Genomic DNA, 54,690 nt, shown 5'->3' on the forward strand with positions numbered 1-54,690 from the left:
GCCCACCGTCCCCACCACCGCCGGCTCATTCCGCGGGCACCCCGGCCGGGACGCGCCGCGCGCCGGCGGCGACGCGGTAGCGCCGGTCGCTCAGGCTCAGCACGCCCCCCAGCGCCATGATGATCGCCCCGCCCCACAGCCAGTTGGCGAAGGGCTCGATATAGCTGCGCACCGCCCAGCCGCCCGAGGCCTGGCGGTCCCCCAGCACCAGATAGATGTCGCGCAGGAAGCCGTAGTCGATCGCCGCCTCGGTCGTCGGCATCGCCGCCACCGGATAGACCCGCTTTTCGGGCGACAGCACCGCCACCACGGCGCCGTTCCGCGTGACCGTCATCCGCCCCATGGTCGAGACATAGTTCGGCCCCTCGACCTCGTGCACCTCGTCCAGCCGCACCTCGTAGCGGCCCAGCGGATAGGTCTCGCCCAGCTGCACCACGCGGATGTCCTCGACCTTCCAGGACAGCATCGCCGCCACCGCAAAGATGGTGATGCCCAGCCCGCCATGCGCCAGGACCCGGCCCCAATCCGCGCGCGGCAGCCGCGCAAGCCGCGCTAGCCGCGCGCCAAAGCCCTCGCGCCCGGTCCGCGCCCAAAGGTCGGTCAGCGCGCCAAGGACCACCCAGGCCCCCAGCATCAGCCCCACCGGCCCCAGCGCCGAGCGCCCGGTCTGCATCGCGAAGGCCAGCGCCCCCAGCGCCAGCGCCAGCAGCAGGGCCGGGATCAGCCCGCGCAGCGTCCGCCCCAGCGCGCCGCGCTTCCAGGCCAGCATCGCGCCGACCGGCAGGATCAGCGCCAGGCCGACCATGAAGGGGGTGAAGGCCGCGTTGAAGAAGGGCTCGCCCACGCTCACCGCGCGCCCCAGCGCCAGTTCGGCGACCAGGGGCCAGATCGTGCCGACGAAGACCACGAAGGCCGCGACGGTCAGGAGGATGTTGTTGGCCACCAGCGCGGTCTCTCGGCTGACCATGGCGAAGACGCCCCTGGCCTCCATCACCCCGGCGCGGGCCGCGAACAGGACCAGCGCGCCGCCGGTGAAGAAGGCCAGGATCATCAGGATGAACACCCCGCGCTCGGGATCGTTGGCGAAGGCATGGACCGAGGTGATCACCCCCGAGCGCACGATGAAGGTGCCAATCAGCGAGAAGCCGAAGGCCAGGATCGCCAGCAGGATCGTCCAGGCCTTCAGGCTCTCGCGCTTTTCCACCACGATGGAACTGTGCAACAGCGCGGCGGCCAGCAGCCAGGGCATGAAGCTCGCGTTCTCGACCGGGTCCCAGAACCAGAACCCGCCCCAGCCCAGCTCATAATAGGCCCACCAGGATCCCAGCGCGATGCCGATGGTCAGGAAGATCCAGGCCGCCAGCGTCCAGGGCCGCACCCAGCGCCCCCAGGCCGCATCGACCCGCCCCTCGATCAGCGCGGCCACGGCAAAGCTGAAGGCCATGCTCAGCCCGACATAGCCGAGGTAGAGGAACGGCGGATGGAAGGCGAGGCCCGGATCCTGCAGAAGCGGGTTCAGGTCCTGCCCGTTCATCGGCGGCACCTCCACGCGCCAGAACGGGTTCGAGGTCAGCAGCAGGAAGGCCAGGAACGCCACCCCGATCAGCCCCTGCACCGCCAGCACCCGCGCCTTCAGCCGCGTCGGCAGCCCCTGCCCGAACAGCGCCACCGCCGCGCCATAGACCGCCAGGATCAGCACCCAGAGCAGGAGCGAACCCTCATGGTTCCCCCAGACCCCGGCCACCTTGTACAGCATCGGCTTCAGCGTATGCGAGTTGTTCACCACCACGATCAGCGAGAAATCCGAGACCACGAAGGCCCAGGTCAGCGCCCCGAAGGAGGCCGCGACCAGCACCGCCTGCACCAGCGCCGCAGGCTCCGCCAGCGCCATCAGCCGCGCATCGCCGCGCTGCGCGCCCCATAGCGGCAGCGTGGCCTGCACCAGCGCCACCATCAGCGCCAGGATCAGCGCAAAATGCCCAAGCTCGACGATCATCGCGCCCCCTTTGTTGTCCCCATGATAGGGCTTTGCCCCGCCGGGGGAAATCCCCTGCGCCCTTCCGCCGCGCAGAAGCGGCGATCTGCCGAAACCTTGCCCCCCGCGCCGCCGTATTGCCGGTTGCCATGCGCGCCCCCGCCCCCTTACACCTGACGGGACCAGGCGACCGGAGACCCCCATGCCCAAGACCATCCTCATCGGCGCACCGATCGACAGCGGCCAGCAGCGCCCCGGCTGCCTGATGGGCCCCGCCGCCTACCGCGTCGCCGGCCTCGCCCGCGAGATCGCGGCCGAGGGCCACGGGGTCGAGGACTGGGGCGACCTGACGCTCCCGCCGCTGCGCGAGGTCGCCTGCGCCAATGCGGCCGTCCATTCGCTGGCCGAGACCGTCGGCTGGACCGAGATCCTGATGGACCGGGTCGACGACGCGCTTTCCGAGGGCGGCTTTCCCATCGTCATGGGCGGCGACCATTCCCTCGCGCTCGGCTCCGCCGCCGGCGCCGCCGCCTTCGCCCATCGCCAGGACCGGCCGCTGTTCCTCTTGTGGCTCGACGCCCATTCCGACTTCCACACGCCCCTGACCACGACCTCCGGCAACCTGCACGGCACGCCGCTCGCCTATATCAACGGCCGCGACGGTTTCGACGCGCTGCCGCCCTTCCCGGCCCCGGTGCCCGCGCACCGGATCTGCATGTTCGGCATCCGCTCGGTCGACCCGGCCGAACAGGCCGCGATGCAGGAGCGCGACATCCAGGTCAACGACATGCGGGTGATCGACGAACGCGGCCTCGTCGCGCCCTTGCGCGAATTCCTCGACGCGGTCCGGCGCGAGGCCGGGATGCTGCACGTCTCGCTCGACGTCGATTTCCTCGACCCGTCGATCGCCCCCGCCGTCGGCACCACCGTCCCCGGCGGCGCCACCTTCCGCGAGGCGCATCTGGTGATGGAGCTTCTGCACGAGAGCGGCCTCGTCACCTCGCTGGACCTGGTGGAGCTGAACCCCTTCCTCGACGACCGCGGCATGACGGCAAGGCTGATGGTCGATCTCGTGGGCAGCCTCATGGGCAAGAAGGTCTTCGACCGCCCGACCCGCGCGAAGTGAACGGAATTCGAACGAATTCCGTCACGATTTCCGTTCGGAAATCGCACTCGCGCCGGCCCGCGCCGTCTCACAGATCCCGGTAACGATGCTCGACCCCCTGCGGGTCCGTCACCACCCAGCCCTCGCCCTCGGCCCGCAGATAGCCCGGCCCCACCGGCACCTTGCCATGCCCGCCGGGAATATCCAGCACATAGAGGGGCTGCGCGATCCCGGTCAGCCGCCCGCGCAAGGCCGCCATGATCGCCTGCCCTTCCGCCAGCGTCAGGCGGAAATGCCCGGTCCCCTTCGCCAGGTCCGGGTGATGCAGGTAATAGGGCTTCACCCGATTGCGGATCAGCTTGCGGAACAGCCGCTCCAGCGTGTCGGGATCCGCATTCACCCCCCGCAACAGCACCGTCTGCGACAGCAGCGGCACCCCCGCGCGGTTGAGCCGCCGCAAGGCTTCCGACGCCGCCGGAGTGATCTCGTCCGCATGGTTCGCATGCAGCACGAGCCAGACCGGCAGCGCCCGGTCCAGCGCCGCGACCAGCGCCCCGGTCACCTTCCCGGGCGCCACCACCGGCACCCTGGTGTGGAACCGCACCGATTCCAGGCTCTCCACCGCCTCCAGCCGGTCCAGCATCGCCGCCAGCCGCCGCGCCGACAGGACCAGCGGATCGCCCCCGGTGAAGATCACCTCGCGCACCGCCGGATGGCTGCGCAGATAATCCACCACCCGGTCGAACTCGGCCTCGGCCAAGGTGCCCGTCTCGCCCACCGTCTCACGGCGAAAGCAGAAGCGGCAATAGACCTCGCAGGTCTGGGTCGCATGCAGGATCGCCCGGTCGGGATAGCGATGCGTCAGCCCCGGCACCGGCCGGTGCGCATCGTCGCCGATCGGATCGGCCAGTTCCTCGGGCCGCAGCGCAAGCTCGCGCGGGTCCGGCACGAACTGCGCCCGCACGCCCTGCGACGCCACCCCGGCCATCGCCGGCGTGATCCGTACCCGGAACTCCGCCGCCACCGCCTCCAGCGCGTCGCGGTCGCCCGGCGCGACCAGACCTTCCTGTTCCAGCGCATCGACGCTGGTCAGGGCCGCAGGTATCGGGTCGGGGCGTTTCATGCGCCACGGCCCTATCCAAAGCCACCGTGCCGCGCAAGGCACGGGCGTCATCATGGGCGATATCGCCCCCCTTGCCCTTGCCCGACCCGTCCGTGCCCGGCCGGCGGGACCGCCCGCCGCCCGGTCAGTGAATCCGGAACTCGCCCACCACGTTCCGCCACTCGCCCGGAGCGATCAGCTTGCGGTGGGTGAAGCGCACCGAATGCAGTGGCCCCTCGATCCTTTCCTGCCAGAACTCGATGAAGCGGAACAGCTCCGGATAGTCCGGCGCCAGATCATACTCCTGCCAGATGAAGCTGTTGAGAACATTGCGATAATCCGGCATCCGATAGTAAAGCTCGGCCGTGGTCAGCCCGTATCCCTTCAGCATCAGCTCCGTCTCGCGCCCCGCCATGCCTGCCCCCTTTCTGGTTGCGCATGGGGGAATCATGCCAGCTATGGCTTAAAAATCAATGAAAACCGATATTTGGCACTCTGCCCTCATGGCTGCCAACCCGGGGCGCCCCCGCCATTGCACCCAACAGCTTGGATGGTGTATCTTCCCGCCTGCTACATCTTGTTCCTGCACGGAAGGCGCGCGCCCTCATGGCCGATATCCCGGAAGATACTGACAAAAAAGAAGAAAACCCGGAGCGCCCCGTCCACCACGGCCCCCAGGTCGACATCGCGGCCGAGATGAGGACCGCCTATCTCGACTATGCGATGAGCGTGATCGTCTCGCGCGCCATTCCCGACCTGCGCGACGGGCTGAAGCCCGTCCACCGCCGCATCCTTTTCGCGATGCACGAATCCGGCAACACGCATGACAAGCCCTACCGCAAGTCGGCCCGGCCCGTCGGCGACACGATGGGGAAATACCACCCGCACGGCGACTTGGCGATCTATGACGCGCTGGTGCGGATGGCGCAGCCCTTCTCCATGTCGCTGCCGCTTCTCGACGGCCAGGGCAACTTCGGCAGCATGGACGGCGACAGCGCGGCCGCCATGCGCTACACCGAGGTGCGGATGGACAAGCCCGCCGCCTTCCTCCTGTCGGACATCGACAAGGAGACGGTGGACTTCCAGGACAACTACGACGGCAAGGACCAGGAGCCGACCGTCCTGCCCGCCCGCTTTCCCAACATGCTGGTCAACGGCGCGGGCGGCATCGCGGTCGGCATGGCCACCAATATCCCGCCGCACAACCTGGGCGAGGTGATCGACGGCACCCTCGCGCTGATCGAGAATCCCGACATCTCCATGGAACAGCTGATGGAGATCATCCCCGCCCCCGACTTCCCGACCGGCGGCGTGATCCTCGGCCGCTCGGGCGCGCGCAAGGCCTATCTCGAGGGGCGCGGCTCCGTCATCATCCGCTCGAAAACCCATATCGAGGAGTTGCGCAAGGACCGCTGGGCCATCGTCATCGACGAGGTGCCCTATCAGGTCAACAAGGCCACGATGATCGAGAAGATCGCCGAACTGGTCCGCGACAAGCGCATCGAGGGCATCGCCGGCATCGCCGATGAAAGCGACCGGATCGGCATCCGCGTCGTGATCGAACTGAAACGCGACGCGACCCCGGATGTGGTGCTGAACCAGCTCTTCCGCTTCTCGACCATGCAGGTTTCGTTCGGCTGCAACATGCTGGCGCTGAACGGCGGCCGCCCCGAACAGCTGACGCTTCGCGATTTCCTAAGCCATTTCATCACCTTCCGCGAGGAAGTTGTCGCGCGCCGCACCGCCTATGAACTGCGCAAGGCGCGCGAGCGCAGCCATATCCTCTGCGGCCTCGCCGTCGCGGTCTCCAACGTCGACGAGGTGGTCGCCACCATCCGCGCCTCCGCCGACCCGGCCGAGGCGCGCGACAGGCTGATGACCCGGCGCTGGCCCGCGCATGACATCGCCGCCTATATCCGGCTGATCGACGACCCCTCGCACAAGATCAACGAGGACGGCACCTACAACCTCTCCGAGGCCCAGGCCCGCGCGATCCTCGATCTGCGCCTGCAGCGCCTGACCGCGATGGGCGTCAAGGAAGTCACCGACGAGCTGGAGGAATTGGCGCGGAAGATCAAGGACTTCCTCGACATTCTTTCCTCTCGCGACCGGATCATGGCGATCATCTCCGACGAGTTGCGCGAGGTGAAGGCGCTCTTCGCCGTCCCCCGCCGCACCGAGATCGCCGACTGGTCCGGCGACATGGAGGACGAGGACCTGATCGAGCGCGAGGACATGGTCGTCACCATCACCTCCGGCGGCTACATCAAGCGCACCCCCCTCGCCGAATTCCGCAGCCAGAACCGGGGCGGCAAGGGCCTCGCCTCGATGCAGACCAAGGACGATGACGTGGTCACCACGCTTTTCGTCGCGAATACGCATACTTGGCTGCTGTTCTTCACCACCGACGGCATGGTCTACAAGCTCAAGACCTGGCGCCTGCCGCTGGCGGGGCGCACCGCCAAGGGCAAGGCGCTGGTCAACATCCTGCCGATCGAGACCGGGATCTCCATCGCCGCGCTGATGCCCGTCGACGTGGCCGAGGAGGACTGGGGCAACCTGCAGATCGTCTTCGCGACCTCTGACGGCGATGTCCGCCAGAATGACCTCAGCGACTTCACCAACGTCAAGCGCAACGGCAAGATCGCGATGAACCTGCCCGAGGGCATCACCCTGGTGAACGCCGCCATCGCCGACGACCAGGACGACATCATGCTGGTGACCGAGGCCGGCCGCGCCATCCGCTTCTCCACCACCGAGATCCGCGTCTTCAAGTCGCGCGGATCGACCGGCGTCCGGGGCATCCGGCTGGCGGAGGGCGACCATGTGGTCAGCATGTCGATCATCCGCCACTTCGAGGCCACCCCCGAGGAACGCGAGGCCTATCTGAAACAGCGCCGCCTGATGGCCGGCGTCACCGAGGAGGAGACCGACGACGAAGAGGAAACCGTCGCCGCCGGCCAGCTTTCCCCCGAACGCTACGCCCAGATGTCCGCGGCCGAGGACCTGATCCTCACCGTCACCAAGGGCGGCTCGGGCAAGCTCTCCTCCAGCCACGACTACCCCGTCCGGGGTCGCGGCGGCATGGGCGTCAAGGCGATCTCCCCCGGCCCGCGCGGCGGCCGGATCATCGCCTCCTTCCCGGTCGACCTGGCCGACCAGATCATGCTCGCCACCTCCACCGGCCAGTCGATCCGCACCCCGGTGGAACAGGTCTCCTTCCGCTCGCGCAGCGCGGGCGGGGTCAAGGTCTTCGCCATCGGCGCGGAGGAGGAGGTGGTCTCGGTCGCCCGCGTCGCCGACCAGGGCCCCGACACCGGCAATGACGAGGCTTGAGGCCCGGCTCGCGGCCCTCGCGGCCGCGGGCGAGACCATCGCCTATGGCGCCCTCGCACGCGACCTCGGCCTCAGGATGGCTGACCTCACCCGCGACCTCGAGGCCCTGATGGAGGCAGACGCCGCCGCCGGAAGACCCTTCCGCGCCGCCCTCCTGCGCCAGCGCCTGTCGCCCGAGGGCCTCCCCGCCCCCGGCTTCTTCCTCAAGGCCGCCGCGCTCGGCCGACCGATGGAGGCGGCCGACATTCCCGCCGAACGCCGGGCCCTTCTCCGGTTCCCGAATACCCCGGGGTGAAGGGGCAGCGCCCCTTCTTGCAACGCCTGACCCGCAAAGCTACATCCGCCGGCATGGAACAGCTTCACATCATCGGCGGCGGCATGGCAGGCTCCGAGGCCGCCTGGGCCGCCGCCAACCTCGGCGTCCCCGTCGTCCTGCACGAGATGCGGCCGCAGGTCGCCACCTTCGCGCACCGCACCGGCGATTTTGCCGAGATGGTCTGCTCGAACTCCTTCCGCTCCGACGACCATGAGCGCAACGCCGTGGGCCTGATCCATTGGGAGATGCGGCAAGCGGGCAGCTTGGTCATGGAAATGGCCCACCGGCATCGCCTCCCGGCCGGCGGCGCCCTCGCCGTCGACCGCGACCCCTTCGCCCGATCCGTCACCGAGCGTCTGAAGTCGCATCCGCTGATTTCCACGTCTTACGAAGAGGTTACAGAGCTTCCCTCATCCGGCCACTGGATCATCGCCACCGGCCCCCTGACCAGCCCGGCGCTGGCCGAAGCGATCCGCGCCGCGACCGGGGCCGAGGCGCTGGCCTTCTTCGACGCCATCGCCCCCATCGTCTATACCGAAAGCATCGACATGTCGGTCGCCTGGCTGCAAAGCCGCTACGACAAGGGCGAGACCGAGGACGAACAGAAGGCCTACATCAACTGCCCGATGACCCGCGAGCAGTACGAGGCCTTCATCGACGCCCTTCTCGCGGCCGAGAAGACCGAGTTCCACGCAGGCGAGACGGCGGGCTATTTCGACGGCTGCCTGCCGATCGAGGTCATGGCCGAACGCGGCCGCGAGACGCTGCGCCACGGCCCGATGAAGCCCGTCGGCCTGACCAATACGCACCGGCCCGAGGTCAAGCCCTATGCCGTGGTCCAGCTTCGCCGCGACAACAAGCTTGGCACGCTGCACAATATCGTCGGCTTCCAGACCAAGATGAAATACGGCGCGCAAACCGCTGTTTTCAAGCTGATTCCGGGGCTGGAGAACGCCAGCTTCGCCCGCCTCGGCGGCATCCACCGCAACACCTTCATCAACTCGCCCACGCTCTTGGACGACCGGATGCGGCTGAAATCGCGTCCGCATCTCCGCTTCGCCGGCCAGATCACCGGGGTCGAGGGCTATGTCGAATCCGCCGCCATGGGCCTCCTTGCCGGCCGCATGGCCGCCGCCGAACTCCTTGGCCGCGACCTTCCCCCGCCGCCGCCCGAAACCGCGATGGGCGCGCTGGTGACCCATATCACCGGCGGGGCCGAGGCCAGGACCTTCCAGCCGATGAACGTGAACTTCGGCCTCTTTCCCCCGATCGACGCCAGGGGCGGGCGGAAGGGGCGCAAGGACCGCTACAAGGCCTATACCGACCGGGGGAAGGAAGCCTTCACCGAATGGCTTTCGTAACCCGCTTCGCGCCCAGCCCGACCGGCCCGCTGCACCTCGGCCATGCCTTTTCCGCGATCCTCGCCCACGACATGGCCCGCGCCGCCGGCGGCCGCTTCCTGCTGCGGATGGAGGATACCGACCTCGACCGCTGCCGCCCGGAATACGACGCCCTGATCCAGGAGGACCTCGCCTGGCTCGGCCTGACCTGGGACGGAGCGATCCATCGCCAGTCCGAACATATCGCGTGGTATAACACCCGGCTTGAAGTCCTTGAGGATAAAGGACTTCTCTACCCCTGCTCCTGCAGCCGCGCCGACATCCGCGCGGCGCTTTCCGCCCCGCAGGAGGGCGTCGCCTTCGCCGTCTATCCCGGCACCTGTCGCGGGCGCGGCATGGCCAGCCGCCTGCCCGGCGACGCGCTCCGCCTGGACCTCGCCGCCGCGCTCGCGTTCCTTGCGGCGGAACCTCCCCCAGCCGGGCGCCTCCCTTCCCACGCGTGGGAGAGGGTTGGAGAGGGAGGGCCGCCCGACATCCCGCGCCTCGCCTTCGTCGAAACCGGCCCGGCCCATGCCGGCCGCCACATCCTGGACTCCGCGCGCGCGCTGCGGCAGATCGGCGACGTGGTCCTGTCCCGCAAGGGCGAGGATATCGTCGCCTATTTCCTCGCCTCGGCCTTCGACGATGCCGACCAGGGCGTCACCCATGTGATCCGGGGCGAGGACCTCTATGACTTCACCCCGGTCCAGGTGATCCTGCAGCACCTCCTCGGCCTGCCGACGCCCATCTACCACCACCACCGCCTGATCCGCGACGATCAGGGCAAGCGGCTGGCCAAGCGCGACGACGCCCGCGCCATCGCGAAATACCGCGCCGAGGGCGCAACCCCGGCCGACATCCGCCGCATGGTCGGATTGCCAGTTCCCTGACGGCCGCTGGCAAACAGTCAGCCCTTGCGGACGGGCGCCATGATCTCGACCTCCGCCCCCTGCCGGACCGCGGTATAGAAGCAGGACCGCCGGTTGGTATGACAGGCCGGCCCCTCCTGCTCGACCAGGGCCAGCAGACAGTCCCGGTCGCAGTCCAGCCGCAACTCGACCAGCCGCTGATGGTGCCCCGAGCTTTCCCCCTTGACCCAGAACGCCCCGCGCGAGCGCGACCAGTAGGTGACCTTCCCGGTCTCCAGCGTCCGCCGGACCGCGCCCTCGTTCATCCAGGCCAGCATCAGCACCTCGCCCGAGACCGCATCCTGCGCCACGCAGGGGATCAGCCCGGCCGCGTCATACTTCAGTGAACCGGGATCGAAAGGCATGGCTCTCTCCTTGGCAGCCGGACGCGCCGGGTCTACATACGGGGTCAGCCAAGGGAATGCCATGAGCGACAGCGACCTCATCAAGCTCTACTCCACCCGTATCCTGGGCCTCGCCGCCGACATCCCGCATCTCGGCCGGCTGAAGGCGCCGCAGGGCAGCGCCCGCCGCCGCTCTCCGCTCTGCGGCTCGACGGTGACGGCGGATGTGGTGCTGCGGGACGGCCGCATCGCCGAATTCGCCCAGGACGTGAAGGCCTGCGCCCTCGGCCAGGCCTCGGCGGCGGTGCTGGGCGGGGCGGTCATCGGCCGCAGCCTGCCCGAACTGCAAGCCGCCCGCGACGCGCTGCGCGCCATGCTCAAGGACGCTGGCCCGGTCCCCGCAGCCCCTTTCGACGGCTACGAGGTCCTGCTGCCCGCCCGCGACTACAAGAACCGCCACGCCTCGATCCTGCTTGCCCTGGAAGCCGCCTGCGAGGCGATGGAGGCCGCCGCCGCATGAAAAAACCGCCGCGCATCCGGGGGGATGGCGGCGGCAGGAGCGCCTCTGGATCGGACGGCGGGCAAAGGCCGTCACCGGGGGGACAGAGTGCGGGGCAGAATCTCAGGCCAGGCCGGGCAGCGACAGCACGGCGAACACAAGCACGACAAGAGCGGTCAGCCCGACCAGATCCTCGGCCGCGCCGCGCGGGCTGTGGGTCAGCAGGGTCTTCATGGCGTCTTTCATCGCATCCTCCATGCTTGTTGCTGAATTGTTCTCACAAGACTCCAGCCCTGTAAAGAACTTTTTAAGAACAAACGCGAACCCATGCGGAACTGCGATTTCCGAACGGAAATCGTCCCGGAAATCGTCCGATTTCCGGCGCCCGGCTCAGCCGACCGAGATCATCCGCAGCGCGCGCTCCTGGTCCATCAGCCACAAGAGCAGCCGCGCCGCCGCGCCCCTCGGCCCGCCCAGCCCCGGATCGTCATGCAGAAGTTTGCGCGCATCCGACTGCGCCAGCGCCATCAGGCTCGCCTGCCGCTCCAGATCCGCCACCCGAAAGCGCGGCAGGCCGGATTGCGCGGTGCCGATCAGGTCGCCGGCGCCGCGCATCGCCAGATCCTCCTCGGCGATGCGAAAGCCGTCCTCGGTGTCGCGGATCGTGGTCAGCCGCCGCCGCCCGGTCTCGTTCAGCGGCGGCTGATACATCAGAAGACAGGTCGAGGCCGCCTCGCCCCGTCCGACCCGGCCCCGCAACTGGTGAAGCTGCGCCAGCCCGAAGGTCTCGGCCTGTTCGATCACCATGATCGTGGCATCGGGCACGTTGACTCCGACCTCGATCACCGTGGTCGCGACCAGGACAAGGCTCTCGCCGGCCACGAAGCGCGCCATCGCCGCGTCCTTCTCGGCCGGCGGCATCTGGCCATGCACCAGCCCCACCTTCTCGCCCAGGGCGGCGCGCAGGCTGCGGAACCGCTCCTCGGCGCTGGCATAATCCACCAGTTCCGATTCCTCGACCAGCGGGCAGACCCAATAGGCCTGCCGCCCCTCGGCCACCGCCTTGCGCAGATGCTCCACCACCTCGTCCAGCCGGTCCGAGGCGACCATCGCGGTGCGGATCGGCTTGCGCCCCGCCGGTTTCTCGTCCAGCACCGAGACATCCATGTCGCCATGCGTCGCCAGCGCCAGGCTGCGCGGAATCGGGGTCGCGGTCATCACCAGCACGTCCACCGCCTCGCCCTTGGCGCCCAGTTCCATCCGCTGCGCCACGCCGAAACGGTGCTGCTCATCCACCACCGCAAGGCGCAGGTCCCTGAATTCCACGTCCTTCTGGAAGACCGCATGGGTGCCGACCAGGATCGGGATCCGCCCCATGGCCAGATCCTCCAGCTTCATCGCCCGCTCCGCCCCCCGGTCGCGCCCCGTAAGCAGTTCCAGCCGCACCCCCGCCGCCCGGGCCAGCGGCGCCAACCCCTCGAAATGCTGGCGGGCAAGGATCTCGGTCGGGGCCATCATCACGCCCTGCCCCCCGGCCTCGACCGCGATCAGAAGCGCCTGGAAGGCCACCAGCGTCTTTCCCGCGCCCACGTCGCCCTGCAACAGCCGGTTCATCCGCCTGGCCGAGGCCATGTCGGCCGCGATCTCGGCCACCGCCCGGACCTGCGCGCCGGTGGGCGCATAGGGCAGGCTTTCCAACACCTTGGCGCGCAATGCCCCTGTGCCTTCGGTCGCGATCCCCTTGCCCCGGCGGATCGAGGCGCGGGCGATCGACAGCATCAGCTGATGCGCGAACAGCTCGTCATAGGCCAGGCGCTGGCGCGCGGGGTGGGTGGCGGCCAGCGCCGCCGCACCCTCGGGCGCATGCGCCGCCGCCAGCGCCGCCGGCCAGTCCGGCCAGCCCTCCCGCGCCTTCAGGCCGGGGTCGATCCATTCCCCGGCCAGCGGCAGCCGGGTCAGCGCCGCCGCCACCGCCTTCGACACCAGCTTCTGCGTCAGGCCCGCGGACAGCGGATAGACCGGCTCATAGGCCGGGATCTCCTCCGCCTCCTCGACCCGCAGCACATGGTCGGGATGCACCATCTGCGCCATGCCGTCGAAGAATTCGACCTTGCCCGAGACCAGGCGGCGCTGGCCGGTGGGCAGAAGCTTCTGCAGATAGTCGGCGCGGGCGTGGAAGAAGACCAGCTGGAACTCCAGCCTGCGGTCGCGGACATGCACCCGGTAGGGCCGGCCCTTCTGGCGCGGCGGGACGTGGCTCCCGACCTCGACCTCGACCGTCAGGGTGGCGGGGGGCGTGATGTCGCGGACCGAGTCGCGCCGCGCCCGGTCCACCCCGGAATGCGGCAGGAGGTAGAGGAGATCCTTCGGCCGCTCCACCCCCAGCGCCTTGAAGGCCTGCGCCGCCTTGGGACCGACGCCGGGCAGCGTCTCCAGCCCGGCGAAAAGCGGGAAAAGCGCCTCGGGCCGGGTCATCCGATCAGCCGCAGCCAGGCGTCCTCGTCGATGACCTGAACCCCCAGCCGCTCGGCCTCCTTCGCCTTGGATCCCGCGCCGGGGCCGGCGACCACGAGGTCGGTCCTGGCGCTGACGCTGCCCGAGACCTTGGCCCCCAGCGCCTCGGCCCTCGCCTTGGCCTCGGCCCGGGTCATCTTCTCCAGCGTGCCGGTGAAGACCACGATCTTGCCCGCGACCGGGCTGTCCACCGCCCCGCGCGCCTGGACCGGCTGGACCGAGAGTTGCGCCGCCAGCGCGTCGATCGCTTCCCGTTCGGCCGGGTTCTGGAAGGCATCGACCAGGCTTTGCGCCATCACCGCGCCGATCCCGTTGATCGCGGTCAGTTCCGCCCATTCCGGGCTGCCGGGGTGGGCCCGGGTCACGGCGGTCTCGAAGGCCTCCCAGCCGGAGTAATGCCGCGCCAGAAGCCCCGCCGCGACCTCGCCGACATGGCGGATCCCCAGCGAGAAGATCAGCCGATCCAGGGGGATGCTCCGCCGCGCCTCGATCGCCGCGAAAAGCTTGGCGGCCGAGACCTCGCCGAAACCTTCGCGATTTCTCAGCTTCTGCAACGGGTTGGCGGCGTCTCTTGCGGCAAGGGTAAAGATCTCGGCCGGGGTCTTCACCGGCAGGATCGGGTCGCGGAAGAACATCTCGACCTGTTTCGCCCCCAGCCCCTCGATGTCGAAGGCCCCGCGGCTGACGAAATGCTTCAGCCGCTCCACCGCCTGCGCCGGGCAGATCAGGCCGCCGGTGCAGCGGCGGACGGAATCGCCCTCCTCGCGATGGGCGGGGCTGCCGCATTCCGGACATTCCGCCGGAAAGGCATAGGGTTGCGCGCCGTTCTTGCGACGCGACAGGTCCACGTCCGCGACCTTGGGGATCACGTCGCCGGCGCGGTAGACCTGCACCCAGTCGCCGATGCGGATGTCCTTGCCGCCCCGGATCTCCTGTCCGCTCCTGTCGCGGCCGGCGATGTAATCCTCATTGTGCAGCGTCGCGTTCTGCACCACCACGCCGCCCACCGTCACCGGCTTCAGCCGCGCCACCGGCGAGAGCGCGCCGGTGCGGCCGACCTGGATGTCGATGCCCAGAAGCTCGGTCCAGGCGAGTTCTGCCGGGAACTTGTGCGCCAGCGCCCAGCGGGGGGTCGAGGAGCGGAAGCCGAGCCGCGCCTGCAGCGCAAGGTCGTTCACCTTGTAGACCACGCCGTCGATGTCATAGCCCAGCGTCGCGCGCTGCGCCTCGATCAGGCGGTATTGCGCCAGCATCGCCTGCGGCCCGTCGCAGAGCGTGGTCAGGGGATTTGTCTGGAAACCCAAGGCCTTGAGGCGCGCAATTGCGGCGATCTGCGTGACGGCCAGCGGCTGCGAGACCTCGCCCCAGGAATAGGCGAAAAAGCGCAGCGGCCGGGCCGCGGTGATGCGGGCGTCCAGCTGGCGCAGCGACCCAGCCGCCGCGTTGCGCGGATTGGCGAAGGTCCTGTCGCCCGCCGCCGCCTGCCGTTCGTTCAGCGCCGCGAAATCGGCGTGGGACATGTAGACCTCGCCCCGCACCTCCAGCACCTGCGGCGCCTCCGCCAGCCGCCGGGGAATGTCGGCGATGGTGCGGGCATTCTCGGTGACGTTCTCGCCCACCTCGCCGTCGCCGCGCGTCGCGGCCTGGACCAGCACCCCGCCCTCATAGCGCAAGGAGAGCGACAGCCCGTCGATCTTCGGCTCGGCCGTATAGGCCACCGGCTGCGTCAGGCCGAGGAACTTCTTCACCCGGTCGTCGAACTCCGCCACCTCCTCGGGCGCGAAGGCGTTCTCCAGCGAGAGCATCCGCAGCCGGTGCGTCACCTTGCCGAAGCCCTCGGCCACCGCGGCGCCCACCTGCTCGCTGGGCGAATCGGCCCGCTTCAGGCCGGGAAAGCGCGCCTCGATCGCCGCATTGCGCCGCTTCAGCGCATCATAATCCGCATCCGAAATCTCGGGCGCGTCCAGCGTGTGATAGGCGCGGTTCGCCGCCGCGATCGCCCCGGCCAGACGCGCGAGTTCCCCGCGCGCCTCGGCCTCTGTCAGTGCCTCGACCGGCCTGTCGCCCATTCCCGCCCCCAGACTTCCGGCGCCCAAGTTAGGCAAGCCCGCAGGCGAGGTAAAGTCAGGCGCTGGCGACAAGCCTGGGCGCCGCCGCGGCGGCCGGGTCGCGCAGGACGTAGCCGCGGCCCCAGACCGTCTCGATATAGTTGTCGCCCCCCGTCGCCTCGGCCAGCTTCTTGCGCAGCTTGCAGATGAAGACGTCGATGATCTTCAGCTCGGGCTCGTCCATGCCGCCGTAAAGATGGTTCAGGAACATCTCCTTGGTCAGCGTCGTGCCCTTGCGCAGGCTCAGAAGCTCGAGCATCTGGTATTCCTTGCCGGTCAGATGCACCGTCTTGCCCGCCACATCCACCGTCTTGGCGTCCAGATTGACCGAGACGCTGCCGGTCTTGATCACCGACTGGCTGTGCCCTTTCGACCGCCGGATGATCGCATGGATGCGGGCCACCAGTTCCTCGCGATGGAAGGGCTTGGTCAGATAGTCGTCCGCGCCGAAACCGAAGCCCTTCAGCTTGTTCTCGGTATCGTCCGAGCCCGACAGGATCAGGATCGGCGTTTCGATCCTGGCCTGGCGGATCTGGCGCAGGACGTCATGCCCGCTCATGTCCGGAAGGTTCAGGTCGAGAAGGATCAGGTCGTAATCGTAAAGCTTCGCGAGATCCACGCCATCCTCGCCCATGTCGGTGCAATAGACGTTCAGGTTGGCATGGGTCAGCATCAGTTCGATGCTGCGCGAGGTGGTCGGGTCGTCTTCCACAAGCAGGATGCGCATTTACCTTTTACTCCGCTCCGTCACATCGTTAACGACATTGGGCGTCAATGGTTAACACGCGGTTACTTTGCCAGAGCGCGAGCCACAAACAATCTAAAGTTGTCTGTATTTCTGGATCGCGGTGACCTTCAGGCCCTGGTCGCCATGCCTTTCCGCCGCCCTGCGCCAAAGCGCGAACTCCTCCTCGGACAGCGCATAGCGTTCCAGCGCCTCGGCCTCATGAATCAGCCCGTGGACCACCGCCTTGACCACCACCGACTTGCGGCTGGCGACCCAGCGGCGGGTGTCCGCGGGCGGCAGGTCGGCGCGGGTGAGAATGCTGCCATCCGGCAGGGTGACCTGCCGGGGCCCGTCGACGCGTTTCAGAAACATGGCCAATCCCTCGTTCGTGCCGGGCAAGATTGCCGGAACAGCCTTAATCATTCCTGAAACGGGGGATTGAGAGTGCAGAGCATTTTCATATATTGCCTGACAATCCCCATTCCCGGATCCTGACCCATGCCGCGCGACCTGGCCCTGAACTCCCTTGGTTTTGCCAAACCCCCGTCCGAGACGCGGGTCGTCGTCGCCATGTCCGGCGGCGTCGATTCCAGCGTCGTGGCGGCGATGCTGGCCGAAGAGGGCTATGACGTCGTCGGCGTCACGCTGCAGCTTTACGACCATGGCGCGGCCCTGGCCAAGAAGGGCGCCTGCTGCGCCGGCCGCGACATCCATGATGCGCGCCGGGTGGCCGAGACCATGGGCTTCCCGCATTATGTCCTTGATTACGAAAACACTTTCCGCGAAGCGGTGATCGAGGAATTCGCCGACGCCTATCTCGCCGGCGCGACCCCGGTGCCCTGCATCCGCTGCAACGAGCGGGTGAAGTTCAAGGACCTCCTGGCCACCGCCAGGGATCTCGAGGCCGATTGCATGGCCACGGGGCACTACATCCAGCGCAAGGTCGGCGCGCAGGGGCCGGAGCTGCACCAGGCCGCCGACGCCGCCCGCGACCAGAGCTATTTCCTGTTCTCGACCACGCCCGAGCAACTCGACTACCTGCGATTCCCGCTGGGGCATCTCGCCTCGAAGGCGGAAACCCGCGCATTGGCGGCGAAATATGGCCTGGCCGTCGCCGACAAGCCCGACAGCCAGGACATCTGCTTTGTCCCGAACGGCAATTACGCCGCGGTGATCGAGAAGCTGCGCCCCGGCGCCGCCGATCCCGGCGAGATCGTGGATCTCGACGGCAATGTGCTGGGCGCGCATCGCGGCGTGATCCACTACACCATCGGCCAGCGCAAGGGCCTGGGGATCGGGGGCCTCGGCGATCCGCTTTACGTCGTGCGGCTTGACCCGGAGAGCCGCCGGGTGATCGTCGGCCCGAAGGCTGCGCTCTCGACAAGGGTGATCCCGGTGCGCGAGATCAACTGGCTGGGCGACGCGCCCTTCGACAGCCGCCCCGAATGGCATCTCAAGGTCAAGGTCCGCTCGACCCGCCCCCCGCGCGAGGCGATCCTGCGCCCGACCGGCCCGACCACCGCCGAGGTGGAGCTTCTGGCCCCCGAGGATGGGGTCAGCGCCGGCCAGGCCTGCGTCTTCTACGCCCCCGAAGGCGGCCGCATCCATGGCGGCGGCTGGATCTGGAAAGGTTAGGCCCTTGAAATCACTGGTTCTTCTGGCGGCCCTCCTGCCGTTCTCCGCCCTTGCCGAAACGCGCGAGGAGCGGGTGGCGGTGGCGGCGGATTATGTCGATCTCGCCCTGGCCGAGTTCGACCTGGCCGCGGTGATCGAGACGCTGTACCAGCCGATCCTGCAACAGGTCGCGGCCGGGGGCCAGACCCTGACCGAGGCGCAGCTGGCCGCGATCCGCACGCTTTACCTCGACGCCTTCCGCCAGCCGATGACCGACCTGATGCGCGAGCAGGCCGGGCTCATGGCCGACATGATGACCCTGGCCGAGATCACCGCGCTGCGCGATTTCTACGCCACGCCCGCGGGGCGCTCGGCGATGGCGAAGCTGCCGCAGCTGACGGCGGCGCAGCAGCCGGGGCTGATGCAGCTGGTCGGCTCCACCTCGGAACGGCTGATGCCGCAGGTGCTGGCGATCATCAACGGCGACGAATCGCCCGCAGCACCGACCGCGCAGCCCTGAGGCCGGGGGCCTCGCCGCCCCTGCCCAGCCGCTCCATCGTCAGGGCCATCGCCGCCTGTTGCGCGGAAGGATCGGACAAAAGCGCCTCCAGCGCCGGGACGATCTTTGCCGCCCGGGCCGCGGGGCCGATGAACTCGGGCACCACGCGGGTCTCGCTGACCAGGTTGACCAGCGTCACCGTGTCGATCCGCGCCGCCCGCCGCATCAGCCACAGGGTCAGGGGATGCATGTCATAGGCGATGACCATCGGGCAACCGTTCGCCGCCAGTTCCAGCGAGACCGTGCCGGAGGCCGCCAGCGCCACATGCGCCGCCGCAAAGGCGCCGCGCTTTGCCGCCGCATCCTCGATGATCTCGGGCCGCACCGCCCAGCCCGCGGTCAGCTCGCGCACCAGCCCGGCCACGCCGCGCACCGTCGGCAGCGCCACCCGCAGCTCGGGATGCCGCGCCTTCAGCTGCGCCACCACCGCGCCGAAGATCGGGGCCAGCCGCGTCACCTCGCCCCGGCGCGAGCCCGGCAGCGCCAGCAGAAGCGGCCCCTCGCCGGCAAAGACCGCCTTTTCCGCCGGCGTGGCCAGCGGTTCGGCCACCACCGGATGCCCGACGAAATCGCAGGTCATCCCGGCGGCGGTCATGTAGGGCGGCTCGAACGGCAAAAGCGCCAGAACGTGATCCACCACCCGCGCCATCCGCAAAGCCCGCCCCGGCCGCCAGGCCCAGACCGAGGGCGCGACGTAATGGATCACCCGCATCCCCGGCCGCGCCGCCTTGACCAGCGCCGCGACGCGCAGGCAGAAATCGGGCGAGTCGATCGTCACCAGCGCCTCGGCGCCCGAGGCCAGCGCCGCCTCGGCCGCCTCGCGGATCCGGCGCTTCAGCCGGCGATAGTTCGGCAGCACCTCGGCGATGCCCATCACCGAAAGTTCTTCCATCGGGAACAGGCTCGCCAGCCCCTCGGCCTGCATCAGGGGCCCGCCCACCCCCGCGAAGTCCACCGGCGCCAGCGACCTCAGCCCCGCCATCAGCGCGGCGCCCAGCCGGTCGCCCGAGGGCTCGCCCGCGATCAGGAACAGCTTCACCGCCCCGCTCATCGGCCCGCTCATCCCTTGTCTGCGACCGCTCTTCGCAGCGGCCCCCCCGGCGAGGAGCGCCGCGAAGCAAGCGAGGAGCGATCCCCGCTCATCCCCGCGCCCAGAGGAACAGGCCCAGCTCGCCCGCCAGCCGCACCATCGCGGGCAGGTCGAGGCAGATCACCGACCCCGCCTCGAAGGCCACCCCGCCCAGACCGGCCGCCGCGACCCCGCGCAGGGTCTCGGGGCCGATGGTCGGCAGGTCGATCCGCCGGTCCTGCCCCGGCTTCGCGGCCTTGTAGAACAGGCCCCGCCCGCGCGCCGGATCCGGCCGCAACGCGCCGATCCCGGCCACCTCGGCCAGCATCGCATCCGTCCCCGGCAGCGCCTCCACCGCCAGGCAAAGGCCCTGCGCCACGACCGCGCCCTGCCCCACATCGACCGCGCCAAGCGCCGCGACGATCGCCGCCGCCCGCGCCGCATCGGCCTCGTCGCGCGGATTCACCGATCCCGCCAGCACCCCGGCCCCCGGCAAGAGCGCGGGCGCGATCGCCTCCACGCCCACGACCGAAAAGCCGGATTCCTCGAACAGCTCGATCACCACCCGCAGCGTCGCATCATCGCCCGCCGCCATCGCCGCCATGAGGCGCGGCAGAAGCGCGGCCGTCGCCTCGTCCAGCAGCGCGGGGTCGAGGCGCGGCCGCGTCACCGCGCCGGCAAAGACCACCTGCCCGACCCCGTCGCGCTCCAGCGCGCGCAGGAAGGGCACCAGCCGCTCGACCCGGAAGCGCAGGTCCACCGTCAGCCCCTCGGGGGCCGAGCCGTCCATCGCCGCGACCAGCGGCGGCTCGGCCATCCCGACCGCAAGCGCGGCGGGCAGCCGCCCCTCGCCGGCGATGATCGCGGTCCTCATCTGCCGCCTTTCGGGGTCAGGAAGCTGCGGTCCGATTTCGCCAGGATGAACTCGGCAATCTCGCGCACGAGCGGCAGGTCGCTGTCCTCGGCCAGCTTGCGGGCGCGGTCCTGGAAACTGCCTTCCTCCTGCGCCAGCACCTGATAGGCGGCGCGCAGCGCGGTGATCTCGGCCCGGTCCACGCCCCGGCGCTTGAGGCCGACCAGGTTCAGCCCGTCCAGCTCGCCGCGCGGCGCCTGCACCAGGCCGTAGGGGATCACGTCGTTCGTCACCATGGTCAGCGCGCCGATGATCGCGCCCTGGCCGATGCGGACCCATTGGTGCACGCCCGACAGGCCGCCGACGATCACGTCATCGCCCAGGACACAATGGCCGGCGATGGCGACATGGTTCACCAGGATCACCCGGTCGCCGATCTGGGCATCATGGCCGACATGCGCCCCGGTCATGATCAGGCAGTCCTCGCCCACCCGGGTGACGCCGCCGCCGCCCTCGGTCCCGGTGTTCAGCGTCGCCCCCTCGCGGATGCGGGTGCGGGCGCCGACGGTCAGCCGGGTGCGCTCGCCCTTGAACTTCAGGTCCTGCGGCACTTCGCCGACACAGGCAAAGGGCCAGACCGTGCAGTCGTCGCCCAGCTCGGTCCAGCCGGTGATCACGGCATGGGATTTCACCACCACCCGGTCGCCCAGCACCACCTCGGGGCCGATCACGGCGAAGGGGCCGATGTGGCAATGCTCGCCGATGGTCGCGCCCTCCTCGACGAAGGCCGAGGGGTGGATGACGGCGGTGCCGTGAACCGCCACGGCTCAGGCCTTCGCCACGTCGAACATGGCCATGAAGGTGGCCTCGCAGGCCAGCTCGCCCTCGACCATCGCGCGGCCCTCGAACTTCCAGACCCGTCCGCCGCCGCGCACCGCCTTCACATGCAGTTCCAGCACGTCGCCGGGAACGACCTTGCGGCGGAACTTCACCCCGTCCACGCCCATGAAGAACACCTTGGCGTTCTTGTCGACCAGATCCATCGACAGCCCGACCAGCACGCCCGAGGTCTGCGCCATCGCCTCGATGATCATCACGCCGGGAAAGATCGGCATTCCCGGGAAATGGCCCTGGAACTGCGGCTCGTTCAGGGTGATGCACTTGATGCCCACGCAGGACTCGTTGACCACGATGTCCCGGACCTTGTCGATCAGGAGGAACGGATAGCGGTGCGGGATGATCCGCTGGATCAGGTCCAGATCGGCGGTCGTGGCACTGCTGGCATCCATGGTCTCACCCCTTCGCTTGGCCTTGCGCCCGTAGCTAGCAAGTCGCGGCACGGGTGACAAGTTGCCGCTATGGTGCCGGCGGCTCGACCGTCAGGACCGCATCCACCCTGGCGATCGCCTCGTCCGTCACGTCGATCGCCGAGAGCGACAGGATGATCCCCGCCTTGTCCAGGATCGCCACCGCCTTGCGCTCGCCCAGAAGCTCGCCCAGCACCGGGATCGCGGCCTTGAGGAAGGCCTGCCGTTCGGTGTCGCGGGCCTTGGTCAGGTCTTCGGCCTTGCTGTCCTGCGCGTCGCGGATCTGTTCGACCTTGCGGTCGAAGGCCTCGGCCTGGGCGGTGAACTCGGCCTGCGGCAGGGTGCGGCGCAGCTCGGTCAGCACCTGCTCCTCGGCGATCAGCTCGGCCTCGATTCGCTTGTTCTCCTCGTCCAGCGCCCGCAGCGCCTGGCGCTCGCGCTCCAGCGCGGCGCGGCCGAAGGCGGATTCGGTGAAGAACCGCTCCTGGTCCAGGGTGAGGACCGGCATCGCCTGCGGCGCGGGCGGCTGGTCCTGCGCGGCGGCGGCGGCGCCGAGGGCCAGTGCCACCAGCGCCCAGGCGGCCGCGCGCCGGAGGGGCCGCAGCGCCGCCATGGTCAGAACCGCGTCGAGATGGTCAGGTCGAAGCTCTGTTCCTTGTCGTAGTCTTCCTTCTTCAGCGCATGGCTGAAGTTGAAGCGCAGCGGGCCGATCGGCGTGCTCCAGAACACCGACAGGCCCACGGTGGCGCGCGGGATGAAGCTGTCGTCCACCTCGACGCCGCCCGCCCCGGTCGTGTTGTCCAGGCTCCAGACCGAGCCGACGTCCAGGAAGGCCCCGCCGGTGATGCCGTATTCCTCGGGCAGGCCCAGCGGGAAATCGGCCTCGAAGCGGGCGACGGCGAACAGGTTGCCGCCAAGCGCATCCTCGTTCACCGCGTTCAGGTCGCGCGGGCCGATGCCGTTCGGCTCGAAGCCGCGGATCTTGCCGTTGCCGAAATAGCGTTCGGTCACCCGGCTGCTGGTGTCGCCCAGCGAATGGATCGCCCCGCCCTCGAAGATCGCGCGGACGGTGACTTCCTCGTTCATGATCTTGGTCTCGGCCAGGGCCAGCGCCGTGGTCTCGATATATTCGGTATCGCCGCCCAGCCCGGCGAAATCCTGGCCAAAGCGCAGCAGCACGCCGCCCTTCGGGTTCAGCCCGGTGATGCGGTTGTCGTATTCATAGGCATAGCCCAGCGAGAAGGTCTTCAGCGCCGGGATGACCGCCTCGGCCTGGATGATGGGAGAGCTGGCCGGGTCGACATTGTCCAGCTTGTCCTCCGAGACGCGCAGCCGCAGGTCCAGCTTCGACTGTTCGCCCACCGGAAAGCCGATGCCGGTGGTCAGCCCGATATTGCGGGTGTCATACTTGGCATTGTCGTAGTCGCTGGTCCGGTAATAGCCCCCGACCGAGAAGCTCAGGTCGCGGCCCAGCAGCGCCGGCTCGGTGAAGCTGAAGCTGGAGTTCTGGTTGCTGGTGCCCGAGTTCAGCGACAGCGACAGCGCCTGCCCCCGGCCCAGGAAGTTCTTCTCCGAGAAGCCGATGTTGAATCCGGTGCCGCTGGCCACCGAATAGCTGAGGCCGAAGGTGAGAGAGCCGGTCGGCTGTTCCTCGACATCCACGTTCACCACCACCTGGTCGGGCGAGGATCCCGGCTCGGCATTGACCTTGGCATCCGAGAAGAAGCCGAGCGCCCGGATCCGCTCCGCCGACTGGCGGATCTCGCGCGGGTTCAGGGGATCGCCCTCGACGGTGCGGAACTGGCGGCGGATCACCTGGTCCAGGGTGGTCGCGTTGCCCTCGATGTCGATGCGCTCGACAAAGACGCGCTCGCCGCGGACCACGGCGAACTCTATGTCCACCGCCTGGTTGCGGTCGTCGCGGGTGACGCGCGGCTCGACCCGGACGAAGTTCAGGCCCTGCTTCAGCGCCAGCGTCTCCATCCGGGTGATGTTGTTGTCAATCAAGAGCGGCGAATAGGTCTGGCCGGTGCGGATCCGGGCCGCTTCCTCATATGCGGCGGCATCCACCCCCTCGACCTCCGAGACGACGGTGACCTTGCCGATCTTGTAGGGCAGGCCCTCGCGGATGGTATAGGTGACGAAGGTGGCGTCCCGCTCGCGGCTCAGCTCGGCGCTGGCGTCGGTGACCTGGACGTCGATATAGCCGCGCGACTGGTAGAAGTCGGTCAGCATCTTCTTGTCCAGTTCCAGCCGCTCGGCCACGAAGGTGTCGCGGCGGATCAGGTTGCGCAGGAAGCCGGCCTGCTTGGTCTCAAGCACCTGGCGCAGGCGGCGGTCGCTGAAGGCGCGGTTGCCGACGAAGGAGATCCGCTCGTTCTCGACCACCTTGCCCTCGGCGATCTCGAACACCAGGTCCACCCGGTTTTCCGACCGGCGGATGATCTTCGGCGTGACCGAGGCGGCCAGGCGGCCCTGGACGCGATAGGCCTCGGCGATGGCGGCGGCGTCGGATTCCGCCGTGGTCGGCGAATAGACCCGGCGCGACTGGCTTTGCACCAGCTCGGCCAGCTGCTCGTCCTTGATCCGCTTGTTGCCCTCGAAGTTGATGACGTTGACGATCGGGTATTCCGTGACCCGGATCACCAGGGTCGAGCCCTGCGGCACCAGCTCGACCTTCTCGAACAGGCCCGAGTTGGCGATGCGCTGGTAGGCGTCGTTCAGCGCCGCGGCCGAGACCTCCTGCCCGCGGCTGATTCCGGCATAGTTCAGGATCGTGGCGGCATCGACGCGCTCGTTGCCCTCGATCGTCACGTTCGAAAACGAAAAGACCTGCGCAAAGGCCGGGCTGAGGAACGGCTGCGAAGCCGTTGCCCCGCCGATGAAAAGCGCCGTCGCCAGCAGACGCGCCCGTGCCTTGGCCCTGGACGACCGTTCCGTGGCCGCGCGATGGGTCTTATGCATGTCGGGTCCTCGCCGTAAATCTGCTTTGCGAATTGACTAGCGGGAAAGGCAAGCCTTGTCAAAAGCCTGCGCTTGCTCCGGGCCACTTTCCCAGATGTTGTGGTGAGGATGCCCAGGGCCAGGCCCCGCCCGCCTCAGACGCAAAGCAGGTCGCGCGACAGCGCGAACAGCATGATGCCGATGACGATGGTCATCCCCGCCATCATCAGCGCCCGCAGCGCCCGGTCCGGCGGCGGGCGGCGCATCACCGCCTCATAGGCGTAGAACACCAGATGCCCGCCATCCAGCACCGGGATCGGGAACAGGTTCAGGATCCCCACCCCCAGCGACATGACCGCCAGCATCAGAAGGAAGCTCTCGCCCCCGATCCGCGCCGCGTCGCCCATGCTTTCCGCCATGCCGATCGGGCCGGACAGGTTGCAGCTGGTGATCTGCCCCGAGACGATGTTCCACAACCCCGAGAAGGTCGAGCCGACCATCCCCGCCACCTGGCTGCCCGCCAGCGTCACCGCCTCCCAAGGGCCGACGCTGCGGGTGGCGAATTCGAAGGCGAGCCCGGCGAAGATGCCGATCTGGTAGCGGTCCACCAGCTGCCCGCCATCGTCCTCGGTGGTGCGCAGGCGCGGGGTCAGCGTCAGGTCGAAGGTCTCGCCCTTGCGCCAGACCCGCATCGGCAGCGCGCGGCCCTCGCTTTGCTGCACGATCTCGCGCAGTTGCAGGAAGGTGGTGATCTCACGCCCGTCCAGCGACAGGATCACGTCGCCCTCCTCGAGCCCCGCGTCGATGGCCGCCGAGCGGATCACGACCGAGCCGACGATGGGCGCGTGCAGATGCGGCCCCTCGACCTCCAGCGTCTGGTCGCCCCGGCGGACGGTGTACTCCATCACCCGCTCGACCGGCAGGTTCTCGACCGCGGCGCCGAAGGCGGCGGCGTCGGGGGTCGGGCGGCCCTCGATCGCGGTGATCACGTCGCCCGGTTGCAGCGAGGGGCCTTCGAACGGAAAGGCGCGGACCTCGCCCACGGTCGGCTCCTCGCGCGGGACGCCGAAGGCCACGGCCATCGCGACGAGAAGGGCGAAGGTCAGGATGAAATTGGCCACCGGCCCCGCCGCCACGGTCGCGGTCCGCGCCCAGAGCGGCGCGCCCGCCATCGTGTGCCGCTTCTCCGCGGCGCTCAGGCCCGAGACATCGCCCGGCCGGACCGAGCTTGCATCGGCATCGCCCAGGAACTTGACGTAGCCGCCGAAGGGAATGGCCGCGATCTGCCATTGCGTGCCGCGCCGGTCGCGCCGCGCCCAGACCACCGGGCCGAAGCCCAGGCTGAAGACCTCGGCATGGATGCCCGACCAGCGGCCGACGATGTAGTGGCCGTATTCATGGACGAAGACGATGACCGACAGCGCCAGGATGAAGAAGAAGGTCGTCCAGGCCGTGCCGCCGACCGCCGCGCCGAGGGTTGCGAAGAAATCCATGCCTCAGCGGCCTCCTGCGATCCGGGCGGCGATCTCGCCGGCCCTCTGCCGTGCGAGATGGTCCATCCGCAGCACATCCTCAAGGCCCCGCGGCAGATTTGCCGCGCCCATCTCCGGCTCCAGCGCCTCCAGCGTGGCCTCGACCACCCCCGCCATGTCCATGAAGCCGATGGCCCCGGCCAGGAACTGGTCCAGCGCCGCCTCCTTGGCCGCGTTGAACGCCGCCCCCGCCAGCCCGCGCCGCGCCATCACCTCGCGCGCAAGGCGCAGCGCCGGATAGCGCGCCTCGTCCGGGGCGCGGAAGGTCAGGCTCGCCACCTGCGCCAGGTCCAGCCGCGCCACCGGCAGCGCCTCGCGCCGGGGCCAGTTCAGCGCATAGCCGATCGAGTGCCGCATGTCCGGCGCCCCCATATGCGCCATGATCGCCCCGTCGCGGAAGCCGACCAGCGAGTGGACCAGGCTTTCGGGATGGAGGATGACCTCGACCTGCCCCGGCTCGACCCCGAAGAACTCGCGCGTCTCGATGACTTCCAGCGCCTTGTTGAACATCGAGGCGCTGTCGATGGTGATCCGCTGCCCCATCGCCCAGTTCGGATGCGCCAGCGCCTCGTCGACCGTGGCCCCCGCCAGCCGCTCCAGCGGCCAGTCGCGCAAGGCGCCCCCGCTCGCGGTCAGGATGATCCGCTCGACCGCCGCGATCTCCTCGCCCGCCAGCGCCTGGAAGATCGCCGAATGCTCGCTGTCCACCGGCAGGATCCGCGCGCCATGCGCCGCCGCCTCGGCCATCAGCAAGGGCCCCGCCGTGACCAGCGATTCCTTGTTCGCCAGCGCCAGCACCCCGCCGTGCCGCAGCGCCCGCAGCCCCGGCACCAGCCCCGCCGCGCCGACGATCGCGCTCATCACCCAGTCGGCCGGGCGGTCCGCCGCCTCGGCGATCGCCGCCGCCCCGGCCGCCGCCGCCACGCCCGAACCCGCCAGCCGCTCGCGCAGCTCCGCCAGCCCGCCCTCATCCGCGCAGACCGCCACCTCGGCCCGGAACTCGCGCGCCGCCTCGGCCAGGGCGGCCAGGTTCCGCCCCCCGGTCAGCGCCACCACCCGGAACGCCCCCGCCCCGCCGGCGCGGCGCAGAAGGTCCAGCGTCTGCGCCCCGATCGAGCCGGTGACCCCGAAGACCGACACGCTGCGCATCAGCCGGCCACCGTCCCCGGCAGGGGCAGGTTGAAGAACAGTCCCAGCACCATCACCGCCACGATGGCCAGGATCAGCGCATCGAAACGGTCCAGCACCCCGCCATGGCCCGGAATCAGGCTGGAGGCATCCTTCACCCCGCAGCGCCGCTTGATCCAGCTTTCCCAGATGTCGCCCATCTGCCCGGCCAGGGCGACCAGCGCCGACAGCAGCACCAGCCCCGGCCCGCCATGTCCCAGCGCCCAGAAGCCAAGGCCCACGCCCGCCGCCCCGATCCAGCCGGCCAGGGTGCCGCTCCAGGTCTTCTTCGGGCTGATCCTCGGCCAGAACTTCGGCCCGCCGACGATCCGGCCGACGAAATAGCCCAGCACGTCCGAGGCCATGACGATCAGCACCAGCCACAGGATCGCCGGCGTCCCCGCCGTCGCCCGCAGATCGACCAGCCCGTAGCCCGCCACCATGATCGCGACCGAATAAAGGCTGGACAGCCGCCGGTCGCGCCGGTCGGTCAGCGCGATGGCCAGCGCCGGCACCAGCAGCAGCACCGTGGCGAAGGGATCGTCCAGCCAAAGCTCCGCCGCCAGGCACAGGCCCGCCAGCCCGCCCAGGGCCAGCGGCGTCAGCCGATGCTCGGGCGCGGTCATCGTCGCCAGCTCCCAGACCATCGCCCCGATCAGAAGCACCACCAGCGCCGCGAAGGACGGCCCGCCCAGCCAGATCTCGGCCCCGCCGACCGCGACCAGCACCACGGCCGACAGCACCCGCTTGCGCAGGTCCTCCCAGCGCCCGACCGGGCGGCCGGGGGGGATCGAGCCCGACGAAGGGTCCATGCCGGTCATTTCAGCACGCCTCCGAACCGGCGCTCGCGGTTGCCGAAGCGCGCGATGATGCCGGCCAGTTCCTCGGGCGTGAAATCGGGCCAGAGCGTGCCGGTGAATTCGTATTCGGAATAGGCCGCCTGCCAGGGCAGGAAGTTCGAGGTCCGCGTCTCGCCGCTGGTGCGCAGCACCAGGTCGGGGTCCGGCAGGCCCGCCGTGTCCAGCCGCCCGGCAAGGGCGCCCTCGGTCAGGTGGCGCGGGTCCAGCAGGCCCGCGGCCACATCCTCGGCGAGCTTGCGGGCGGCGCGCAGGATCTCGTCCCTTCCGCCGTAGTTCACCGCCACCGTCAGGTTCAGCCGCTCGCAGCCGGCGGTCCGCGCCTCGATCCCGGCCATCAGCCGCTGCAACCTTGGATCCAGCCGCCCCCGGTCGCCGATGAAGCGCATCCGCACCCCGGCCTTGGCCAGCCGGTCGGCCTCGCGCTCGATATAGCGGGCGAAGATCGCCATCAGGCCCAGCACTTCCTCGGTCGAGCGTTTCCAGTTCTCGGTCGAGAAGGCGTAGAGCGTCAGCCACTTCACCCCGAGGTCGGGGGCGGCCTTGACGATCTCGCTCACCCGCGCGGCCCCACGCCGGTGGCCGACCAGCCGCGGCAGGCCGCGATTGGTGGCCCAGCGGCCGTTGCCGTCCATGATGATCGCCAGATGATTGACCGGCCGCAGGGCGGCGTCGCTTGCCAGATCCTTCGACACCCGCCCGACCCCGCCTCAGACCTGCATGATCTCGGCCTGCTTGGCCTCCAGCGCCTTGTCCACGGCGGCGATGGCCTTGTCGGTCATCTCCTGCACTTCCTCGGACCAGATCTTCTGGTCGTCCTCGCCCATGCCGGCGGCCTTGGCCTTCTTGATCTGGTCCATCCCGTCGCGGCGCACGTTGCGGATCGCGACCTTGGCGCTTTCGGCATAGCCCGCCGCGACCTTGGACAATTGCTTGCGGCGCTCCTCGTTCAGCTCGGGGATCGGCAGGCGGATCAGCGGGCCGTCGGTCACCGGGTTGATGCCGATGCCGCTCTCGCGGATCGCGCGCTCGACCTTGCCGATCATCGCCTTGTCCCAGACGTTGATCACCACCATCCGGGGTTCCGGCACGTTCACCGTGCCCAGCTGGTTGATCGGGGTCATCTGGCCATAGGCGTCCACCTGGATCGGATCGACGATCGAGGCCGAGGCGCGCCCGGTGCGCAGGCTGGCGAATTCGTGCCGCAGCGCGGTCATCGCGCCATCCATCCGGCGCTGCAGGTCGTCGGTGTCGATCTCGATCTCTTCATGTGCCATGGGACATGTTCCTTACCTTCACTGCCGGGATCGGCCCGGCGGTTTTCCGGCTCTATAGCAGAGCCACGGGCCTCGGGTATAGGCCAAAGCGCCGGTTCGGCGCGGCCCGGATCGCGATCCGGTTAACGCGGGTCGCGGCGCGCAGGTGCCAGACGGATGCCAGACGGATGCCAGACGGAAGGCAGCCGTCCGGCGCTTTCCGGCCGGATCAGCCCTGCACCCGGGTATAGGTCCCCTGCCCCGAAAGGATTCCCCGGAAGCCGCCCGGCTCGTCCAGGCTGAAGACGATGATCGGCAGGTCGTTGTCGCGGGCCAGCGCGATGGCGGTGGCATCCATCACGCCCAGGTGCTTCTCCAGCACCTCGTCATAGGTGACATGCTCGTAACGCTTTGCATCGGCGTGCTTTTTCGGGTCCTTGTCATAGACCCCGTCCACCTTGGTGCCCTTGAAGATCGCCTGGCAGGCCATCTCGCTGGCGCGCAGCGTGGCCGCGGTGTCGGTGGTGAAATAGGGGTTGCCGGTGCCCGCGGCGAAGATGCAGACCCGCTTCTTCTCCAGGTGCCGGACCGCGCGGCGGCGGATATAGGGCTCGCAGACCTGGTCCATCGGGATCGCGCTGATCACCCTGGTAAACACACCGATCGCCTCCAGCGCCGACTGCATCGCCAGCGCGTTCATCACCGTGGCCAGCATCCCCATGTAGTCGGCCGTCGTGCGCTCCATCCCCTGGGCGCTGCCCTGCAAGCCCCTGAAAATGTTGCCGCCGCCGATCACCATGCAGATCTCGACCCCCATGTCGCGGACCGACTTCACCTCCTCGGCGATGCGGGCGACGGTCGGCGGATGCAGGCCATAGCCCTGGTCTCCCATCAGCGCCTCGCCCGAGATCTTGAGCATCACACGGCTGTATTTGGTGGCCTGTTCGGACATGGCACCCTCTGCATATCGTTTTGTGTTTGGACTGGGCCGCAAAATGTCGCAAAACCGCGGCAGGTTCAACGGGGGATCGGCTTGCGGATCGACGACATCTCGCGCGAGGCGCCGGTCCTGATCGCCGGCCCCACCGCCAGCGGCAAATCCGCCCTGGCGATGGCGCTTGCCGCGCGCGACGGGCGGCTGGTCGTGAATGCCGACGCGCTGCAAGTCTATGATAACTGGCGCATTCTTACTGCCCGCCCCTCTCTGGCGGATGAGGCAGCCCTGCCCCATGCGCTTTACGGCCATGTCCCCCGCGACGCGCCCTATTCCGCCGGCCACTGGCTGCGCGAGGTGGCGCCGCTTCTTGCCCGGCCCGTGGTGATCGTGGGGGGAACCGGCTTGAATTTCAATGCCTTGACCCGTGGCCTGGCCGAGATCCCCGAAGTCCCGCCCCCGGTCCGGGCCGAGGCCGACGCCCGGATGCAGGCCGAAGGCCGCGCCGCCCTCCTGGCCGAGCTTGACCCCGCGACGCGGGCCCGGATCGACCCGCTGAACGGCGTCCGCGTCCAGCGCGCCTGGGAGGTCTGGCGCGCCACCGGCCGGGGGCTTGCGGCCTGGCAGGCCGAGACGCCCAGGCCCCTGTTGCCGCAGAACCAGGTGGAAGCCCTTGTTCTTGCACCGGAAGTTCCATGGCTGAACGACCGCATCGACCGCCGCTTCGCCGCCATGCTGGTCGAAGGCGCGGTCGAGGAGGCGCGGGCGAACCTGGCGCATTGGAACCCGCGCCTGCCCTCCTCGCGCGCGATCGGGGGGCCGGAGCTGGTGGCGCATCTGCGCGGCGAATGCACCCTGGACGCGGCGGTCGGGGCCGCCCGGCTGGCCAGCCGGCAATATGCCAAGCGGCAGCGGACCTGGTTCAGATCGAACATGAAGGAATGGCGGCTGATTTCCCTGCCCTGACATGGCGTTGCGGCGCGTTCTTTACGCGGATTTCCGCTTATCCACAGGGTTGTGCACAGAAAATCACGATTTCGGTGGACAAGTCCCCGGCCGGACGACGGATTTCCCTTGGGATCGGCGGCCGGGGCTGCTTTACTTGCGCCAGCTCCACCAGCCGGGTCCAAGCGCGATGAACATCCCGTCGCCCACCTCCTCTGTCCGCCTCGTCGCCATCCCCCGCCTCTCGGCCGGCGGCCGCTGGCGGGTCGAGGCGATGCGCTCGCTGTCCGAACCCTGCCTGCTGTGGTTCACCAAGGGCCAGGGCCGGATCACCATCGCGGGCGTCACGCGGGGCTATACCACGAACAACGCGATCTTCATTCCGGCCGGGGTGATGCACGGGTTCGAGGCCGGGCCGCAGGTCTTTGGCACGGCGGTCTTCTTCGGCCGCGACAGCAACGTCGTCCTGCCGCAAACCCCGCTTCACCTGCGCATCCGCGAGGTCCATGCCCAGCAGGAGGTCAATGTCCTGCTCGATTCGATCCTGCGCGAGCTGGAAAGCGACACCCCCGCGCATGACCGGGCGACGACGCATTACCTGGGCCTCCTGGGCGTCTGGCTGGAACGCCAGGCCCGCAAGGCCGACCCGGCCGAGGCGGCGCGCCCGACCGCGACACGGCGCCTGGTCACGCGCTATACCTCGCTCCTGGAGCGGAACTTCCGCACCGGCATGGGCGTGGCCGATTTCGCCGCCGCCCTGGGCGTCACCCCCACCCATCTGACGCGCTGCTGCAATGCCGCCTGCGGCCGCCCGGCCAGCGCGCTTCTGCAGGACCGCCGCATCTTCGAGGCGCGCAAGCTCTTGTCCGAGACGCGGCTGCCGGTCGGGCGCATCGCCGAACAGCTCGGCTTCAATTCGGCCGCCTATTTCACCCGCGCCTTCCAGCACCTGACCGGGAAATCGCCTTCCGCCTTCCGTCGCGGCATCTGACTGCAATCCCTGCGCGAAAGGGCGGGATTCCGCCCCTGCCGCATGTCGCGTTCGTTACGAGAAGCGACGAAAGCAGCCGTTGACGTGAGGGCCAAAAAGTTGCGCAATGCAGGCCGGGGACGCGCGGAGACGCGGCTGGCCTGACCTGGGGTTCGCACCCCGGCGCCGGGGATTGCCGATGGTTCGGGCAACCGGAATCAAAAACGATAACGATACAGCCAGTCAGGGAGAGACATATGACCCATCAGACCGACTCCGCCCGGATCCATCCGGCCGCGCGGATGCACGCCGAGGAGTTCGCGGCCGGCAAGCTCAGCCGGCGCGAGTTCCTGGCCCGTTCGACCGCGCTCGGCGTTTCGGCCGCGGCCGCCTACGGCCTGATCGGCCTGCCCGCCCCCGCCCAGGCGCAGGAGGCGAAGGTCGGCGGCGTGATCCGCTGCGCGATGGAAGTGAAAGGCACCAAGGACCCGCGCACCGCCGACTGGCCGCAGATCTCGAACATCTACCGCGGCTGGCTGGAATACCTGATCCAGTACAATGCCGACGGCACCTTCGAGGGGCGCCTGCTGGAAAGCTGGGAGGCCAATGCCGACGCGACCCAGTACACGCTGAAGGTGCGCCAGGGCGTCAAGTGGAACAACGGCGACGATTTCACCGCCGATGACGTGGTGCGCAACTTTGCCCGCTGGGCCGACGGCACCGTCGACGGCAACTCGACCGCAAGCCGCTTCCTGGCGCTGGCGGACGAGACGACCAAGCAGCTGCGCGAGGGCGCGGTGGTCAAGGTGGACGATGCCACGGTCCAGCTGAACCTCTCCTCCTCGGACGTGGCGATCGTGCCGAACCTCGCGGACTATCCCTGCGCGGTGATGCATTCCAGCTATGTCGACGGCTCGGATCCGGCGACCAACCCGGTCGGCACCGGGCCCTACATCCCGCAGGAGGTCTCGGTCGGCCAGAAGGCGATCCTGGTGCGCGCGCCGAACCATAGCTGGTGGGGCGGCACCGCGCCCCTGGACGAGATCCACTACATCGACTTCGGCACCGACCCCTCGACCATGGTGAACCTTGCCGCCGCGGGCGAGATCGACTGCAACTACGAGACCACCGGCGACTTCATCGAGCAACTCGACGCCCTGGGCTGGAAGAAGCTGGAGGTCGTCACCGCGGCCACCCTCGTGGTGCGGATGAACTCGGCCAGCTCGGACCTCTACAAGGACAAGTCGGTGCGCCAGGCGATCCAGCTGGCGGTCGATCCGAAGGTCGTGCTGGAACTGGGCTACAACAACCTGGGCACCACGGCCGAGAACCACCATGCCTGCCCGATCCACCCCGAATACGCCGCCCTGCCGCCGCAGGTGATCGACCCGACGAAGCTGGTGCCCGCGGTCCAGGCCGCCGGCCTTGGCGATGCCGAGTTCGAGGTGATCTCGCTGGACGACGGCTTCGAGGCGGCGACCACCGCCGCCGTGGTGGCGCAGCTGAAGGATGCCGGCCTGAACGTGAAGCACACGGTCATGCCGGGCTCGACCTTCTGGAACGACTGGCAGAAGTATCCGTTCTCCTCGACGACCTGGAACCACCGGCCGCTGGCGGTGCAGAACATGAGCCTCGCCTATACCACCACCGGCTCGTGGAACGAGACGGGCATGTCGAACCCCGAGTTCGACGCGGCCATGGTGCAGGCCCTGGCCCTGGCCGACGCCGACGCCCGGCGCGAGGTCATGGCCAAGCTGGAGGCGATCCTGCAGGACGAGGGCTATATCATCCAGCCCTACTGGCGCTCGCTCTTTGCCCATGCCCGCGAAGGCGTGAACGTCGAGCGGCATCCGTCGAACGACCACCTGCACTACAAGTGGTCGCTTGCCTGACCCGGTGACCGGCCGGGCGTCTCGGCGCCCGGCCCCTTCGCCGATATCTGCTTGCCCTAGCCGGTGCCGCCACGCGGCAGCGCACCTTGCCCGCATGGAGCAGAGGTAATCCGATGCCAGCCTTCATCGCACGTCGCCTGGGCTTGATGGTCCTGACGGCCTTCGTGCTGACCTTCGTGGTCTTCTTCCTGACCAACCTGCCGCCCAACCTGGAAAAGCTTGCCCGCAGCGAGGGCTCGGTCCGCATGTCCGACGAGGCCGTCGCCTCCTGGATCGTGCAGAACGGCCATGGCGGATCGGTCTTCACCCGCTACGGCCAGTGGCTTGGCGTAGTGCCGGGCTGGACCGCCACCGACGACAAGGGCGTCGCGCGCGGCCGCTGCCTTGCGGCCGGAGAGGACCCGGCCGCAGCCCCGCGCTTTTGCGGCGTGTTGCAGGGCGACTGGGGCCATTCGACCTTCTTCAAGAAGCCCGTCCTGCCCGCGCTGGCCGGGATGCTGGGGGCGACCGGCTGGCTGATGCTCTGGGTGATGATCGTCATGGTGCCCTCGGCGCTGGTGATCGGCGTCGTCTCGGGGATGCGCGAAGGGTCGCGAACCGACCGGGTGCTTTCCACCTTCTCGATCGCCTCGACCGCGACGCCGGAATATGTCTCGGGGGTGATCCTGGTGGCGCTCCTGGCCTCGCCGGTCACCGGCCTGTCGCCCCTCCTGGCGAAATGGGGCTGGATCGAGGGCAAGACCCTGTTCCTCGGCGCCGCCTCGCCCGACAGCATCAGCTTCTGGAGCTTCACCCTGCCGGTGATGACCATCGCGCTTTACGGCATCGGCTATATCGCGCGGATGACGCGGGCCTCGATGACCGAGGTGATGACCGCGCAATACATCCGCACCGCGCGGCTGAAGGGGGTGAGCTTCGGCCAGGTCGTGATGCGACACGCATTGCGCAACGCCTTGATCGCGCCCTTCACGGTGATCATGCTGCAGTTCCCCTGGCTGCTGAACGGCGTGGTGATCGTCGAGACCCTGTTCAACTACAAGGGCTTCGGCTGGACGCTGGTCCAGGCCGCGGGCAACAACGACATCAACCTGCTGCTCGGCTGTTCGGTCGTGGCGGTGTTCGTGGTGCTGGTCACCCAGCTTGTCTCGGACATCGGCTATGTCTTCCTGAACCCGCGCATCCGGCTTTCGTAAGGGAGGCGCGGAGATGGACAACCTTGCCTATACCGCCATCCTGGGCCGCATCCTGGCACAGTTCCTGCCGGTCTGGATCGCGCTTGCCGCGACCTTCGCCCTTTCCATCGCCTTCAAGCGGCGGCTTGGCCTTTACGGCAAGCTCTTCGACAGCCCGGTCGGCATGATCGGCTTCGGCATCGTGATGTTCTGGGTCTTCACCGCGCTTTTCGCCGACCAGATCGTCACCTTCGACCCCTATGCCCAGTTCTCGGGCATGAAGAACAAGCCGCTGGGGACGATCCTGAAAGGCGCGGCCGAGGGCGACTACAGCCACTTCCTCCTGGGCGGCGACCACCTGGCCCGCGATGTCTTCAGCCGGATGGTGATGGGGGCGCGCTCGGTCCTGTCGATCGCGCCGCCGGCCACGCTCTTTGCCTTCATGGTCGGGATCACCCTGGGGGTGCCGGCGGGCTATTTCGGCGGCAGGCTCGACACCACGCTGTCGTTCATCGCGAACCTGGTGCTGGCCTTCCCGGTGATCCTGCTGTTCTACCTGCTGGTCACGCCCGAGATCCGGCTGACCGGCATCCCGGTCGCCATGGCCGCGGTCCTGTTCCTGTTCCCGATCCTTTTCCTGACCGTGCTTCTGAACGCGCGCTTCTTCACCAACCCGATGAAGCGCAACCTCTATGTCGGCCTGGTGCTGGTCCTGGGGTTCTGGGCCTATTCCGGCCTTGCCTTCAACAAGGACCCGCTCGGGATCTGGCGGATGGACCCGAACCTCCTGAACGTCTTCGTCTCGGTGGTCTTCGTGAACGCGCCCACCGTGTTCCGCATCGTGCGCGGCATCGTGATGGACCTCAAGGCGCGCGACTATGTGGCGGCGGGCCAGACCCGGGGCGAGGGCCCCTGGTACATCATGCTGTGGGAGATCCTGCCCAATGCGCGCGGGCCGCTGATCGTGGACTTCTGCCTCCGGATCGGCTACACCACGATCCTGCTCGGCACGCTCGGCTTCTTCGGCCTCGGTGTCGCGCCGGACAGTCCCGACTGGGGCTCGACCATCGACGACGGCCGCAAGACGCTTGTCCTCTTTCCCCATGCCGCCGTCGCCCCCGCGCTTGCGCTGATGAGCCTGGTCCTCGGCCTGAATCTCCTGGCCGACGGGTTGCGCGAAGAAAGCCTGAAGGACTGATGCCCTTCTTCTGTTTCCAAATATCCCACGGGGGTCCGGGGGTGTGAAACCCCCGGTCCGCCGCCCGCCAAAGGAGACGACCATGGCCGACTGGGACCCGTCGAAACCGATCCTGGAAATCGAGCACCTCTCGATCAGCTTCTTCACCCGCCTGCGCGAGATCCCGGCGGTGATGGATTTCTCCTGCACCGTCATGCCGGGAGAGGCGATGGGGCTGGTGGGCGAGTCGGGTTGCGGCAAGTCCACCGTCGCCCTCGCGGTGATGCGCGAGCTGGGCAAGACCGGCCGGATCACCGGCGGCAGCATCCGCTTCAAGGGCCGCGACCTGACCCGGATGGGCGAGGAGGAACTGCGCCACATCCGCGGCTCGGAGATCGCGATGATCTACCAGGAGCCGATGGCCAGCCTGAACCCCGCGATGCGGATCGGCGCGCAGCTCGCGGAGGTGCCGATGATCCATTCCGGCATGGGCCGCGCCGAGGCGTGGAAGCTCGCCCGCCAGATCGTCGCCGACGTGCGCCTGCCCGACCCCGACCGGATCCTCGAAGCCTATCCGCACCAGCTCTCCGGCGGCCAGCAGCAGCGCATCGTGATCGCCATGGCGCTGATGGCCAAGCCGGCGCTGCTGATCCTGGACGAGCCCACCACCGCGCTGGACGTGACGGTCGAGGCCGGGATCGTCGATCTGGTCAAGGACCTGGGCGAGAGATACGGCACCTCGATGCTGTTCATCAGCCACAACCTCGGCCTGGTGATGGATGTCTGCGACCGCATCTGCGTGATGTATTCCGGCGAGGCGGTGGAGACCGGGAATGTCGGACAGGTCTTCGACGAGATGCGCCACCCCTATACCCAGGCGCTCTTCCGCTCGATCCCCCTGCCCGGCGCCGACAAGAACGCGCGGCCGCTGATCTCGATCCCCGGCAACTTCCCGCTGCCGCACGAACGCCCGCCGGGCTGCAATTTCGGCCCGCGCTGCGACTATTTCCAGCAGGGGCGCTGCGACGCGGCCGAGGTGCCGATGGTTCCGGTGCCCGGCAGCGACCGGCACGAAACCCGCTGCTTGCGCTGGAACGAGATCGACTGGACCGCCCCGCCGGCCGCGCGCGCGGTGAAGGAAAAGGCGAAGGTCGGCCCGGTGGTCCTGAAGATGGAGGAGCTGAAGAAATACTACTCGGTCGCGGGCGGGGCTTTCGGCGGCGGGGCCAGGAAGGTGGTGAAGGCGAACGAGACCCTCAGCTTCGAGGCGCATGAGGGCGAGACCCTGGCCATCGTGGGCGAGTCGGGCTGCGGCAAGTCGACCTTTGCCAAGGTGCTGATGGGGCTGGAGACGGCGACCTCGGGCAGCATCATGCTGTTTGACGAGAACGTGCAGTCGACCCCGATCCAGAAGCGCAACACCGACACTGTTTCCAGCGTGCAGATGGTGTTCCAGAACCCGTTCGACACGCTCAACCCCTCGATGACCGTGGGCCGGCAGATCATCCGCGCGCTGGAGATCTTCAAGTTCGGCAAGACCGACGCCGACCGCCAGGCGCGGATGCTGGAGCTTCTCGACCTGGTGAAGCTTCCGCGCGCCTTCGCGGACCGGATGCCGCGCCAGCTGTCCGGCGGGCAGAAGCAGCGGGTGGGGATCGCGCGCGCCTTCGCCGGGGGCGCGAAGGTGGTGGTGGCGGACGAGCCGGTCAGCGCGCTGGATGTCAGCGTGCAGGCCGCCGTGACCGACCTTCTGATGGATATCCAGCGCGAGAACCGCACGACCCTGCTGTTCATCAGCCACGACCTCGGGATCGTGCGCTATCTGAGCGACCGGGTGATGGTGATGTATCTCGGCCATGTGGTCGAGATGGGCACGACCGATCAGGTCTTCAGCCCGCCCTACCACCCCTATACCGAGGCGCTGCTCTCGGCCGTGCCGATCGCCGACACCCATGTCACCCGCAAGCGCATCGTGCTGGAGGGCGACATCCCCTCGGCGATGAACCCGCCGCCGGGCTGCCCGTTCCAGACCCGCTGCCGCTGGAAGTCCCAGGTGCCGGGCGGCCTCTGCGACCGCGAGGTGCCCCCGGTGCAGGTGCTGGAGGGCGGCCACCAGATCAAGTGCCACCTCTCCCGCGAGGTTCTGGAGAAGATGGAGCCGGTGATCAAGATCGCCGCGGAATAGGCGGGGCTGGGGTGGGTGAATCACCTCGCTGCGCGGCGCCTCAGCCCAGGATCGCCTTCACGTAATTCTCGGTCTCGGCATAGGGCGGGATCCCCTCATGCTGCTCCACCGCGCCGGGCCCGGCGTTGTAGGCGGCCAGCGCCAGCCGCCAGCTGCCGAACTTGTCGTACATCATCCGCAGATAGCGCGCGCCGCCGTCCAGGTTCTCGGCCGGGTCGTCGATGTCCACCCCCAGCTTCGAGGCCGTCCCCGGCATCAGCTGCGCCAGCCCGGTCGCCCCCTTGTGGCTGACCGCGCCGGGATTCCAGCCGGACTCCCGCTGCACCAGGCGCAGGAACAGGTCCTCGGGCACGCCATGCTTGCGCGCGGCGGCCTTGGCGACCTCGAGATACTCGCCCTTGTAGCTGCCGCGGAACTTCGGCACCGTCTCGGCCGCCGCCGCCTCGCCGGCCTTGAACTTGGGCGTATACTTGACCGAGCCGCTGTATTGCTTCTTCAGCTTGCGGTCGATCAGGTCGGCCTGCGAGGCGAAGATCGCCGTCCGCGACTTGGTCGAGCCGCTGAGCTTCAGCCCCTCGGCCACCGCTTCGCCGCCGAGACAAAGCCCGAAGGCCAGCGCAAGCCTGGCGATTGCCGTGCCGGAAGCCGTCACCTGACACCCCGTCCCCTGTTCTTGTCGCGGGCGACTATATCCGGGCGCAGGAATTTTTCCAGCCACGAATCGGCGGGCTTTCCCCACCCTGCCGCGCCCCCGGGGCGGGAAACCGCCGATTTCGGCCGCATCCAAGCCGAGTTGCAGCGGTGCCGGGGCGCCGGTATAGGATTTGTAAACCATCCGCCCCGATGCTGGCGCGGACCAGAACAGGAGAATCGCATGGCGGGGTCGGTCAACAAGGTCATCCTCATCGGCAGGCTTGGCGCAGACCCCGAGTCGCGCAGCTTCCAGAACGGCGGCAAGGTGGTGAACCTGCGCATCGCAACCTCGGAAACCTGGCGCGACCGCAACACGGGCGAGCGCAAGGAACGCACCGAATGGCATTCGGTCGCGATCTTCAGCGAACCGCTGGCCAAGATCGCCGAGCAATATCTGCGCAAGGGCAGCTCCGTCTATATCGAGGGGCAGCTCGAGACGCGCAAATGGCAGGACCAGTCCGGCCAGGACCGTTACTCGACCGAAGTCGTGCTGCGGCCCTTCACCGGCAACCTGACCCTGCTTGGCGGCCGGGGCGAGGGCGGCGGCGCGGGCGGTGACCGCGACATCGGCCATGACGAGGGCGGCTATGGCGGTGGCGGCTACGGCGGTGGCGGGTCGCAGGGTGGCCGCGGCGGCTTTGGCGGCGGATCGCAGGGCGGCGGGGGCGGCCGGTCCTCGGACATGGACGACGAAATCCCGTTCTGAGCGGCTCTGGACCTTGGTCCGCGTATTCCCTATATAATCGGTCAACAACCAGACCGGGACCATAGCCATGCAGGACCAGATCGAGGGCGCTCCGCTGATCAAGCCCTCCAGCACCGACCATCCGCTGTATCCGGAGATCGTCGAGGCCTGCCGCACGGTGTTCGACCCCGAGATCCCGGTGAACATCTACGACCTCGGCCTGGTCTACACGATCGAGATCGGCCCCGAGAACGAGGTCGACATCATCATGACCCTCACCGCCCCCGGCTGTCCGGTGGCGGGCGAGATGCCGGGCTGGGTCGCCAATGCGGTGGAACCCCTGCCCGGCGTGAAGCAGGTCGATGTCCACATGACCTTCGATCCGCCCTGGGGCATGGACATGATGTCCGACGAGGCGCGGCTTGAACTGGGGTTCATGTAGGGCTTTGCCTTGGGTCATTGCAAAGTGATTGCATTGCATCCCTGACAGGCAAAACATTTCCCTTGCATCCGATATTCGCAAACCGGATACTTTGCGGATGACCAGGATTGTCGCCATCCTTACCGGGGACCTGATCCGCTCGACCGAAGCCTCGCCGCAGGCGGTCGACCAGGCGATGCGGATCATCCGCGACTGCGCCGCCGCCCTGGGTCCGCGCAGCGATTTCACCCGCTTTCGCGGCGATGGCTGGCAGATCCGCCTGGTCCGGCCCGGCGACTGCCTTTGGGCCTGCCTGCTCATCCTGGCCCGGCTGCGCGGCGCGCCGGAACTGCCCGGCTGCCGGATCGCGGTGGGCATCGGCGCGGAATATCCGACCGGGGCGACCGGGGCGACCGGGGCGACCGACCTCTCCACCGCCATGGGCCCCGCCTTCACCGCCTCGGGCCGGGCGCTGGACCGGATGAAGCCCGACCGCCTGCTGGCGCTGGACGGGGAACGGCCCGGCGGCGGCGGGATCGACCTGTTCCAGAAACTCGCCTTCACCGTCGCCTCCGGCCTTGCGGGACGCTGGACCACGGGCCAGGCCGAGGCGATGGCGCTGAAGCTGGATCCCGGCAGCCCGGCCGACGACCGCCGGTCGAACGAGACGATCGCCGGAAAGCTCGGCATCACGCGGCAGGCGGTGGACGCCCGGCTGCGCGCCGCCGACTACCCGCTGCTGGAGGAGATGATCCAGGCCTTCCGGACCAGCTTCACCCCCGAGGCCGCCGATGCCTGAAACCCTCGCCGCCCTGATCCTGGCGCATGTCCTTGCCGATTTCGTGTTCCAGACCGGCTGGATGGTCGCGAGAAAGCGCCGGTGGCAGGGGCTTGCCGCGCATGGCGCGGTGGTGCTGGCCACGGCCATCGCCGCGACGGGCTGCCTGGACTGGAGCCTGCTGTGGCTTGCCGCGCTGCATGTCGCCATCGACGCCCTCAAGGCGCGGACGCGCGGCGGGCTGCACCCCTTTCTTCTGGACCAGGCGGCGCATCTGGCGACCCTTCTTGCCCTTGCCCACTGGCAGCCGGCGCTGTGGGAGAGCGGTCTCTGGGCCGGACTCGCCCCGCTGCCGGGGCTGATGATCCTGGTCGCGGGGGCCGTCGTCGCCACCCGCGCGGGGGGCTTTGCGGTGGGTTTCCTGATGGCGCCCTTTGCCGCCCGGCTTTTGCCCGAGGTGACGGCCGAAAGCCTGCCCGGCGCGGGGCGGGTGATCGGCCTGCTGGAGCGCGGGCTGATCTTCGCGCTGGTCCTGCTCGGCCAGCCCGAAGGCGTGGGCCTGCTGATCGCGGCGAAGTCGATCCTGCGTTTCGGCGCGGTCAAGGACGACCGGGCGCTGTCGGAATATGTGATCATCGGCACGCTGGCCTCGTTCGGCTGGGCGCTGGTCGCGGCCTATGCCACCGTCGCCGCGCTGACTGCCCTGCCCCCGCTTGGAATCCTTCCGGTCTCGCCCTAGATTGGGGGAAAAGGAGCATCCCATGTTCGGCATTCCAGGCAAGGCCGCCGTGACCATGACCCCCGCCGCCAGCCGCCAGATCGCGCGGCTGATGTCGCGCCAGGGGTCCTCCGGCCTGCGCATCGGCGTCAAGAAGGGCGGCTGCGCGGGCATGGAATATACCATGGACTACGTTTCGGAGGTGAACCCGCTGGACGAGGTGGTGGAGCAGGACGGTGCGCGGGTGATGATCGCGCCGATGGCGCAGATGTTCCTGATCGGCACCGAACTGGATTATGAGACCGGCCTGATCGAGAGCGGCTTCAGGTTCCGCAACCCCAATGTGGTCGAGGCCTGCGGCTGCGGCGAGTCGATCAAGTTCCGCGACGAGGGGTGAGCGCGTCCCTTTCCCTTTCCGGCCCGACCGGCTAGTCCGGTGCAGACAGCAGGGAGACCCGCGCCGATGAAGAAGCTCGCCGCCGGAAACTGGAAGATGAACGGCACCGGGGCCGACCTGGCCGAGGTGCGCGCGCTGATCGCCGCCCGGCCCGAGCCCGGCTGCGACATGCTCCTCTGTCCGCCCGCCACGCTGATCGCCCGCATGGCCGAGGTCGCGCGCGGCTCGGCGCTGAGGATCGGCGGCCAGGATTGCCACGCCAATGCCTCGGGCGCGCATACCGGCGACATCTCGGCCGCGATGCTGCGGGACGCGGGCGCCAGCCATGTCATCCTTGGCCATTCCGAGCGCCGCGCCGACCATGGCGAGACCGACGCCCAGGTGCGCGCCAAGGCCGAGGCCGCGATCGGCGCGGGCCTTGTCGCCGTCGTCTGCATCGGCGAGACCGGGGCCGAGCGCGACGCGGGCCGGACGCTGGCCGTGATCGGCGGCCAGCTTGACGGCTCGATCCCCCCCACCGCGGATGCGGCCACCCTGGTCGTCGCCTATGAGCCGGTCTGGGCCATCGGCACCGGCCGCACCCCGACCCTGGCCGAGATCGCCGAGGTCCACGCCTTCCTGCGCAGCCGGTTGCGCGGGCTGATCGGGGCCGGGGCCGAAGACCTGCGCCTGCTCTACGGCGGCTCGGTCAAGCCCTCGAACGCGGCCGGGATCTTTGCCGTTCCCGATGTCGACGGCGCGCTGGTCGGGGGCGCCAGCCTGAAGGCCGCCGATTTCGCCGCGATCGTGGCCGCGCTCGCCGACGCCTGACGACAGGAAGGGTCGCGGATGGACGAGCCCCACCGCCCCCGGCCCCCTAGCGTGACCCGATGACCGCGATTTCCCCGACCACCCAACGGCCGCTTCTGCTGGCGAACCTGATCTGCCTGGCCTCGATGGTGGTCTGGGCCGCCGGCCTGCCCGCCGCCGACCTGATCCTGCCGCACATGCCGCCGGTCGCGCTGACCGCCGGGCGGGCGACGCTGGCGGCGCTGGTCCTTTTGCCGCTGTGGTGGCTGGTCGAGGGCCGCCGCGCCGTCCTGCGGGCGAACTGGCTGGCCGGGGCCTGGATCGGCTTTGTCACCCTGGGCCTTGCCTCGTTCTTCATCGTCATCGCGCTGCGCTACAACGACGCGGTGACCGTGGCGATCGTCACCGCGGTGATGCCGGTGATCGGCATCCTGCTGGAATGCATCGCCGACAAGCGCCCCTTTACCCGGTCGCTGGCGGTGGGGCTGGTCCTTTCGGTCGGCGGCGGCCTGATCGCCGTCAGCGGGGCGGGGGGACGGGTGGATTTCGGGGTCGGCATCCTCGCCGCCCTCGCCTCGACCCTGTGCTACACCTGGGGCTCGCGCGAGACGGTGCGCGCCCTGCCCGGCCTCACGCCGCTGGGCCGCAGCAGCGTGACCATCGCGGGCTGCGCCGCCGTCGCGCTGGTGGCGGCGGTGGGCGACGGGTTGATCCGCGGCCAATGGCCGGACTGGCAGGCCATCGGCCCGGCCGAATTCGCGGGGCTGGCGGTCTTCGGCATCGGCTCGCTGGCGATCAGCCAGCTGCTCTGGATCATCGTGGTCGGACGCCTGGGCATCGGCGCGGCCTCGATGCACAGCAATGCCACGCCCTTCTACACCATGGTCATCGTCTTCCTGCTTGGGGGGGCCTGGAACTGGTGGCAGACCCTGGGCGCCGCCATCGTCGTCCTTGGCGCGCTGATCGCCCAGGGTCTGCTCATCCGGGAGAGCCGCTGATGCAAAGCCTGGCGCAGTCGCCCAAGGATCCCGGCTTTGTCCAGGATCCCTACCCGTTCTACGAACGCGCCCGGGCGCTCGGCCCCTTCTTCCACTGGCAGGACTACGACCTGACCTGCACCGGCAACGCAGCCGCCGTGAACGCGATCTTCCGCGACCGCCGCTTCGGACGCGAGCCGGTCTCGCCCCCGGCCATCCCGCCGCATCTCGCCCTCTTCTACGCGGTCGAGGCCCATTCCATGCTGGAGCTGGAGCCGCCGCGCCACACCCGCCTGCGCAACCTGGTGCTGCGCGCCTTCACCTCGCGCCGGATCGCGGGCCTTGCCCCCGACATCGCCGCGCTGGCGACCGAACTGGCCGAGGCCATGCCGGAGGGCGAGGTCGACCTGCTGGCCGCCTTCGCCCAGCCCCTGCCCGTCCGCATCATCGCCCGCCTGCTGGGCGTGCCCGAGGCGATGGCGCCGGAGCTGCTGCACTGGTCGAACGCGATGGTCGGCATGTACATGGCCGGCCGCAGCCGCGCGATGGAGGACAAGGCGGTGGCCGCGACCGGGGCTTTCGTGGCCTTCCTGCGCGCCTATGTCGAGGAGCGCCGCGCCCGGCCCGCCGATGACCTGATCACCCATCTGATCGCCGCCGAGAGCGAGGGCGAGAAGCTGTCGGGCGACGAGCTGATCTCGACCTGCATCCTGCTGCTGAACGCAGGCCATGAGGCGACGGTGCACACGATCGGCAACGGGGTGAAGGCGCTGCTGGAAAGCGGACCGCCCCCCGGGGCGCTGGACCCCGACAACATCGAGGCGACGGTCGAGGAGATCCTGCGCTTCGACCCGGCGCTGCACATGTTCACCCGCTGGGCCTATGACGAGGTGGAGGTCATGGGCCACCGCTTCCAGCGCGGCGACAAGGTGGGGCTGTTGCTGGCCGCCGCCAACCGCGATCCCGGCGTCTGGGAGGCCCCGGCCCGCTTCAATCCCGCCCGCCCGCCGAAGCCGCTGGCCACCTTCGGCGCGGGCCTGCATTTCTGCGTCGGCGCGCCGCTGGCCCGGCTGGAGTTGCAGATCGCGCTGCCGATCCTGTTCCGGCGCCAGCCCCGGCTGCGGCTGGCCGCCCCGCCGCGCTATGCCGATGTCTATCACTTCCACGGGCTCAAGGAACTGCGCGTCTCCACCTGACGCGCCGCTGTCCGAAAGCATCCCCGCCGGAAGCCCCGACGACGAGACATATGCGCGTCAGCGCACCGCCTGAAAGCCGCCGGTCACAGCGGCAGGACGGTGGTCGACTTGATCTCCTCCATGCTGAGCAGCGCGGTCACGTTGTAGATCCGCACCTCGGAAATCAGCGCCTGATAGAAGGTGTCATAGGCCCGGGCGTTCTTGACCCGCACCTTCAGGATATAGTCGATGTCGCCCGCCAGCCGATGCGCCTCCAGCACCTCGGGCCGCTCTTTCAGCGCCTTGAGGAACTTGCGCTGCCACTCCGCCTCATGCTCGGAGGTGCGGATCAGCACGAAGAAACAGGCCTCCAGCCCCAAGGCCTCGGCATCCAGGATCGCGGTGGTCCGGGTGATCACGCCCTGCTCGCGCATCCGGCGGATCCGGTTCCAGACCGGGGTCTTGGACGAGCCCACCTTGCGCGCGATCTCGTCCAGCGACTGCTCGGCATCCTGTTGCAGTTCGGACAGGATTTTCCGGTCCAGATCGTCCAGCTGGGCCGCCATTCGCTTCCTCCCGCGTTTCCCGGAACCCTGTTCCGCCATGTCGCAGTATCGGAACAATCATCCTTATCTGCAAGGGCCGCTGGCCATGACAAGGGAAAATATCCTATATTCCATCCCGACACCCCTGACCGGAAGGGCCCGACCATGAGCCGCCGCTTCACGCCGAAGATCGTGACCGCCAACCGCCTGCGCGAGGGCGACGTGGTCTATCTGACCGCCGACGACCGCTGGTCGGCGTTTCACCACGAGGCCGAGCTGATCGAGGACGAGGCCCATGCCCAACTGCGCCTGCTGCACGCCTCGGCGCAGAAGCTGGTGATCGTCGGCCCCTATCTGGCCGATGCCAGGCCCGGCCCGCGCGGCCCCGAGCCCACCCATTTCCGCGAGGAATTCCGCACCCGCGGCCCCTCGAACTACAACCACGGCAAGCAAGCCGACCTCGCGAGCTGACGGCCATGTATTCCTACTCCGACTTCGACGAAGCCTTCGTGCGGTCGCGCGTCGCGCAGTTCGCCAACCAGATCGAACGCCGGCTGGACGGCAGCCTGACCGAGGACGAGTTCCGCCCGCTGCGGCTGATGAACGGGCTTTACCTGCAGCTGCATGCCTACATGCTGCGCGTGGCGATCCCCTATGGCACGATCAGCCCGCACCAGATGCGGCAGCTCGCCACCATCGCCGACACCTGGGACAAGGGCTATGGCCATTTCACCACCCGGCAGAACATCCAGTTCAACTGGCCGAAACTGCCCGAGGTGCCCGCGATCCTGGCCGCGCTGGCCGATGTCGAGATGCACGCGATCCAGACCTCGGGCAATTGCGTGCGCAACGTGACCGCCGACCATTTCGCCGGCGCCGCCGCGGACGAGATCGCCGATCCCCGCCCCTACGCCGAGCTGCTGCGCCAGTGGTCCACCGACCACCCGGAATTCCAGTTCCTGCCGCGCAAGTTCAAGATCGCCATCACCGGCGCGCCGAACGACCGCGCCGTGACCGCCGCGCATGACATCGGGTTGCGCATCGTCCGCAATGCCGCCGGCGAGACCGGCTTTCAGGTGCTGGTGGGCGGCGGCCTGGGCCGGACGCCGATGGTGGCGATGGTGGTGCGCGACTTCCTGCCGGAAGCCGACCTGCTGCCCTATGTCGAGGCGGTCCTCAGCGTCTACAACAGCTTCGGCCGCCGCGACAACAAGTTCAAGGCGCGGATCAAGATCACCCTGCACGAGACCGGCAAGGACGAGATCACCCGCCTGGTCGAGGCCGAGTTCGCCCGGCTCCGCCCCCTCTTCGGCGGCAACGACCAGGCGCTTCTGGCCGAGATCCGCGCGGCCTTCGCGCCCCCCGCCTTCCGCGATGCGCCGGTCGAGGCCTATGACGCCTTCCACAAGGCCGACCCGGTGTTCCGCGCCTGGGCCGACACCAACCTCACCGCGCATCGCAACGGCCAGTATGCCATCGTCACCGTCAGCCTGAAGGCGCCGGGCAAGACGCCGGGCGACGCGACCAGCGACCAGATGCGGCTTCTGGCCGATCTGGCGGAACGCTACGGCCATGGCGACCTGCGCATCAGCCACGAGCAGAACGTGATCCTGCCGCATGTCCACAAGTCCGACCTGCCGGTGCTGCATGCGGCGCTGGTCAAGGCGGGCCTCGGCACCGCGAACGTCGGGCTGCTGTCCGACATCATCGCCTGCCCCGGCATGGATTATTGCGCCCTTGCCACCGCCCGCTCGATCCCCGTCGCGCAGGAACTGGCGACGCATTTCGAGGCGTTGAAGCTGGAGCATGAGATCGGCCCGCTGAAGATCAAGATCTCGGGCTGCATCAACGCCTGCGGCCACCATCATGTCGGCCATATCGGCATCCTCGGCCTCGACCGCGCGGGGGTGGAGAATTACCAGATCACCCTGGGCGGCGACGGCACCGAGGATGCGGTGATCGGCGAGAAGACCGGCCCCGGCTTTGCCTATGACGAGATCGTGCCCGCGATCGAGCGCATCCTGCGCGCCTATCTGGGCCTGCGGCAGGAGGCGTCGGAGACCTTCCTCCAGGCCTTCAAGCGGGTCGGGATGGAGCCGTTCAAGGCCGCCCTCTACGCCTCCGAGGCCGCGCAAGATGCCGCGTGACGGGCGCCACGAAGGCCCCGTCGCCGGACGGGTCGCGGCGCTGAACGCACGCTACCGGCACCATTCGGCGACGGCGGTGCTGGAGCATGCGCTGGCGGACCATGACCTGGGCCAGGTGGCGCTGGTTTCCTCCTTCGGGGCGGAATCGGTGGTGCTTCTGCATCTGGTCAGCGTCATCGCGCCCGAGACGCCGGTCCTGTTCATCGACACGCGGATGCTGTTCCAGGAAACGCTCGACTACCAACGCGAGCTGGCCGAGAAGCTGCATCTCTGCGACGTGCGCACCATCCGCGCCGCCCAGCCGCGCGTGGCCTTCGAGGATCCGGACAACACGCTGCACCAGTTCAACACCGACGCCTGCTGCAACGTCCGCAAGGTCGAGCCGCTGGAGCGCGCGCTGGCGCCCTTCGACGGCTGGATCACCGGCCGCAAGCGGTTCCAGAACGCCGACCGGGGGACCATCGACTTCTTCGAGAACGAGGGCGACTTCCGGATCAAGGTCAACCCGCTGGCGCATTGGGGCCGCGAGGACCTTGAGGAATACATGGTGGAAAACCGCCTGCCCCGGCACCCGCTGGTGGCGAAGGGCTATCCTTCGATCGGCTGCGCGCCCTGCACCAGCCCGGTGAAGCCGGGCGAGGACCCCCGCGCCGGGCGCTGGCGCGGCCAGGCCAAGACCGAATGCGGCATCCATTTCATCGACGGCAAGGCCGTTCGCACTCCGAAGGAGAACGCGGCATGAGTATCATCGTGACCGATGCGGGCTTCGCCCCCGCCCCCGAGCGCCGGATCCCGGCTCTGGCCGAGCTGACCGCCGAGGCGACGGCCGTGGACCTTGCGCAGACCGACGATCCCTCGGTGCTGGAGGGGCGGCTGGACCGGCTGACCCTGATCCGCGTCGCCTTCCCGGCCTTCAACGACGGCCGCGCCTTCACCCTGGGCCGCAAGCTGCGGATGCTGGGCTACAAGGGCCAGCTGCTGGCGCTGGGGCCGGTGATCGCCGACCAATATGCCATGCTGCGCCGGGTGGGCTTCGACGGGGCCGAGATCCCGGACGAGATCGCCGCCCGCCAGCCGGCCGAGCAATGGCAGTTCCGCGCCGACTGGCAGGCGCATAATTATCAGGCCCGGCTGCGCGCCTGATCCCTTTCCGCTTCGCAAACGGGCCGCAGGGGAAAGGCTTCCCTTGGCGCGCCCGCTCGCCTATGGAGGGCAAAACAATGACCGAGGCCCTGATGATGGACGTCGCCCGCACCAAGCCCCACCTGCCCGACGCGCAGACCGTGACCCAGGTCACGCACTGGACCGACCGGCTGTTCTCGTTCCGCGTGACGCGCCCCGCCTCCTTGCGGTTCCGGTCGGGCGAGTTCGTGATGATCGGGCTTCTCGGCGACAACGGCAAGCCGCTGCTGCGGGCCTATTCCATCGCCTCGCCCAGCTGGGACGAGGAGCTGGAGTTCTATTCGATCAAGGTGCCGGACGGCCCGCTGACCTCCAAGCTCCAGCACATCCAGCCGGGGGACGAGATCATCCTGCGCCCCAAACCCGTGGGGACGCTGGTCCACGACGCGCTTCTGCCCGGCAGCCGGATCTGGTTCCTGGCGACGGGGACCGGGATCGCGCCCTTCGCCAGCCTGATGCGCGACCCCGAGACCTATGACAAGTATGATCAGGTCATCATGATGCACACCTGCCGCGAGGTGGCGGAGCTGGAATATGGCCGGCAACTGGTGGAGAGCCTGAAGGATGATCCACTGATCGGCGAGATGGTCGGGGACAAGCTGCTTTACTATCCCACCACCACCCGAGAGGCCTCGGCCCGGATGGGGCGGATCACCGACAACCTGACCAGCGGAAAGGTCTTCGCCGATCTGGGACTGTCCCCGATGGACCCGGAGGAAGACCGGGCGATGGTCTGCGGGAGCCTTGCCTTCAACCACGACGTCAAGGCCGTGCTGGAGAAGTTCGGGCTGCGGGAAGGGGCGAATTCGGAGCCGCTGGAATATGTGGTCGAGAAGGCCTTCGTCGGCGACGGGATCTGATCCGTCCACAGTAGACAGGCCCGGGCCACCACGGGATTTCAATGGGTTGCAAGGCCGCGTCAACATGACCTCAACCAGAATGAGAAAGGCCGCGAGGGCGATCCCCGCGGCCTTTCTCATTCCCTGCGGCAGCGCCCGAAAATGAAGAAGGCCGCAGGATCGCTCCTGCGGCCTTCGGCTTCGGCTTCGGCGGGGGCCGAAGGGTTACATGCCCAGAGCGGCCTTGACCTGGGCCACGGTGTCGGCGACCAGCGCCGGGTTGGCGCGGGCGGCTTCCACGGCGGTCTTCAGCGTGGTCTTGGTGGCGTCGTCCAGGGTCGAGCCGTCGATCAGCGTGACCACGGCATCGGCGTTGAAGTTCGCCGGGTCCAGCGCAGCGGCAGCCGCGTCGGTGGCGGCGGCGGCACCTTCGGTCACGGCCTCGGTCGCGGTGGTCGCGGCCTCGGTCGCGGCTTCGGTGGCGGCGGCGGTGCCTTCGGTCACGGCATCGGCCGCGCCTTCGACGGCCTCGGTCGCGGCATCCGTCGCGGCCTCGGTCGCGGTGGCGGCGGCTTCGGTGGCGGCAGCGGCGTCAGCCTCGGCCTTGGCGGCGGCTTCGGCGGCGGCGGCTTCGGCGGCGGCAGCCTCGGCAGCGGCGGCTTCGGCGGCCTTGGCGGCGGCCTCCTGCTCCATCGCGGCCTGTTGCGCCGGCTTGTAGCTGAACTGGTAATAGCCCAGGCCGGCGAGAATGATGACGATCGCGCCGATGATGACAGTTCTGTTCATGTCAAATACTCCCTTGTCCCGGACTGGGGCCCGGACGCTGGTGATATGGCAGCTTGGCGCGGCAATGAAAAGCCCATGCAGGCGCCAAGGGGCCGCAAGCCCGGATTTTCGCTGTTTTTCTGGCCCTGCGGCCCTGCTGCCGGGTTGCGGCTTGTCCCAAGGGGGACTAGATTGCCGCCGCCGAACCGCAATGACCAAAGGACAACTGCCATAGCCCGCCGCCCGCACAATGCCCCGCCGCAACGCGAAACCGGACCCCGTATCAACGACCGTATCCGCGCTCCGGAGATCCGCCTGATCGGGGCGGATGGCGAAAACGTCGGGGTGGTCACCCCCGCGCGCGCCTTGCAGATGGCTCAGGACGCGGGCCTCGACCTGGTCGAGATCTCGCCCACGGCCGTGCCGCCGGTCTGCAAGATCATGGATTTCGGCAAGTTCAAATACGAGAACCAGAAGCGCGAGGCCGAGGCGCGCAAGAAGCAGAAGATCATCGAGATCAAGGAAATCAAGTTCCGGCCGGGCACCGATACGCATGACTATGACGTCAAGATGCGTTCGGTGATGAAGTTCCTGGGCGAAGGCGACAAGGTGAAGGTCACCCTGCGCTTTCGCGGCCGCGAGATGGCGCACCAGGAGCTGGGGCTGGAGCTGTTGAACCGGGTCGCCGCCGAAGTGGGCGAGGCCGGAAAGGTTGAATCCATGCCCAAGCTGGAAGGCCGGCAGATGGTGATGATGATCGCGCCGAAATAGGGCCTGCGATTTCAGCCTGGACCAGTGCGGGGGCAGTCTGCCCCCGTTTTCATTTCGCCTCGCGCAGCCGGCCGCGCTGGGGGATTTCCTTCAGAAGCCCGCCCACCCCCATGGCCGCGATATCCGCGCCGGTGACCGGGATGCCGCAGATCACCCGCTCCAGCACCCAGTCGGCGCCGTTCAGGGCGGGGCTTCGCACGCAGCCGGGCAGGCCGATGACGGGCGTGGCACCCAGGCGGCCGAGGAAGAGCAGGTTGCCGGGATCCACCGGCATGCCGAAGCGTTCGATGCAGCCCCCGGCCCCGCGGACCGCGGCGGGGGCCACGTCCTGCGGGTCGGAGGTGGCCGAGGCGGTGAGGATCAGGACCAGATCGGCGGGCGGCAGGCCGGTCAGCGTGGCGGCCAGCGCCTGGGTATCATGCGGGCAGCGCAGATGGGCGGAGAGCGCGACGCCAAGCGCGGCAAGGCGGTTGGCGATCGGCTGGATGCCAAGCTCGCGCGTCCGGGGGGAAAGCTGCGTCTCGACCAGCACGGCGGTGCGGAGGCGCGCGGGGCAGAGGCGCAGGGCCCCCGCCCCGGCCTCGGCCGCCTTGGCCACCGAGGTCGAGGGAACGGCATAGGCGATGATCTTCACCGTCGCGGCCATCTCGCCCTCGGCAAGGCGCTGCCAGGGGGCGACGGTGGCCAGGGTGATCATCGGGTCGACCGCATTCAGCGCCTGCACGCGGTCGGCCAGCACCTCGGCGATGCCGGGCGCGGCGGCGTGCAGGTTCACCCTTCCGGTGCCGACCGGGGCCAGGCGCAGCCCGGCCTTGTCGGGATCGGGGACGAGCGCGCGCGCGACGGCAAGCGCCGCGGCATCCTCATGCATGTCGCCGGGATCAAGCCGGGCGACGGTGACCCGGGTCAGGCCGGCCGCCTCGAGCGCGGCGAGTTCGTTCGGGCCGAGATGGCAACCCTTGCGCAGCCGGCCCTGCGGCAGGGCGACGGAATGGGCGAGGATCGCGCCTTCGGCCAGGGCAAGGGGGACCGGGCCGAAGCGCATTCAGGCCCGCAGGACCTGGGTGATCTGGGCCATGATGCTGACCGCGATCTCGGCCGGGCTGCGCGCGCCGATGTCCAGCCCGACCGGGGCGTGGATCCTGGCGATGTCCCCGGGCGGGATGCCCAGGGCCGCCAGCCGGTCGAGGCGCTTGGCATGGGTCTTCTTCGAGCCGAGGCAGCCGAGGTAGAAGGCGGGCGAGGCGAGTGCGGCGCGGATCGCGGGATCGTCGAGCTTGGGATCGTGGGTCAGCGTGACGACGGCGGTGCGGGCGTCGGGTTTCAGCGCGGCCATGGCCTCGTCCGGCCAGTCGTCGAGGATGGTTTCGCCGGGAAAACGCGCCTGCGATCCGAAGGCGGCGCGGGGGTCGATCAGCGTGGGTGCATAGCCGCAGGTCCGGGCGATGGCGAGGAGCGGCTGGGCGATGTGGACCGCGCCGACGACGATCAGGCGCAGCGGCGGGTTGTGGATGGCGATGAAGCGGCCGTCCTCCTCGGTGCCGGAGCGGTCGGAGCGGAAGCGGGCGTCGGCGGCGGGATCCTCGCCCGGCGCGAGGAGCTGGCGGGTCCAGCCCTCTGGCCGGGTGACGAGGGCGAGGGCGCGGGGCGCGGCGCGGGCCTCGACCAGGGTGGCGAGGGTGGCTTCGGGCAGGGCCTCGGCCCCCTCGCCCACGGGTTCGACCAGGATGCGGATGGTGCCGCCGCAGGCGAGGCCGGCGGCGAAGGCGGTCTCGTCCGAGACGCCGAAGGTCAGGAGGCGCGCGCGGCGGTCCCGGAGGGCATCGAGCGCCTCGGTGACGACCGCGCCCTCGACGCAGCCGCCGGAGACGGAACCCTGCATCTCGCCGGTGCCGGAGACGACGAGCTGGCTGCCGGCCTGGCGCGGGGCGGAGCCCCAGGTCTCGACCACGGTGGCGAGGGCGGCGCCGAGGCCCTGGCGGTGCCAGCGCAGCGCGGTTTCGGGGATCTGGTCATGGGCGGCGCGGGTCATGGGCGCGAGTATGTCGCCCGGCGCGGCGCTTTGCCATGAAAAACGGAAGGCCGCGGGGAAACCGCGGCCTTCCAGGGGTCTTACTCGGCCGAGGCGGTGCGCATCAGCGGGGTGATCACCCGCACCTCGACCCGGCGGTTGGCGGGCTCGCTGGCCTGGGTGTCGACCAGAAGCTCGGTCTCGCCATAGCCCTGCACGACCATGTTTTCCGGCGGGATGTCGAAATACTCGGTCAGGGCCAGCGCCACCGATTCGGCGCGGCGGTCGGAGAGCGCCAGGTTCATCGCCGCCTTGCCGGTCGCGTCGGTATGGCCCTCGATCAGGAAGACCTCGCGCGGGTTCTCGTCCAGAAGCTCCTGCATCACCCGGCCGAGGTCGGTGAGGTTGCGCGCCTCGTCGGCGGCGATGGCGGCGGAGCCGGAGGCGAAGGTGATGTTCTCGACGTCGATCACCGCCGCCAGCGCCCGGACCTGGGGAATCTCGCGGATCTGGCGGAGCGAGAACTTGCGGCCCGCCCGGTCGGCCTCGAGTGCCGCCAGTTCGCGCTTCAGCGCGGCGTCATTGTCCGAGGAGGAGATGACGATGCGCTTCTTCGGCTTCGGCAGGTCGCGGACCACCACCACTTCCTCGGGTTCGAGGTCGTCGATCAGCACGATCTCGCGGCCAAGATCGTCATAGGTCGCGCGGCGCAGCACGCGGCCGGTCGCGTCGCGGATCGTGACCACCTGGGTCCCGTCGCCGCGCTGCACGATGGTGCGGGTCGAGCCGTCCTTGAAGGTCTCGGTCCGCACGTTCGAGCCGGGCTGGCGGATGATGGTGTCATCGTCCTTCAGCACCCGGTAGGTGCCGTCGGGCTGCAGCACGATCACGCGGTCGCCGGTATTCGACACCACGCGGGAATCCCCCATCGACGAGTAGACGGGCGTTCCGGCGGCGGCTTCCCGGTTGTTCTTGATGATCGCGCCCACCGCGAGCGCGCCGAGAACCAGAAGCCCGGCCTTTTCCAGGTCCGAAAGGCCGCTCTTCTTGCC

Annotated in this window: 56 protein-coding genes (2 of these 56 only partly in view); 28 read left to right on the forward strand and 28 right to left on the reverse strand. The window is 68.9% G+C overall.

What is annotated here, in order from left to right; all coding sequences use genetic code 11:
- Both ACE3UA_RS07275 and ACE3UA_RS07280 read right to left on the reverse strand, forming a co-directional pair.
- Nucleotides 1-29 carry the start of a cytochrome c-type biogenesis protein CcmH gene (locus ACE3UA_RS07275; protein ID WP_374643761.1) on the reverse strand. 448 nt of this gene lie to the left of the window's left edge, so the window shows 29 of its 477 coding nt (coding positions 1-29); its start codon is at nt 27-29; the stop codon falls past the left edge of the window.
- Nucleotides 26-1,996, reverse strand: a complete 1,971-nt coding sequence (locus ACE3UA_RS07280) for a heme lyase CcmF/NrfE family subunit (RefSeq protein ID WP_374643762.1) — start codon at nt 1,994-1,996, stop codon at nt 26-28. Before ACE3UA_RS07280 ends, ACE3UA_RS07275 begins: the two co-directional genes overlap by 4 nt.
- Nucleotides 1,997-2,177: 181 nt before the next feature.
- Between ACE3UA_RS07280 and rocF the strand changes: the two genes are divergently transcribed.
- Nucleotides 2,178-3,101 carry an arginase gene (gene rocF, locus ACE3UA_RS07285; RefSeq protein ID WP_374643763.1) on the forward strand — a complete coding sequence of 308 codons (924 nt, stop codon included), beginning with the start codon at nt 2,178-2,180 and terminating at the stop codon, nt 3,099-3,101.
- 67 nt (nt 3,102-3,168) lie between these two features.
- Here rocF and ACE3UA_RS07290 read toward each other — a convergent pair whose 3' ends face one another.
- Together ACE3UA_RS07290 and ACE3UA_RS07295 are read right to left on the reverse strand one after the other, a co-directional pair.
- Nucleotides 3,169-4,203 carry a lysine-2,3-aminomutase-like protein gene (locus tag ACE3UA_RS07290; protein WP_374643764.1) on the reverse strand — a complete coding sequence of 345 codons (1,035 nt, stop codon included), beginning with the start codon at nt 4,201-4,203 and terminating at the stop codon, nt 3,169-3,171.
- A gap of 124 nt (nt 4,204-4,327) precedes the next feature.
- Nucleotides 4,328-4,597 carry an usg protein gene (locus ACE3UA_RS07295; protein ID WP_197642947.1) on the reverse strand — a complete coding sequence of 90 codons (270 nt, stop codon included), beginning with the start codon at nt 4,595-4,597 and terminating at the stop codon, nt 4,328-4,330.
- A 191-nt stretch (nt 4,598-4,788) separates the two neighbouring features.
- On the opposite strand from ACE3UA_RS07295, the gene gyrA reads away from it, so the two are divergent.
- The 4 genes from gyrA to gluQRS are packed head-to-tail and all read left to right on the forward strand — an operon-like array spanning nt 4,789 to nt 10,103.
- Nucleotides 4,789-7,518 carry a DNA gyrase subunit A gene (gene gyrA, locus ACE3UA_RS07300; RefSeq protein ID WP_374643765.1) on the forward strand — a complete coding sequence of 910 codons (2,730 nt, stop codon included), beginning with the start codon at nt 4,789-4,791 and terminating at the stop codon, nt 7,516-7,518.
- Nucleotides 7,505-7,813, forward strand: a complete 309-nt coding sequence (locus tag ACE3UA_RS07305; RefSeq protein WP_374643766.1) for a hypothetical protein — start codon at nt 7,505-7,507, stop codon at nt 7,811-7,813. Before gyrA ends, ACE3UA_RS07305 begins: the two co-directional genes overlap by 14 nt.
- 53 nt (nt 7,814-7,866) lie before the next feature.
- Complete coding sequence (gene trmFO, locus ACE3UA_RS07310) at nt 7,867-9,195, forward strand: methylenetetrahydrofolate--tRNA-(uracil(54)-C(5))-methyltransferase (FADH(2)-oxidizing) TrmFO (RefSeq protein WP_374643767.1); 1,329 nt, start codon at nt 7,867-7,869, stop codon at nt 9,193-9,195.
- On the forward strand, nt 9,183-10,103 hold the full coding sequence (gene gluQRS / locus ACE3UA_RS07315; RefSeq protein ID WP_374643768.1) for a tRNA glutamyl-Q(34) synthetase GluQRS: 921 nt from the start codon (nt 9,183-9,185) through the stop codon (nt 10,101-10,103). The genes trmFO and gluQRS overlap by 13 nt, the downstream gene beginning before the upstream one ends.
- Before the next feature lie 17 nt (nt 10,104-10,120).
- On the opposite strand, the gene hisI is transcribed toward gluQRS, so the two are convergent.
- Entirely contained in the window at nt 10,121-10,486 is a 366-nt protein-coding gene (hisI, locus tag ACE3UA_RS07320) for a phosphoribosyl-AMP cyclohydrolase (protein ID WP_374643769.1), read from the reverse strand.
- A 61-nt stretch (nt 10,487-10,547) separates the two neighbouring features.
- Here hisI and ACE3UA_RS07325 point away from each other — a divergent pair, with 61 nt between their 5' ends.
- Nucleotides 10,548-10,985 (forward strand): iron-sulfur cluster assembly scaffold protein, encoded by a 438-nt coding sequence (locus ACE3UA_RS07325; protein WP_374643770.1) that lies wholly within the window; start codon nt 10,548-10,550, stop codon nt 10,983-10,985.
- A gap of 102 nt (nt 10,986-11,087) precedes the next feature.
- On the opposite strand, the gene ACE3UA_RS07330 is transcribed toward ACE3UA_RS07325, so the two are convergent.
- The 5 genes from ACE3UA_RS07330 to ACE3UA_RS07350 all read right to left on the reverse strand — a co-directional run bounded on the left by ACE3UA_RS07330 (nt 11,088) and on the right by ACE3UA_RS07350 (nt 16,685).
- Complete coding sequence (locus tag ACE3UA_RS07330; protein WP_277922956.1) at nt 11,088-11,210, reverse strand: hypothetical protein; 123 nt, start codon at nt 11,208-11,210, stop codon at nt 11,088-11,090.
- A 144-nt stretch (nt 11,211-11,354) separates the two neighbouring features.
- Nucleotides 11,355-13,439 carry an ATP-dependent DNA helicase RecG gene (gene recG / locus ACE3UA_RS07335; protein WP_374643771.1) on the reverse strand — a complete coding sequence of 695 codons (2,085 nt, stop codon included), beginning with the start codon at nt 13,437-13,439 and terminating at the stop codon, nt 11,355-11,357.
- On the reverse strand, nt 13,436-15,547 hold the full coding sequence (gene ligA, locus ACE3UA_RS07340) for an NAD-dependent DNA ligase LigA (RefSeq protein WP_374643772.1): 2,112 nt from the start codon (nt 15,545-15,547) through the stop codon (nt 13,436-13,438). Before ligA ends, recG begins: the two co-directional genes overlap by 4 nt.
- A gap of 55 nt (nt 15,548-15,602) precedes the next feature.
- A complete protein-coding gene (gene ctrA, locus ACE3UA_RS07345) occupies nt 15,603-16,313 on the reverse strand; it encodes a response regulator transcription factor CtrA (RefSeq protein WP_374643773.1) in 711 nt (236 codons plus the stop codon).
- A 93-nt stretch (nt 16,314-16,406) separates the two neighbouring features.
- Nucleotides 16,407-16,685, reverse strand: coding sequence for a DUF1153 domain-containing protein (locus tag ACE3UA_RS07350; protein WP_374643774.1), 279 nt, complete (start codon nt 16,683-16,685; stop codon nt 16,407-16,409).
- A gap of 126 nt (nt 16,686-16,811) precedes the next feature.
- Between ACE3UA_RS07350 and mnmA the strand changes: the two genes are divergently transcribed.
- Both mnmA and ACE3UA_RS07360 read left to right on the forward strand, forming a co-directional pair.
- A complete protein-coding gene (gene mnmA / locus ACE3UA_RS07355) occupies nt 16,812-17,948 on the forward strand; it encodes a tRNA 2-thiouridine(34) synthase MnmA (RefSeq protein ID WP_374643775.1) in 1,137 nt (378 codons plus the stop codon).
- A gap of 4 nt (nt 17,949-17,952) precedes the next feature.
- The gene (locus ACE3UA_RS07360; protein WP_374643776.1) at nt 17,953-18,447 is read left to right on the forward strand and encodes a DUF2059 domain-containing protein; all 495 of its coding nucleotides are present in this window, start codon (nt 17,953-17,955) and stop codon (nt 18,445-18,447) included.
- On the opposite strand, the gene lpxB is transcribed toward ACE3UA_RS07360, so the two are convergent.
- The 12 genes from lpxB to pyrH all read right to left on the reverse strand — a co-directional run bounded on the left by lpxB (nt 18,404) and on the right by pyrH (nt 30,422).
- On the reverse strand, nt 18,404-19,525 hold the full coding sequence (lpxB, locus tag ACE3UA_RS07365) for a lipid-A-disaccharide synthase (RefSeq protein ID WP_374643863.1): 1,122 nt from the start codon (nt 19,523-19,525) through the stop codon (nt 18,404-18,406). The genes ACE3UA_RS07360 and lpxB overlap by 44 nt on opposite strands.
- A gap of 100 nt (nt 19,526-19,625) precedes the next feature.
- A complete protein-coding gene (locus ACE3UA_RS07370) occupies nt 19,626-20,429 on the reverse strand; it encodes an LpxI family protein (protein WP_374643777.1) in 804 nt (267 codons plus the stop codon).
- A complete protein-coding gene (gene lpxA, locus ACE3UA_RS07375) occupies nt 20,426-21,232 on the reverse strand; it encodes an acyl-ACP--UDP-N-acetylglucosamine O-acyltransferase (RefSeq protein ID WP_374643778.1) in 807 nt (268 codons plus the stop codon). The genes ACE3UA_RS07370 and lpxA overlap by 4 nt, the downstream gene beginning before the upstream one ends.
- 3 nt (nt 21,233-21,235) lie before the next feature.
- A complete protein-coding gene (gene fabZ, locus ACE3UA_RS07380) occupies nt 21,236-21,697 on the reverse strand; it encodes a 3-hydroxyacyl-ACP dehydratase FabZ (RefSeq protein WP_197642963.1) in 462 nt (153 codons plus the stop codon).
- 67 nt (nt 21,698-21,764) lie between these two features.
- Nucleotides 21,765-22,328, reverse strand: coding sequence for an OmpH family outer membrane protein (locus tag ACE3UA_RS07385; protein ID WP_374643779.1), 564 nt, complete (start codon nt 22,326-22,328; stop codon nt 21,765-21,767).
- 2 nt (nt 22,329-22,330) lie between these two features.
- A complete protein-coding gene (gene bamA / locus ACE3UA_RS07390) occupies nt 22,331-24,679 on the reverse strand; it encodes an outer membrane protein assembly factor BamA (protein WP_374643780.1) in 2,349 nt (782 codons plus the stop codon).
- A gap of 134 nt (nt 24,680-24,813) precedes the next feature.
- A complete protein-coding gene (gene rseP / locus ACE3UA_RS07395; RefSeq protein WP_374643781.1) occupies nt 24,814-26,151 on the reverse strand; it encodes an RIP metalloprotease RseP in 1,338 nt (445 codons plus the stop codon).
- Between the two features lie 3 nt (nt 26,152-26,154).
- Nucleotides 26,155-27,339, reverse strand: a complete 1,185-nt coding sequence (gene dxr, locus ACE3UA_RS07400; RefSeq protein WP_374643782.1) for a 1-deoxy-D-xylulose-5-phosphate reductoisomerase — start codon at nt 27,337-27,339, stop codon at nt 26,155-26,157.
- Complete coding sequence (locus ACE3UA_RS07405) at nt 27,339-28,178, reverse strand: phosphatidate cytidylyltransferase (RefSeq protein WP_242070122.1); 840 nt, start codon at nt 28,176-28,178, stop codon at nt 27,339-27,341. The genes dxr and ACE3UA_RS07405 overlap by 1 nt, the downstream gene beginning before the upstream one ends.
- The gene (gene uppS, locus ACE3UA_RS07410; RefSeq protein ID WP_197643052.1) at nt 28,175-28,849 is read right to left on the reverse strand and encodes a polyprenyl diphosphate synthase; all 675 of its coding nucleotides are present in this window, start codon (nt 28,847-28,849) and stop codon (nt 28,175-28,177) included. Before uppS ends, ACE3UA_RS07405 begins: the two co-directional genes overlap by 4 nt.
- Before the next feature lie 75 nt (nt 28,850-28,924).
- Entirely contained in the window at nt 28,925-29,491 is a 567-nt protein-coding gene (gene frr / locus ACE3UA_RS07415) for a ribosome recycling factor (RefSeq protein WP_197642968.1), read from the reverse strand.
- Between the two features lie 208 nt (nt 29,492-29,699).
- On the reverse strand, nt 29,700-30,422 hold the full coding sequence (gene pyrH, locus ACE3UA_RS07420) for a UMP kinase (protein ID WP_197642969.1): 723 nt from the start codon (nt 30,420-30,422) through the stop codon (nt 29,700-29,702).
- A gap of 81 nt (nt 30,423-30,503) precedes the next feature.
- Between pyrH and miaA the strand changes: the two genes are divergently transcribed.
- The 6 genes from miaA to ACE3UA_RS07450 all read left to right on the forward strand — a co-directional run bounded on the left by miaA (nt 30,504) and on the right by ACE3UA_RS07450 (nt 38,745).
- Complete coding sequence (gene miaA, locus ACE3UA_RS07425) at nt 30,504-31,370, forward strand: tRNA (adenosine(37)-N6)-dimethylallyltransferase MiaA (protein ID WP_374643783.1); 867 nt, start codon at nt 30,504-30,506, stop codon at nt 31,368-31,370.
- 169 nt (nt 31,371-31,539) lie between these two features.
- Nucleotides 31,540-32,340, forward strand: a complete 801-nt coding sequence (locus ACE3UA_RS07430) for an AraC family transcriptional regulator (RefSeq protein WP_374643784.1) — start codon at nt 31,540-31,542, stop codon at nt 32,338-32,340.
- A 236-nt stretch (nt 32,341-32,576) separates the two neighbouring features.
- Nucleotides 32,577-34,211 carry an ABC transporter substrate-binding protein gene (locus tag ACE3UA_RS07435; RefSeq protein WP_374643785.1) on the forward strand — a complete coding sequence of 545 codons (1,635 nt, stop codon included), beginning with the start codon at nt 32,577-32,579 and terminating at the stop codon, nt 34,209-34,211.
- A 113-nt stretch (nt 34,212-34,324) separates the two neighbouring features.
- A complete protein-coding gene (locus tag ACE3UA_RS07440) occupies nt 34,325-35,404 on the forward strand; it encodes an ABC transporter permease (protein ID WP_374643786.1) in 1,080 nt (359 codons plus the stop codon).
- 13 nt (nt 35,405-35,417) lie between these two features.
- On the forward strand, nt 35,418-36,581 hold the full coding sequence (locus ACE3UA_RS07445) for an ABC transporter permease (protein WP_374643787.1): 1,164 nt from the start codon (nt 35,418-35,420) through the stop codon (nt 36,579-36,581).
- A gap of 82 nt (nt 36,582-36,663) precedes the next feature.
- Nucleotides 36,664-38,745, forward strand: a complete 2,082-nt coding sequence (locus tag ACE3UA_RS07450) for a dipeptide ABC transporter ATP-binding protein (RefSeq protein ID WP_374643788.1) — start codon at nt 36,664-36,666, stop codon at nt 38,743-38,745.
- 40 nt (nt 38,746-38,785) lie between these two features.
- On the opposite strand, the gene ACE3UA_RS07455 is transcribed toward ACE3UA_RS07450, so the two are convergent.
- Nucleotides 38,786-39,397, reverse strand: coding sequence for a lytic transglycosylase domain-containing protein (locus ACE3UA_RS07455; RefSeq protein WP_374643789.1), 612 nt, complete (start codon nt 39,395-39,397; stop codon nt 38,786-38,788).
- A 222-nt stretch (nt 39,398-39,619) separates the two neighbouring features.
- Between ACE3UA_RS07455 and ssb the strand changes: the two genes are divergently transcribed.
- The 8 genes from ssb to ACE3UA_RS07495 all read left to right on the forward strand — a co-directional run bounded on the left by ssb (nt 39,620) and on the right by ACE3UA_RS07495 (nt 45,399).
- Entirely contained in the window at nt 39,620-40,144 is a 525-nt protein-coding gene (gene ssb, locus ACE3UA_RS07460) for a single-stranded DNA-binding protein (RefSeq protein ID WP_374643790.1), read from the forward strand.
- Nucleotides 40,145-40,211: 67 nt separating this feature from the next.
- Nucleotides 40,212-40,565 carry an SUF system Fe-S cluster assembly protein gene (locus ACE3UA_RS07465; protein ID WP_197642977.1) on the forward strand — a complete coding sequence of 118 codons (354 nt, stop codon included), beginning with the start codon at nt 40,212-40,214 and terminating at the stop codon, nt 40,563-40,565.
- A 97-nt stretch (nt 40,566-40,662) separates the two neighbouring features.
- Nucleotides 40,663-41,343, forward strand: coding sequence for a hypothetical protein (locus ACE3UA_RS07470; RefSeq protein WP_374643791.1), 681 nt, complete (start codon nt 40,663-40,665; stop codon nt 41,341-41,343).
- Nucleotides 41,336-42,061: a DUF3307 domain-containing protein gene (locus ACE3UA_RS07475; RefSeq protein WP_374643792.1), complete on the forward strand. Its 726-nt coding sequence runs from the start codon at nt 41,336-41,338 to the stop codon at nt 42,059-42,061. The genes ACE3UA_RS07470 and ACE3UA_RS07475 overlap by 8 nt, the downstream gene beginning before the upstream one ends.
- A 22-nt stretch (nt 42,062-42,083) precedes the next feature.
- Nucleotides 42,084-42,437, forward strand: a complete 354-nt coding sequence (locus ACE3UA_RS07480) for a HesB/IscA family protein (protein WP_374643793.1) — start codon at nt 42,084-42,086, stop codon at nt 42,435-42,437.
- Nucleotides 42,438-42,503: 66 nt separating this feature from the next.
- Entirely contained in the window at nt 42,504-43,247 is a 744-nt protein-coding gene (gene tpiA, locus ACE3UA_RS07485) for a triose-phosphate isomerase (RefSeq protein WP_374643794.1), read from the forward strand.
- Between the two features lie 59 nt (nt 43,248-43,306).
- Nucleotides 43,307-44,224 (forward strand): DMT family transporter, encoded by a 918-nt coding sequence (locus ACE3UA_RS07490; protein ID WP_374643795.1) that lies wholly within the window; start codon nt 43,307-43,309, stop codon nt 44,222-44,224.
- Nucleotides 44,224-45,399: a cytochrome P450 gene (locus ACE3UA_RS07495; protein ID WP_374643796.1), complete on the forward strand. Its 1,176-nt coding sequence runs from the start codon at nt 44,224-44,226 to the stop codon at nt 45,397-45,399. Before ACE3UA_RS07490 ends, ACE3UA_RS07495 begins: the two co-directional genes overlap by 1 nt.
- 83 nt (nt 45,400-45,482) lie before the next feature.
- Here the strand turns inward: ACE3UA_RS07495 and ACE3UA_RS07500 are convergent, their stop codons facing one another.
- On the reverse strand, nt 45,483-45,944 hold the full coding sequence (locus tag ACE3UA_RS07500) for an Lrp/AsnC family transcriptional regulator (protein WP_197642985.1): 462 nt from the start codon (nt 45,942-45,944) through the stop codon (nt 45,483-45,485).
- A 144-nt stretch (nt 45,945-46,088) separates the two neighbouring features.
- Here ACE3UA_RS07500 and ACE3UA_RS07505 point away from each other — a divergent pair, with 144 nt between their 5' ends.
- The 5 genes from ACE3UA_RS07505 to ACE3UA_RS07525 all read left to right on the forward strand — a co-directional run bounded on the left by ACE3UA_RS07505 (nt 46,089) and on the right by ACE3UA_RS07525 (nt 50,112).
- Entirely contained in the window at nt 46,089-46,394 is a 306-nt protein-coding gene (locus ACE3UA_RS07505) for a DUF2849 domain-containing protein (RefSeq protein ID WP_374643797.1), read from the forward strand.
- Nucleotides 46,395-46,399: 5 nt separating this feature from the next.
- Nucleotides 46,400-48,070, forward strand: a complete 1,671-nt coding sequence (locus tag ACE3UA_RS07510) for a nitrite/sulfite reductase (RefSeq protein WP_374643798.1) — start codon at nt 46,400-46,402, stop codon at nt 48,068-48,070.
- Entirely contained in the window at nt 48,060-48,812 is a 753-nt protein-coding gene (locus ACE3UA_RS07515; protein ID WP_374643799.1) for a phosphoadenylyl-sulfate reductase, read from the forward strand. The genes ACE3UA_RS07510 and ACE3UA_RS07515 overlap by 11 nt, the downstream gene beginning before the upstream one ends.
- Nucleotides 48,809-49,213: a DUF934 domain-containing protein gene (locus tag ACE3UA_RS07520; protein ID WP_374643800.1), complete on the forward strand. Its 405-nt coding sequence runs from the start codon at nt 48,809-48,811 to the stop codon at nt 49,211-49,213. Before ACE3UA_RS07515 ends, ACE3UA_RS07520 begins: the two co-directional genes overlap by 4 nt.
- Nucleotides 49,214-49,290: 77 nt before the next feature.
- Entirely contained in the window at nt 49,291-50,112 is an 822-nt protein-coding gene (locus tag ACE3UA_RS07525; RefSeq protein ID WP_374643801.1) for a ferredoxin--NADP reductase, read from the forward strand.
- Between the two features lie 204 nt (nt 50,113-50,316).
- Here the strand turns inward: ACE3UA_RS07525 and ACE3UA_RS07530 are convergent, their stop codons facing one another.
- Nucleotides 50,317-50,877 carry a hypothetical protein gene (locus ACE3UA_RS07530; protein WP_374643802.1) on the reverse strand — a complete coding sequence of 187 codons (561 nt, stop codon included), beginning with the start codon at nt 50,875-50,877 and terminating at the stop codon, nt 50,317-50,319.
- A 210-nt stretch (nt 50,878-51,087) separates the two neighbouring features.
- Here ACE3UA_RS07530 and infC point away from each other — a divergent pair, with 210 nt between their 5' ends.
- Nucleotides 51,088-51,627 (forward strand): translation initiation factor IF-3, encoded by a 540-nt coding sequence (infC, locus tag ACE3UA_RS07535; protein ID WP_354001316.1) that lies wholly within the window; start codon nt 51,088-51,090, stop codon nt 51,625-51,627.
- A gap of 49 nt (nt 51,628-51,676) precedes the next feature.
- Here infC and ACE3UA_RS07540 read toward each other — a convergent pair whose 3' ends face one another.
- The 3 genes from ACE3UA_RS07540 to ACE3UA_RS07550 form a co-directional block, all read right to left on the reverse strand.
- Nucleotides 51,677-52,672 (reverse strand): molybdopterin-binding protein, encoded by a 996-nt coding sequence (locus tag ACE3UA_RS07540; protein WP_374643803.1) that lies wholly within the window; start codon nt 52,670-52,672, stop codon nt 51,677-51,679.
- Nucleotides 52,673-53,659 (reverse strand): XdhC family protein, encoded by a 987-nt coding sequence (locus tag ACE3UA_RS07545; protein ID WP_374643804.1) that lies wholly within the window; start codon nt 53,657-53,659, stop codon nt 52,673-52,675. It lies immediately after the preceding gene.
- Nucleotides 53,660-53,739: 80 nt separating this feature from the next.
- On the reverse strand, nt 53,740-54,690 hold the final stretch of the coding sequence (locus ACE3UA_RS07550) for an OmpA family protein (RefSeq protein ID WP_374643805.1). Its footprint extends 1,338 nt past the window's final position; only the last 951 of its 2,289 coding nucleotides appear in the window; its start codon lies off the right edge, out of view; its stop codon occupies nt 53,740-53,742.

Source organism: Tabrizicola sp. (genome assembly GCF_041919135.1).
GTDB lineage: Bacteria > Pseudomonadota > Alphaproteobacteria > Rhodobacterales > Rhodobacteraceae > Tabrizicola.

Excerpts from the sequence above, each read along its gene's own strand:
- ACE3UA_RS07510 (WP_374643798.1), top strand. The coding sequence starts at position 46,400 with ATGTATTCCTACTCCGACTTCGACGAAGCCTTCGTGCGGTCGCGCGTC.
- bamA (WP_374643780.1), bottom strand. The coding sequence starts at position 24,679 with ATGCATAAGACCCATCGCGCGGCCACGGAACGGTCGTCCAGGGCCAAG.
- ACE3UA_RS07405 (WP_242070122.1), bottom strand. The coding sequence starts at position 28,178 with ATGACCGGCATGGACCCTTCGTCGGGCTCGATCCCCCCCGGCCGCCCG.
- ACE3UA_RS07280 (WP_374643762.1), bottom strand. The coding sequence starts at position 1,996 with ATGATCGTCGAGCTTGGGCATTTTGCGCTGATCCTGGCGCTGATGGTG.
- ACE3UA_RS07295 (WP_197642947.1), bottom strand. The coding sequence starts at position 4,597 with ATGGCGGGGCGCGAGACGGAGCTGATGCTGAAGGGATACGGGCTGACC.
- ACE3UA_RS07445 (WP_374643787.1), top strand. The coding sequence starts at position 35,418 with ATGGACAACCTTGCCTATACCGCCATCCTGGGCCGCATCCTGGCACAG.
- gluQRS (WP_374643768.1), top strand. The coding sequence starts at position 9,183 with ATGGCTTTCGTAACCCGCTTCGCGCCCAGCCCGACCGGCCCGCTGCAC.
- frr (WP_197642968.1), bottom strand. The coding sequence starts at position 29,491 with ATGGCACATGAAGAGATCGAGATCGACACCGACGACCTGCAGCGCCGG.
- ligA (WP_374643772.1), bottom strand. The coding sequence starts at position 15,547 with ATGGGCGACAGGCCGGTCGAGGCACTGACAGAGGCCGAGGCGCGCGGG.
- tpiA (WP_374643794.1), top strand. The coding sequence starts at position 42,504 with ATGAAGAAGCTCGCCGCCGGAAACTGGAAGATGAACGGCACCGGGGCC.
- ACE3UA_RS07350 (WP_374643774.1), bottom strand. The coding sequence starts at position 16,685 with ATGTTTCTGAAACGCGTCGACGGGCCCCGGCAGGTCACCCTGCCGGAT.
- fabZ (WP_197642963.1), bottom strand. The coding sequence starts at position 21,697 with ATGGATGCCAGCAGTGCCACGACCGCCGATCTGGACCTGATCCAGCGG.
- ACE3UA_RS07325 (WP_374643770.1), top strand. The coding sequence starts at position 10,548 with ATGAGCGACAGCGACCTCATCAAGCTCTACTCCACCCGTATCCTGGGC.
- ACE3UA_RS07290 (WP_374643764.1), bottom strand. The coding sequence starts at position 4,203 with ATGAAACGCCCCGACCCGATACCTGCGGCCCTGACCAGCGTCGATGCG.
- rocF (WP_374643763.1), top strand. The coding sequence starts at position 2,178 with ATGCCCAAGACCATCCTCATCGGCGCACCGATCGACAGCGGCCAGCAG.
- ACE3UA_RS07305 (WP_374643766.1), top strand. The coding sequence starts at position 7,505 with ATGACGAGGCTTGAGGCCCGGCTCGCGGCCCTCGCGGCCGCGGGCGAG.
- ACE3UA_RS07465 (WP_197642977.1), top strand. The coding sequence starts at position 40,212 with ATGCAGGACCAGATCGAGGGCGCTCCGCTGATCAAGCCCTCCAGCACC.
- dxr (WP_374643782.1), bottom strand. The coding sequence starts at position 27,339 with ATGCGCAGCGTGTCGGTCTTCGGGGTCACCGGCTCGATCGGGGCGCAG.
- trmFO (WP_374643767.1), top strand. The coding sequence starts at position 7,867 with ATGGAACAGCTTCACATCATCGGCGGCGGCATGGCAGGCTCCGAGGCC.
- ACE3UA_RS07370 (WP_374643777.1), bottom strand. The coding sequence starts at position 20,429 with ATGAGGACCGCGATCATCGCCGGCGAGGGGCGGCTGCCCGCCGCGCTT.
- ACE3UA_RS07430 (WP_374643784.1), top strand. The coding sequence starts at position 31,540 with ATGAACATCCCGTCGCCCACCTCCTCTGTCCGCCTCGTCGCCATCCCC.
- ACE3UA_RS07450 (WP_374643788.1), top strand. The coding sequence starts at position 36,664 with ATGGCCGACTGGGACCCGTCGAAACCGATCCTGGAAATCGAGCACCTC.
- hisI (WP_374643769.1), bottom strand. The coding sequence starts at position 10,486 with ATGCCTTTCGATCCCGGTTCACTGAAGTATGACGCGGCCGGGCTGATC.
- recG (WP_374643771.1), bottom strand. The coding sequence starts at position 13,439 with ATGACCCGGCCCGAGGCGCTTTTCCCGCTTTTCGCCGGGCTGGAGACG.
- gyrA (WP_374643765.1), top strand. The coding sequence starts at position 4,789 with ATGGCCGATATCCCGGAAGATACTGACAAAAAAGAAGAAAACCCGGAG.
- ACE3UA_RS07480 (WP_374643793.1), top strand. The coding sequence starts at position 42,084 with ATGTTCGGCATTCCAGGCAAGGCCGCCGTGACCATGACCCCCGCCGCC.
- ACE3UA_RS07530 (WP_374643802.1), bottom strand. The coding sequence starts at position 50,877 with ATGAACAGAACTGTCATCATCGGCGCGATCGTCATCATTCTCGCCGGC.
- ACE3UA_RS07385 (WP_374643779.1), bottom strand. The coding sequence starts at position 22,328 with ATGGCGGCGCTGCGGCCCCTCCGGCGCGCGGCCGCCTGGGCGCTGGTG.
- ACE3UA_RS07505 (WP_374643797.1), top strand. The coding sequence starts at position 46,089 with ATGAGCCGCCGCTTCACGCCGAAGATCGTGACCGCCAACCGCCTGCGC.
- ACE3UA_RS07490 (WP_374643795.1), top strand. The coding sequence starts at position 43,307 with ATGACCGCGATTTCCCCGACCACCCAACGGCCGCTTCTGCTGGCGAAC.
- ACE3UA_RS07440 (WP_374643786.1), top strand. The coding sequence starts at position 34,325 with ATGCCAGCCTTCATCGCACGTCGCCTGGGCTTGATGGTCCTGACGGCC.
- ACE3UA_RS07470 (WP_374643791.1), top strand. The coding sequence starts at position 40,663 with ATGACCAGGATTGTCGCCATCCTTACCGGGGACCTGATCCGCTCGACC.
- ACE3UA_RS07435 (WP_374643785.1), top strand. The coding sequence starts at position 32,577 with ATGACCCATCAGACCGACTCCGCCCGGATCCATCCGGCCGCGCGGATG.
- pyrH (WP_197642969.1), bottom strand. The coding sequence starts at position 30,422 with ATGTCCGAACAGGCCACCAAATACAGCCGTGTGATGCTCAAGATCTCG.
- mnmA (WP_374643775.1), top strand. The coding sequence starts at position 16,812 with ATGCCGCGCGACCTGGCCCTGAACTCCCTTGGTTTTGCCAAACCCCCG.
- ACE3UA_RS07545 (WP_374643804.1), bottom strand. The coding sequence starts at position 53,659 with ATGACCCGCGCCGCCCATGACCAGATCCCCGAAACCGCGCTGCGCTGG.
- ACE3UA_RS07495 (WP_374643796.1), top strand. The coding sequence starts at position 44,224 with ATGCAAAGCCTGGCGCAGTCGCCCAAGGATCCCGGCTTTGTCCAGGAT.
- uppS (WP_197643052.1), bottom strand. The coding sequence starts at position 28,849 with ATGGACGGCAACGGCCGCTGGGCCACCAATCGCGGCCTGCCGCGGCTG.
- ACE3UA_RS07330 (WP_277922956.1), bottom strand. The coding sequence starts at position 11,210 with ATGAAAGACGCCATGAAGACCCTGCTGACCCACAGCCCGCGCGGCGCG.
- ACE3UA_RS07540 (WP_374643803.1), bottom strand. The coding sequence starts at position 52,672 with ATGCGCTTCGGCCCGGTCCCCCTTGCCCTGGCCGAAGGCGCGATCCTC.
- ssb (WP_374643790.1), top strand. The coding sequence starts at position 39,620 with ATGGCGGGGTCGGTCAACAAGGTCATCCTCATCGGCAGGCTTGGCGCA.
- ACE3UA_RS07515 (WP_374643799.1), top strand. The coding sequence starts at position 48,060 with ATGCCGCGTGACGGGCGCCACGAAGGCCCCGTCGCCGGACGGGTCGCG.
- ACE3UA_RS07475 (WP_374643792.1), top strand. The coding sequence starts at position 41,336 with ATGCCTGAAACCCTCGCCGCCCTGATCCTGGCGCATGTCCTTGCCGAT.
- ctrA (WP_374643773.1), bottom strand. The coding sequence starts at position 16,313 with ATGCGCATCCTGCTTGTGGAAGACGACCCGACCACCTCGCGCAGCATC.
- ACE3UA_RS07500 (WP_197642985.1), bottom strand. The coding sequence starts at position 45,944 with ATGGCGGCCCAGCTGGACGATCTGGACCGGAAAATCCTGTCCGAACTG.
- ACE3UA_RS07525 (WP_374643801.1), top strand. The coding sequence starts at position 49,291 with ATGACCGAGGCCCTGATGATGGACGTCGCCCGCACCAAGCCCCACCTG.
- ACE3UA_RS07520 (WP_374643800.1), top strand. The coding sequence starts at position 48,809 with ATGAGTATCATCGTGACCGATGCGGGCTTCGCCCCCGCCCCCGAGCGC.
- rseP (WP_374643781.1), bottom strand. The coding sequence starts at position 26,151 with ATGGATTTCTTCGCAACCCTCGGCGCGGCGGTCGGCGGCACGGCCTGG.